38 protein-coding genes are annotated in these 44,258 nt (G+C 42.1%); 31 read left to right on the top strand and 7 right to left on the bottom strand.

Translation table 11 applies throughout. From position 1 onward, the window contains the following. Positions 1–746 precede the first annotated feature (746 nt). From Xind_RS11625 to glnB, 5 genes are all read left to right on the top strand, one after another. Complete coding sequence (locus Xind_RS11625) at positions 747–2,186, top strand: sensor histidine kinase (RefSeq protein WP_187650083.1); 1,440 nt, start codon at positions 747–749, stop codon at positions 2,184–2,186. Between the two features lie 32 nt (positions 2,187–2,218). Continuing rightward, positions 2,219–3,127 (top strand): two-component system QseEF-associated lipoprotein QseG, encoded by a 909-nt coding sequence (gene qseG, locus Xind_RS11620; RefSeq protein ID WP_231571461.1) that lies wholly within the window; start codon positions 2,219–2,221, stop codon positions 3,125–3,127. Then, positions 3,124–4,461 (top strand): two-component system response regulator GlrR, encoded by a 1,338-nt coding sequence (glrR, locus tag Xind_RS11615; RefSeq protein WP_047683036.1) that lies wholly within the window; start codon positions 3,124–3,126, stop codon positions 4,459–4,461. Before qseG ends, glrR begins: the two co-directional genes overlap by 4 nt. Before the next feature lie 109 nt (positions 4,462–4,570). Then, positions 4,571–6,193 (top strand): NAD+ synthase, encoded by a 1,623-nt coding sequence (locus Xind_RS11610; RefSeq protein WP_187650082.1) that lies wholly within the window; start codon positions 4,571–4,573, stop codon positions 6,191–6,193. A gap of 15 nt (positions 6,194–6,208) precedes the next feature. Beyond that, entirely contained in the window at positions 6,209–6,547 is a 339-nt protein-coding gene (gene glnB / locus Xind_RS11605) for a nitrogen regulatory protein P-II (RefSeq protein ID WP_038267821.1), read from the top strand. Between the two features lie 208 nt (positions 6,548–6,755). On the opposite strand, the gene hmpA is transcribed toward glnB, so the two are convergent. Beyond that, on the bottom strand, positions 6,756–7,961 hold the full coding sequence (hmpA, locus tag Xind_RS11600) for an NO-inducible flavohemoprotein (RefSeq protein WP_338114350.1): 1,206 nt from the start codon (positions 7,959–7,961) through the stop codon (positions 6,756–6,758). Between the two features lie 337 nt (positions 7,962–8,298). On the opposite strand from hmpA, the gene glyA reads away from it, so the two are divergent. Beyond that, on the top strand, positions 8,299–9,552 hold the full coding sequence (glyA, locus tag Xind_RS11595) for a serine hydroxymethyltransferase (protein WP_047683044.1): 1,254 nt from the start codon (positions 8,299–8,301) through the stop codon (positions 9,550–9,552). Positions 9,553–9,715: 163 nt separating this feature from the next. Then, on the top strand, positions 9,716–10,942 hold the full coding sequence (locus tag Xind_RS11590) for a 3-phenylpropionate MFS transporter (protein WP_187650080.1): 1,227 nt from the start codon (positions 9,716–9,718) through the stop codon (positions 10,940–10,942). A 125-nt stretch (positions 10,943–11,067) separates the two neighbouring features. Here the strand turns inward: Xind_RS11590 and suhB are convergent, their stop codons facing one another. Beyond that, the gene (gene suhB / locus Xind_RS11585) at positions 11,068–11,871 is read right to left on the bottom strand and encodes an inositol-1-monophosphatase (protein WP_038267838.1); all 804 of its coding nucleotides are present in this window, start codon (positions 11,869–11,871) and stop codon (positions 11,068–11,070) included. 125 nt (positions 11,872–11,996) lie between these two features. Here suhB and trmJ point away from each other — a divergent pair, with 125 nt between their 5' ends. The 23 genes from trmJ to der all read left to right on the top strand — a co-directional run bounded on the left by trmJ (position 11,997) and on the right by der (position 39,244). Continuing rightward, positions 11,997–12,752, top strand: a complete 756-nt coding sequence (trmJ, locus tag Xind_RS11580) for a tRNA (cytosine(32)/uridine(32)-2'-O)-methyltransferase TrmJ (RefSeq protein WP_047683125.1) — start codon at positions 11,997–11,999, stop codon at positions 12,750–12,752. 139 nt (positions 12,753–12,891) lie between these two features. Further along, complete coding sequence (gene iscR / locus Xind_RS11575) at positions 12,892–13,386, top strand: Fe-S cluster assembly transcriptional regulator IscR (RefSeq protein ID WP_047683048.1); 495 nt, start codon at positions 12,892–12,894, stop codon at positions 13,384–13,386. Between the two features lie 48 nt (positions 13,387–13,434). After that, entirely contained in the window at positions 13,435–14,649 is a 1,215-nt protein-coding gene (locus Xind_RS11570; RefSeq protein WP_187650079.1) for an IscS subfamily cysteine desulfurase, read from the top strand. A gap of 24 nt (positions 14,650–14,673) precedes the next feature. Then, positions 14,674–15,060, top strand: coding sequence for a Fe-S cluster assembly scaffold IscU (iscU, locus tag Xind_RS11565; RefSeq protein WP_047683052.1), 387 nt, complete (start codon positions 14,674–14,676; stop codon positions 15,058–15,060). 124 nt (positions 15,061–15,184) lie between these two features. After that, positions 15,185–15,508 carry an iron-sulfur cluster assembly protein IscA gene (iscA, locus tag Xind_RS11560; protein ID WP_047683054.1) on the top strand — a complete coding sequence of 108 codons (324 nt, stop codon included), beginning with the start codon at positions 15,185–15,187 and terminating at the stop codon, positions 15,506–15,508. A gap of 32 nt (positions 15,509–15,540) precedes the next feature. Continuing rightward, entirely contained in the window at positions 15,541–16,062 is a 522-nt protein-coding gene (hscB, locus tag Xind_RS11555) for a co-chaperone HscB (RefSeq protein WP_187650078.1), read from the top strand. Positions 16,063–16,181: 119 nt separating this feature from the next. Then, positions 16,182–18,029: a Fe-S protein assembly chaperone HscA gene (gene hscA / locus Xind_RS11550; protein ID WP_047683059.1), complete on the top strand. Its 1,848-nt coding sequence runs from the start codon at positions 16,182–16,184 to the stop codon at positions 18,027–18,029. Between the two features lie 2 nt (positions 18,030–18,031). Further along, positions 18,032–18,367 carry an ISC system 2Fe-2S type ferredoxin gene (fdx, locus tag Xind_RS11545; RefSeq protein WP_038267871.1) on the top strand — a complete coding sequence of 112 codons (336 nt, stop codon included), beginning with the start codon at positions 18,032–18,034 and terminating at the stop codon, positions 18,365–18,367. A 27-nt stretch (positions 18,368–18,394) separates the two neighbouring features. After that, complete coding sequence (gene iscX / locus Xind_RS11540; protein WP_047683061.1) at positions 18,395–18,589, top strand: Fe-S cluster assembly protein IscX; 195 nt, start codon at positions 18,395–18,397, stop codon at positions 18,587–18,589. 205 nt (positions 18,590–18,794) lie between these two features. Beyond that, a complete protein-coding gene (gene pepB / locus Xind_RS11535; protein ID WP_047683063.1) occupies positions 18,795–20,120 on the top strand; it encodes an aminopeptidase PepB in 1,326 nt (441 codons plus the stop codon). Between the two features lie 206 nt (positions 20,121–20,326). Beyond that, complete coding sequence (locus tag Xind_RS11530; protein ID WP_047683066.1) at positions 20,327–20,755, top strand: enhanced serine sensitivity protein SseB C-terminal domain-containing protein; 429 nt, start codon at positions 20,327–20,329, stop codon at positions 20,753–20,755. Positions 20,756–20,952: 197 nt separating this feature from the next. Continuing rightward, positions 20,953–26,004, top strand: a complete 5,052-nt coding sequence (locus tag Xind_RS11525; protein ID WP_187650077.1) for an alpha-2-macroglobulin — start codon at positions 20,953–20,955, stop codon at positions 26,002–26,004. Positions 26,005–26,148: 144 nt separating this feature from the next. Continuing rightward, a complete protein-coding gene (gene pbpC, locus Xind_RS11520) occupies positions 26,149–28,470 on the top strand; it encodes a peptidoglycan glycosyltransferase PbpC (RefSeq protein ID WP_187650099.1) in 2,322 nt (773 codons plus the stop codon). A gap of 217 nt (positions 28,471–28,687) precedes the next feature. Then, a complete protein-coding gene (locus tag Xind_RS21660) occupies positions 28,688–29,014 on the top strand; it encodes a hypothetical protein (protein ID WP_246432515.1) in 327 nt (108 codons plus the stop codon). Positions 29,015–29,436: 422 nt separating this feature from the next. Continuing rightward, positions 29,437–29,865 (top strand): nucleoside-diphosphate kinase, encoded by a 429-nt coding sequence (ndk, locus tag Xind_RS11510; RefSeq protein ID WP_047683070.1) that lies wholly within the window; start codon positions 29,437–29,439, stop codon positions 29,863–29,865. A 272-nt stretch (positions 29,866–30,137) separates the two neighbouring features. Continuing rightward, complete coding sequence (rlmN, locus tag Xind_RS11505; protein WP_187650076.1) at positions 30,138–31,316, top strand: dual-specificity RNA methyltransferase RlmN; 1,179 nt, start codon at positions 30,138–30,140, stop codon at positions 31,314–31,316. 128 nt (positions 31,317–31,444) lie between these two features. Beyond that, positions 31,445–31,801: a tetratricopeptide repeat protein gene (locus tag Xind_RS11500; protein WP_231571466.1), complete on the top strand. Its 357-nt coding sequence runs from the start codon at positions 31,445–31,447 to the stop codon at positions 31,799–31,801. A gap of 157 nt (positions 31,802–31,958) precedes the next feature. Continuing rightward, a complete protein-coding gene (gene rodZ / locus Xind_RS11495; RefSeq protein ID WP_187650075.1) occupies positions 31,959–33,053 on the top strand; it encodes a cytoskeleton protein RodZ in 1,095 nt (364 codons plus the stop codon). A gap of 134 nt (positions 33,054–33,187) precedes the next feature. Next, positions 33,188–34,309, top strand: coding sequence for a flavodoxin-dependent (E)-4-hydroxy-3-methylbut-2-enyl-diphosphate synthase (ispG, locus tag Xind_RS11490; protein ID WP_047683079.1), 1,122 nt, complete (start codon positions 33,188–33,190; stop codon positions 34,307–34,309). Between the two features lie 83 nt (positions 34,310–34,392). Beyond that, positions 34,393–35,670 carry a histidine--tRNA ligase gene (gene hisS / locus Xind_RS11485; RefSeq protein WP_047683081.1) on the top strand — a complete coding sequence of 426 codons (1,278 nt, stop codon included), beginning with the start codon at positions 34,393–34,395 and terminating at the stop codon, positions 35,668–35,670. Between the two features lie 11 nt (positions 35,671–35,681). Then, on the top strand, positions 35,682–36,302 hold the full coding sequence (locus Xind_RS11480) for a YfgM family protein (RefSeq protein WP_047683083.1): 621 nt from the start codon (positions 35,682–35,684) through the stop codon (positions 36,300–36,302). Positions 36,303–36,316: 14 nt separating this feature from the next. Further along, positions 36,317–37,489: an outer membrane protein assembly factor BamB gene (gene bamB / locus Xind_RS11475; RefSeq protein WP_187650074.1), complete on the top strand. Its 1,173-nt coding sequence runs from the start codon at positions 36,317–36,319 to the stop codon at positions 37,487–37,489. Positions 37,490–37,750: 261 nt separating this feature from the next. Beyond that, on the top strand, positions 37,751–39,244 hold the full coding sequence (gene der / locus Xind_RS11470) for a ribosome biogenesis GTPase Der (RefSeq protein ID WP_047683087.1): 1,494 nt from the start codon (positions 37,751–37,753) through the stop codon (positions 39,242–39,244). Between the two features lie 121 nt (positions 39,245–39,365). Here der and Xind_RS11465 read toward each other — a convergent pair whose 3' ends face one another. The 5 genes from Xind_RS11465 to Xind_RS11445 form a co-directional block, all read right to left on the bottom strand. Further along, positions 39,366–39,563, bottom strand: a complete 198-nt coding sequence (locus Xind_RS11465) for a protealysin propeptide domain-containing protein (RefSeq protein WP_047683089.1) — start codon at positions 39,561–39,563, stop codon at positions 39,366–39,368. Between the two features lie 330 nt (positions 39,564–39,893). Beyond that, entirely contained in the window at positions 39,894–40,940 is a 1,047-nt protein-coding gene (locus Xind_RS11460; RefSeq protein ID WP_047683091.1) for a M4 family metallopeptidase, read from the bottom strand. Positions 40,941–41,164: 224 nt separating this feature from the next. Continuing rightward, on the bottom strand, positions 41,165–42,238 hold the full coding sequence (locus Xind_RS11455; RefSeq protein ID WP_047683093.1) for a M4 family metallopeptidase: 1,074 nt from the start codon (positions 42,236–42,238) through the stop codon (positions 41,165–41,167). 255 nt (positions 42,239–42,493) lie between these two features. Continuing rightward, on the bottom strand, positions 42,494–43,402 hold the full coding sequence (gene hemF / locus Xind_RS11450; protein ID WP_187650073.1) for an oxygen-dependent coproporphyrinogen oxidase: 909 nt from the start codon (positions 43,400–43,402) through the stop codon (positions 42,494–42,496). Positions 43,403–43,740: 338 nt separating this feature from the next. Then, positions 43,741–43,998 carry a helix-turn-helix domain-containing protein gene (locus tag Xind_RS11445; protein WP_099110566.1) on the bottom strand — a complete coding sequence of 86 codons (258 nt, stop codon included), beginning with the start codon at positions 43,996–43,998 and terminating at the stop codon, positions 43,741–43,743. Positions 43,999–44,031: 33 nt separating this feature from the next. Between Xind_RS11445 and Xind_RS24580 the strand changes: the two genes are divergently transcribed. Then, positions 44,032–44,258: transposase DNA-binding-containing protein (locus Xind_RS24580; protein ID WP_420856069.1), on the top strand; the 227-nt coding region annotated here is incomplete at its 3' end.

The raw sequence follows: 44,258 nt of genomic DNA, 5'->3' as shown, positions 1-44,258 counted from the left end.
AAAAAGACAAAAAGTCATCTCAGGAAGCTGCAAAGAAGAAATAAACATGTTGCTCGCTTTTTTCTGCACCCCAAAATTAATTATGCTGCATGATGGGAGTATGGGCATTTGCACACCGGGTTAATAATGCTGGAGTTATGAGTTAAAGAAATTAATTGTTTTAAAGGAGTGTCTCTAAATTGCGACAATGGTATGTTTTAGTGTCTCAAAAAAGAGACATTTAATTGATTGATTTAATTCATAGAACATATTTTTGTGGTTTGGTGTCATCAATTGGCGACAAAAATATATGACGTGAATAAAAGAATAAGCATAAAAAAATGTGAACATTAAAGTGGTTTTTATTTTTATTTATTAAAATCAATGAATTAAATTATATTTTTGAAAATTGGCACGTAATATGCTTAATGGTATGTAGTTGCTCATTCAATTTTTTATGTTGGCCCACAAAGTAGGGTGGAAATATGCCACATAAGCCAGGAATGACGCCAAAGTAAGGTGCCTACCGTCCAATTAATGATATTCGCTTTCTGGCCTTATCAAGCAACGGGCGACACGTGGAGTGAGGCACCACCTATCTGTTTATCAATGATCCTCACTGGCGGGGGTAGTAGAAAAAATACTACCCCGCCGTCATTATTGGAGACAATGTCTTCCTCCGCATCTTGTGCACAAGTATCATCTTGACATACCACTCTTTATAGCTATTTATGTCGGTTAGCATCAATGTAATTACAGGTTATAAGATGATTTCTCTGAAAAAATGGCGTTTATTTCCCCGCTCATTGCGTCAATTGGTTGTAATGGCTTTCTGGCTGGTGCTATTGCCGTTGTTGGTACTGGCATATCAGGCATATCAAAGTCTTGATCAGCTCAGTACACAAGCGGCAGAAATTAACCGCGCAACGCTATCTGATGCCCGGCGTAGTGAAGCAATGATAAGTGTCGCTCTTGAGATGGAACGCAGCTACCGTCAGTATTGTGTATTGGGAGATATCCGGCTGGAAAAACTCTATCAACGTCAATATCAACAGTATACCAGTATGTTGAATAATCAGATGGCGATGCTGGCTAATAGAGAATATAAGGATAAATTTAATCAACTATTGTCGGGCCTGACAAATATCACTTGTAATAATGGCGTACCAGAGCCTGAGTCGGCTAAACTGCTTGAGCAGTTCTCAAATGCCAATAATCAGTTAGTACAGGAAACACGCAATATCATTTTCACCCGTGGTGAGCAATTGCAGAAAGACATTGCTGATAAGGGGCGGTTTTTTGGCTGGCAAAGTTTAATTCTATTCCTGCTGAGTGCTTTCTTAATCGCACTTTTTACCCGGATGATCATTGGGCCGGTAAAAGGCATTGAACGAATGATCAATCGATTAGGTGCAGGACAAACACTGGAAAGTAAGATTGAATCTTTTAAAGGCCCCAGAGAATTACGTTCACTGGCATTGCGGATTATTTGGTTGAGTGAGCGTCTATCTTGGCTTGAATCTCAACGACATGAATTTTTACGTCATATCTCCCATGAATTGAAAACACCTCTCGCCAGTATGCGTGAAGGTACGGAATTATTGGCGGATGAAATTGCCGGGCCACTGACAACCGACCAAAAAGAAGTGGTCAGTATTCTGGATAGCAGTAGTAAACATTTGCAGCAGCTTATTGAGCAATTGCTCGAATATAATCGTAACATCGTGAATAATCCTGCTGAACACCAGATGGTGTCTTTAAAAGAACTCGTTGATAGTGTTGTTCTGTCACATCAGTTGCCTGCACGGTCAAAAAATATTTATACAAAAATCCAATTAGATGCTGATAATTGTTGGGCTGAACCTAAACTATTGATGCGAGTCATTGATAATCTCTACTCCAATGCAGTGCACTATGGCGCTGAATCCGGTAACATTTGGATTTCCAGTCGGCAATTAGATAAAAATATTCAGATTGACATTGCCAATACAGGAACGCCTATCCCTGATTCAGAAAAAAGCATGATTTTTGAACCATTTTACCAAGGAAAACTTCAGCGCAAAGGAGCGGTCAAGGGAAGTGGCCTTGGTTTGAGTATTGCGCAGGACTGTATTAAACGGATGGGAGGGAAACTTCATCTGATAGAAACTGACTTTGCTGATGTATGCTTTCGGATTGAACTGCCATTAACCGCAGAGAATGACTAAATAATATGCACAACAGGTTTATTCACCACTTTATGATGAAGACGGAGATGATGAAAACGGAGCAGCAAGATATTGAGACCCGAACAATGAAAAAAACGGCGGTTATAGCGTGCTTGTTTGAACGAGCTTCACTCCTGCGTTTTCGTGCCATAGTTTTACTGTTTGTTCCCTATTTACTGACAGGATGTGTCTCAAATTCCGGTTCTGATGATTTAGTCACGATTGCCGAATCTATTATACCAGAGCAACGTGTCACAGATTATCGCATCAAGGGGTGCGATGTAATATGGGATATCGCAAAACCAGCCGCAACGGAAAATGGTCTTTATTGGTTAAAATTGATGGACTGTACGAATAAACTGCCTCCAGTAGAAGCCCGCAATATGGCAAAACGGTTTACGCCGACAGAATGGTCACAAGTTTTTAAGCAGAGTATCCTTATCGACCAAGCTGCACCGTCATTAATTGAACGGCGTAAGATTATGGAAAGTTTGAATCGATATAGCCTGCAATTTCCGTCTTCAATATTGTCATTGTTGCAGTTGTGGAGTGAACAGCAATATTTAAAAATCAATCTGGCAGAACAAAAGTCAAAATATCAACGATTACAATTTGACAGTGATGCCAAAATTGATCGATTGAAAGAGACACGGGCCCGTTTGGAGTATGAACTGCGTTCAATATCCCGCAAATTAGAAAATCTAACGGATATTGAACGTCAGCTTTCTTCCCGCAAGCAAGTCCAGAACAATTCTAACTCTCCGGTTTCAGGTGAAACCGGACAAGGTGAAAGAGAACATGCAGTTGATACGGGTAATAAGGTGAATAATACTAAACCGGAAACTAAACCGGAAAACAAGCCAGAAACAGGATCAGAGTTAACCCCGCAAACGAAAACAGAAGCTAATTCTTCAGAAGAAAAAGGAGCTGAATCACCATGACCGTACGCAATCCCGCTCATCTTCTTTTAGTTGATGATGATCCAAGTCTATTAAAATTATTGGGGATGCGTCTGACTAGTGAAGGATTTCGTGTCACAACAGTGGAAAGTGGGCATGAAGCATTACGCATGTTGCTGAAAGAGAAAGTGGATTTGGTCATTAGTGACTTACGCATGGATGAAATGGATGGCATGACGTTGTTTGCGGAAATCCAAAAACAGCATCCCGGTATGCCGGTGATTATTCTCACAGCACATGGCTCTATCCCGGATGCTGTTGCTGCGACACAACAAGGGGTATTTAGTTTTCTGACTAAACCCGTTGATCGTGATGCACTTTATAAAGCTATTGATGATGCGCTGGAATTATCAACACCAGCTATAGATGGAAAGTGGAGTGAACAAATTGTCACACGCAGCCCGCTAATGTTGCGTCTGCTGGAGCAGGCGAAAATGGTGGCTCAATCTGACGTTAGTGTTCTGATTAATGGGCAAAGCGGAACGGGTAAGGAAGTTCTGGCTCAGGCTATCCATCGTGCAAGCCCGCGTGCGAAAAAACCTTTTATTGCCATTAATTGCGGCGCCTTACCTGAACAATTGTTGGAGTCTGAGTTATTTGGTCATGCTAAAGGTGCATTTACTGGGGCAGTCAGTAGCCGGGAAGGCCTATTTCTGGCCGCACAAGGAGGAACTCTGTTCCTTGATGAAATTGGTGATATGCCATCAGCACTACAAGTCAAATTATTAAGGGTCTTGCAGGAGCGTAAAGTCCGTCCTTTGGGAAGTAACCGAGATTTGGATATTGATGTCAGGATCATTTCCGCAACTCACCGTAATTTGCCAAAAGCGATGCAGCGTAATGAATTCAGGGAAGACCTCTATTATCGATTAAACGTAGTTAACCTGAAAATCCCGGCTCTGAATGAACGTGCAGAAGACATTCCTTTATTGGCAAATCATTTGCTGCGTGAATCGGCCAAACGCCATAAACCTTTTGTGCGCAGCTTTTCCACTAATGCGATGAAATGTCTGATGGCTGCCAGTTGGCCGGGTAATGTCCGCCAATTGGTCAATGTTATCGAGCAGTGTGTAGCATTGACGACAGCTCCGGTGATTAGTGATGCTTTAGTTATGCAGGCATTAGAAGGCGAAAATACGGCATTGCCGACATTTGTGGAAGCGCGTAGTCAGTTTGAACTGAATTATTTGCGCAAATTGTTGCAAATGACAAAAGGGAATGTTACCCATGCTGCTCGTATGGCAGGACGTAACCGAACAGAGTTTTATAAATTGTTGGCTCGTCATGAGTTGGATGCTAACGATTTTAAAGAATAACCTTTCTGTTATTTAAATCCATAAAGTTGAAACGGTATTTAAAGCCGTAAGAGATTGACTGTCTTCATCAGGCAGAGAAGTGAATAATGGCCCAGGAGAGCCGCATTCTATGAGTCGTACTCTTAATATCGCCCTTGCTCAATTAAACTGGTTAGTAGGGGATATCGAAGGCAACAGCGATCGCATGTTGCAGACAGTGCAAGAACAGCAAGAAAAGGGCGCTGATCTCGTCGTGTTTTCTGAGTTAGCATTGTCGGGATATTTTCCTGAAGATCTACTGTTCCGTTCTGATTTTCATCAGCGCTGTCGTGAACAATTAGTACGTTTGCAGGAAGCAAGCTCTCAGGTTGGTATTTTAGTTGGCCATCCGTGGCAACAGGACGGAAAAATATATAATGCTCTTTCTCTGTTCTGGAAAGGTGAAACCGTTGCCCGTTATTTCAAACAACAATTACCCAATTATGGTGTTTTTGATGAAGAACGTTATTTCAAAGCGGGCAAGCAAATCTGTGTTGTACCATTTAAAGGCTATAATCTCGGTTTGTTGATTTGTGAAGATTTGTGGTTCGATGCGCCGATTGATGCCTTGAAAGAAGCAGGAGCTGATATCATTCTGTCCATTAATGCGTCTCCTTTTAATCGTGAAAAACCGAATATCCGTAGCACATTGATTAAATCACACTGTCAGCGTATTCACTTGCCAATAATTTACCTGAATCAGGTTGGTGGACAAGATCAACTGATCTTTGATGGCTGTTCAAAAGTTTTTGATGTAAACGGTGAAATTACTCATCGCATGGTAGCTTTTGCAGAACAAGTTGAACAGTGTCGTTTCAATGAAATGACAATTGAGCCGATGGCAAATCCGGCTCCCCAATTACCGCCACTTGCACAAATTTATAAGGCATTGGTGCTCTCTGTACGTGATTATGTGCAGAAAAATGGTTTTAAGGGAGCATTACTCGGTTTATCCGGTGGTATTGATTCAGGTTTGACACTGGCAATTGCTGTTGATGCTTTGGGTAAAGAGCATGTACAGGCTGTGATGATGCCATTCCGCTATACCTCTGAAATGAGTATTCATGATGCCAGAGAACAAGCAGAATTACTCGGTGTTGAATTTGACATAGTATCTATCGAACCTATGTTTGATGCGTTTATGGCTCAATTGGAGCCTATATTTGCGGGTACAAAGAAAGATACCACTGAAGAGAATTTACAGGCACGTTGCCGGGCAGTTGTCTTAATGGCAATGTCAAACAAACGCCGTCGTTTGGTGTTGACAACCAGCAATAAAAGCGAATCGGCGGTAGGTTACTCGACCCTGTACGGTGATATGGCTGGTGGCTTTAATGCTTTGAAAGATGTTCCAAAAACTATGGTATTTGCATTAGCGAAATACCGTAATACAGTATCTCCTGCTATTCCTCAGCGTGTCATTGATCGTCCACCATCTGCGGAACTGGCTCCTGATCAGCTCGATCAGGACAGCTTACCACCGTATGACATGTTGGATGCCATCCTTGAGGGATATGTCGAAAAAGATAAATCTGTGGCTGACTTAGTGGCTGAAGGTTTTGATGAAGCTATTATTCGTAAGGTGATCCGGTTGGTGGACATCAATGAATATAAACGTCGTCAGGCACCGATTGGTCCACGTATTACACAGCGTGATTTTGGTAAAGACAGGCGCTATCCGATTACGTCTGGTTTCGGGCGTAAGAACTGGTAATAACAGGAAAACTTCATGAAAAAGATTGATGCAATTATCAAACCTTTCAAGCTCGATGATGTGCGTGAAGCTCTGGCTGAAGTCGGTATCACTGGTATGACGGTGACAGAAGTAAAAGGTTTTGGTCGTCAGAAAGGGCACACTGAACTGTATCGTGGTGCAGAATATATGGTGGACTTTCTGCCTAAAGTCAAAATAGAAATTGTCGTACCGGATGATATTGTTGATACCTGTGTCGATACTATTATGCAGACTGCACAAACTGGCAAAATCGGTGATGGCAAGATTTTTGTCTTTGATGTTGCTCGCGTTGTGCGAATTCGTACTGGTGAACAGGACGAAGAGGCGATTTAACCGCATTCCACATTCTTTGCAAAGAGAAAAGAGAATAGCTTGAAAAGTTGAATTGCCTGAAAAAGTGATAACGGCGGTAATATGGGTAATTAATCCACCTCTTAATAAGAGGTGGAATGCTGACATCCTGAGCTGTCTTAACCGTTATCACTTATCCCCAAATTTATGCTTTTCACTAAATTTACAAAAAATTGTGCATAAATTCATGTTAGATCACTTTATGTGGGCCAAAACATTCATAGTGAATATGTTGCTCGTTAATACCCATGGTTATTAGCTGCTTGGCAATATGTTGCATGAAAGCCAACGGCCCACAGAAATAGAATTGCATCCCTTCAGCACTTATCGCCTCTTTTACAAGAGACAGATCCATCAATCCGACATGTTGATAATGTACGCCCTGCTGATCTTTATCTCTGGGTTCACGATACCAAACCTGAGAATTCAGAATCGGCATGGATTGGGCAATTTCTTTCACCTTATCGGCAAAGGCATGATAGCCGCCATGTTCTGCTGCGTGAAACCAATTGATTACACTTTGGTGCTGCTGACCGTGCAGATATTGCAGCATACTCATCATCGGAGTTAATCCGACTCCCGCTGAAATGAGGGTAACAGGGGTATCAGGCTGGACATCAAGGAAGAAATCACCTTTTGGTGCAGATAGCGATATGATATCTCCTTCCTGTACTTTGTCGTGCATATGATTCGAAATTTTGCCATAAGGCTCCCGTTTAATAGCAATTTGATAATTGCGGCCATTTGGAGCTGAAGTTAATGAATATTGACGAATTTCGCGGTTTTTAAAGGTTGGATCTTCCAGATAGATACTCAAATATTGCCCCGGTTTATAATCCGCGACTTTGTCATCATCAACGGGTACGAACTCAAAGCTGGTAATGATATCACTCTGCAGTTGTTTACGGCTGACACGAAATTGACGTAAACCCCGCCAACCTCCTGCCGAAGATTCGCTACCCTGATAAATGGCTTCTTCCCGATTGATAAAAACATCGGCCAATATATCGTAGGCTTTTTTCCAGGCATCGAGAACTTCATCAGCCGGATGAAATAGTTCATCAATTGTTGCCAGCAGATGGGTACCGACAATTTTATAGTGTTCCGGTTGGATATTTAGGCTCGTATGTTTATGAGCGATCTTTTCTACTGCCGGTAGAAGAGCAGATAAGTTATCAATATTAGAAGCGTAAGCACAAAGGGCATTAAAAAGAGCTTCACGCTGCTCGCCGTTAGTTTGATGGCTCATGTTAAAAATATCTTTTAATTCAGGATTGTGTCTGAACATGCGTTCATAAAAATGAGCAGTCAACTTTGGCCCGGTAGAAACGATCAAAGGAATAGTGGACTTTATAGTTGCGATAATTTGGTTATCTAACATTATGGTCTCCTGAATTTTTCTCGAATAATGCTTAGGAATATAAGATGCATTTTAAATGCAACTTATGCCATTGAGGAATACATTAAAGCAAGAAAGAGATATTATCTTGATTTAAGTCAAAAACTCAGAATTTGTATTGCAACAATGAAGATTTGACTGGAATCACAAAGAGCAACAATAAATTTAAAGCGTGTAATCAGGATAACAGGGCATCCTGCTACAGGCGTAGAGGCAATCGTTTGCGTAAAATCTCTTGTCAAGACTATCTCATTTGATAAAAAGAGTTTACACTGTGTCAAATTCTGGCCCTCAGGGGTATTTTTTAGAGATGTAGCTGAGTCAGGAGAACCTAATGTTAAAGCGTGAAATGAATATTGCGAATTACGATCCCGAACTGTGGCAAGCGATGGAACAGGAGGTTTGTCGTCAGGAAGAACATATTGAATTGATTGCTTCTGAAAACTACACCAGTCCAAGAGTTATGCAGGCTCAAGGATCTCAGCTCACTAACAAGTATGCGGAAGGTTATCCGGGTAAACGCTACTATGGTGGTTGTGAATATGTTGATATCGTTGAACAACTGGCAATTGACCGAGCAAAAGAGTTGTTTGGTGCAGATTATGCTAACGTCCAACCACACTCAGGCTCTCAGGCAAATGCTGCGGTGTATATGACACTGTTGCAACCAGGTGACACTGTCTTAGGGATGAATCTGGCACATGGTGGCCATCTGACTCACGGCTCTCCGGTTAACTTCTCAGGTAAATTATATAACGTTGTTCCTTATGGCATTGATGAAAATGGCAAAATCGATTACGAGGATATTCGTAACCAAGCGCTGAAACATCAACCTAAAATGATCATTGGTGGTTTCTCTGCCTATTCTGGTGTGGTTGATTGGGCGAAAATGCGTGAAATTGCTGATGAAATCGGTGCATATCTTTTTGTTGATATGGCTCATGTTGCTGGATTGGTTGCTGCGGGTGTTTATCCAAACCCTGTTCCCCATGCACATGTTGTTACGACTACCACTCATAAGACTCTGGCAGGTCCACGTGGTGGTCTGATTCTGGCTAAAGGGGGTGATGAAGAGTTGTATAAGAAATTGAACTCTGCTGTTTTCCCTGGTGGTCAGGGCGGTCCGTTGATGCATGTCATTGCCGGGAAAGCCGTTGCACTGAAAGAAGCAATGGAGCCGGAGTTCAAAATATATCAACAGCAGGTTGCGAAAAATGCCAAAGAAATGGTAGATGTGTTCCTGCAACGTGGTTACAAAGTTGTTTCCGGTGGTACTGACAACCATCTGTTCCTGTTGGATCTGGTGGATAAAGATATTACAGGTAAAGAAGCGGATGCAGCATTAGGGCGTGCCAATATCACTGTTAACAAAAACAGTGTACCTAACGATCCTCGCAGTCCGTTTGTCACTTCGGGTATTCGCATTGGTACTCCAGCAATTACTCGTCGTGGTTTCAAAGAAGCGGAAACCCGTCAATTAGCTGGCTGGATATGTGATGTGTTGGATAACATCAATGACGAAGCAGTTATTGAAAGTGTTAAACAGAATGTGTTGGATATCTGTGCAAAATATCCGGTTTACGCATAATTGAGATTAATATACCGTCAATATTGAGCTTATATCCAAATCGATTTCAAGTTGCAGCCAATAAAGCGGTAGCTTGAAAGATGAAAGGTATATCAGGTATCAAGCCCGACTCATAACATTAGTTTTGAGCGGGTTTTTTGCATTAAAAAATGGGGGCATTTGGATGGTTGTTCCATCAACATTTTGGCTAGGGTTAGGTTATTTCACTTATTTTTTTGCTTTTGGAATATTTTTACCTTTCTGGTCAGTTTGGTTACAGGGAGAAGGTATTACTCCTTCTATGATCGGTGTACTGTTAGCTATCGGGTTAGTTTCTCGTTTTCTCGGTAGTTTATTTATTTCTCCTACTGTTAAAGATCCTTCTAAATTAATTAACGCATTAAGATTACTTTCCTTATTGGCTTTGGTCTTTGCTGTTAGCTTTTCCTTTAGTAGTCACTGGGTATGGGTTGCCTTTGTCATGATAGGTTTTAATCTGTTTTTTTCACCTCTGGTTCCTTTATCAGATGCTTTAGCGGGAACCTGGCAAAAACAGTTTACTTTTGATTATGGCAAGGTACGTGTATGGGGATCGATTGCCTTTATTATCAGCTCTTCTTTAGCGGGGATATTGATGTCAGCCAATGGCATTGATTTAGGGTCAGATTTCAGCTTTTCCTTTGAAAAAATCAATAATTGGATTGGTATCAATTTATTTGGTCATCACAATATCATCCTTATTTCCCTGATTTTCAGTGTTGCCATTATGTTGCTAGGAATGATGCTAAAACCTTCTATTATGCCGGAGGGCAAGATTAAGGTAGAAAATACCAACACAGTATCATTCAGGAAATTATTATCCGAAAAATCGGTATGGCAATTTTTATTATGTGTGACGTTGTTACAAGCAGCTCACGCAGGTTACTACAGTTTTGGTTCTATTTATTGGGAAAAGGCTGGCTATTCTGCATCAACTATTGGTTATCTCTGGTCATTGGGCGTTGTCGCAGAAGTTGTCGTTTTCACTTTTAGTAAACAGCTATTTCGACACTGGAGTGCCCGTAGTCTTCTATTGCTCTCTGCCATTTGTGGGGTTATGCGTTGGGGGTTAATGGGAACATTCACTGAGTTGCCAGTTCTGATTATTATTCAGATCCTACATTGTGGAACTTTTACAGTCTGTCACTTAGCTGCCATGCGCTTTATTGGTGCCAGAAAAGAAAATGAAGTTATCCGCTTACAGTCGGTTTATTCTGCGTTAGCGATGGGCGGTGGTATTGCAGTGATGAGCGCAATAGGCGGTTTTTTGTATGAGCATATGGGAAGCGGTATCTATTGGGTAATGGCATTGGTTGCATTACCTGCAATTTTCTTACGGCCTAAAGTAGAAACCCAAATACATTCGTTGTGAAATGCATGCGTTGTGAAATACGTTTATTGAGAAACACATTCATTATCAATAAAATCGTAAATAAAAAAGGGCACCAGTAAATTTGGTGCCCTGAAAATAACATTGCTCAAATAGTTGTTTTATAATTAACGTTTCAGTGCTTCAGTTAATTCTTCGCGCATCTCAGATAGCATGTCTTTAACAATACGTGGGCTGCCTGCAACGATGTTACCGGAACTGATATAGTTGTGACCACCAACGAAGTCAGTAACAATACAGCCAGATTCACGTACTAGCAGTTCACCCCCCATGAAATCCCATGGTTTCAGGCCGATTTCGAAGAAACCGTCAACACGTCCGGCGGCAACATAAGCCATATCCAGAGCCGCAGAGCCAGTACGACGAAAATCTGCACAGCGCTCAAATAATTTACCCAATACATTCATGTAAGGGATAGCGTGTTGTTTAGCTTTGAAGGGGAAACCAGTGGCAATGATTGTGCCATCCAGATCACGCGCATTAGTACCGCGCAAACGGTAACCATTTAATTGAGCACCTTGACCACGGGTTGCGGTAAACAGTTCATTACGCATTGGATCGTAAACAACAGCCACTTCGGTGCGGCCTTTGATGCGTACAGCGATAGAAACAGCGAAATGAGGGAGACGTTTAATAAAGTTAGTGGTGCCATCCAGTGGATCGATCACCCATTGGAAATCGTCTTCTTCACCTAAATGTTCACCTGTCTCTTCAGTGATGATAGTGTGCTTAGGATAAGATTTACGGATAATGTCAATGATCAGCTTTTCTGCTTCACGATCAACATTAGTGACGAAGTCATTACTGCCTTTTTGGCTTGCTTCGATAGCATCAGGAGTTTCATAACTTTTGGCAATGTAATTGCCGGCTTTACGCACAGCGCGTATAGCGATGTTTAGCATCGGATGCATGGGGTATCTTCCACCAGGATTTTAAAGAACGGGAAACAAATTGGCGCGCATTATAGCAGTAGTTCGTCAAAATGACTAATGCTGTGTTAAGATATTCGGCTCTTATACTGAAATTAAAAGCCGTCATGTTAGAGAACATCCGCATTATTCTGGTAGAAACCTCCCACACGGGCAATATGGGTTCAACTGCCAGGGCTATGAAAACAATGGGATTGACCAACCTTTATTTGGTCAACCCACTCGTCCAACCTGATTCTCATGCCATTGCACTTTCAGCCGGTGCCAGTGATGTTATCGGTAATGCCACTATCGTGGATTCTCTGGATGAAGCATTGGCTGGGTGTGAATTGGTTATTGGAACCAGTGCTCGTTCCCGAACACTTTCCTGGCCAATGGTTGAACCACGTGAGTGTGGTGAATGCTGTGTCAAAACAGCCAAAAATTCACCAGTAGCTATTGTGTTCGGCCGTGAGCGTGTGGGGCTGACGAACGAAGAACTCCAGAAGTGTAACTATCATCTTTATATTCCGACTAATCCAGAATATGGTTCGTTGAATTTGGCTATGGCTGTTCAATTGGTCAGCTATGAGATTCGTATGGCATACCTTGCTACTGAGGAAAAATCGGAAAAAGCGAATGCTGCCGATCATGAAGCTGAATACCCACTAGCTGAAGATATGGAACGTTTTTATCAGCATCTCGAACAGGTGTTAAGCCATTCCGGTTTTATTCGTAAAGCGCATCCTGGGCAGATAATGAACAAATTAAGACGCCTTTATACCCGCGCACGTCCGGAAATTCAGGAATTGAATATCCTGCGGGGTATTTTAACTTCTATGGAAAAATGGGCTGAGAAATCACCGGAATCTGGCAGAAAATAGTCTCTATAATAGAGAATATGGATGATAACAGAATGAAAGACAACCAAATAATAGTTGAGTAAATTACTAGGTTAAATAGTTGACTAAAATACTCAGGAATGTCACAATTTCACCCATATTTCACCATGGAGTTTTTGTTATGAGACTGACATCAAAAGGACGTTATGCGGTAACTGCCATGTTAGATGTGGCATTGCATTCACAAGAAGGGCCAGTGCCATTAGCTGATATTTCTGAGCGTCAGGGAATTTCCCTTTCCTATCTTGAGCAGTTGTTTTCTCGCCTACGTAAGAATGGTCTGGTTTCTAGCGTCCGTGGTCCAGGCGGCGGTTATTTATTGGGCAGAGATGCCGGTAATATTTTCGTTGCCGAAGTGATTTCTGCTGTTGATGAATCCGTTGATGCAACTCGCTGTCAGGGCAGGGAAGGCTGTCAGGGCGGTGATCGCTGTTTGACCCATGCGCTTTGGCGTGATCTCAGTGATCGCATCACGAGTTTCCTGAACAGCATCAGCTTAGAAGAATTAGTGAATAATCAAGAAGTATTAGATGTTGCTGATCGTCAAGACAGCGATAAACGCCGTACAGCTAATGGCAGGGTTCAAGAGATGATTAACGTTAACCTGCAGGCTTAAAAAGCGGCAAACAGAAGTATTAAAAGAGTCTTACGGAGCATGTGAGCAATGAAATTACCCATTTATTTGGATTATTCAGCAACAACCCCAGTTGATCCGCGTGTTGCTGAAAAGATGATGAACTATCTGACTATGGACGGGGTTTTCGGTAACCCTGCTTCTCGTTCACACCGTTTTGGTTGGCAAGCTGAAGAAGCGGTTGATATTGCGCGTAATCAAATTGCTGATTTGGTTGGTGCTGATCCGCGTGAAATTGTATTTACTTCAGGTGCAACAGAATCAGATAACCTTGGTATTAAAGGTGCAGTAAAATTCTATCAGAAAAAAGGCAAGCACATTATTACCAGCAAAACTGAACACAAAGCTGTTTTGGATACTTGCCGTCAGTTGGAACGCGAAGGTTTTGAGGTGACTTACCTTTCACCGATGAGCAATGGCATGATCGATGTGAAAGAGCTGGAAGCTACAATGCGTGACGATACGATTTTAGTTTCTATCATGCACGTCAACAACGAAATTGGTATTGTTCAGGACATCGTAACCATCGGTGAAATGTGCCGTAGTCGCGGTATTATTTTCCATGTTGACGCAACGCAAAGTGTTGGAAAATTGCCTATCGATCTCAGCAAACTGAAAGTTGATCTGATGTCTTTCTCTGCTCATAAATTATATGGCCCGATGGGTATTGGTGCTCTGTATGTTCGCCGTAAGCCTCGTGTCCGCATTGAAGCACAGCAACATGGTGGTGGTCATGAGCGTGGTATGCGTTCCGGTACATTGCCTGTTCACCAGATCGTGGGAATGGGTGAAGCTTACCGTATTGCAAAAGAAGAATTGATAGCTGAGTCAGAGCGTTTGCGTGGTTTGCGCCTGCGTTTATGGAATGGCATTAAAGATATTGAAGAAGTCTACCTGAATGGTGATTTGGAACTGGGTGCGCCACACATTCTGAATGTCAGCTTCAACTATATTGAAGGTGAATCATTGATGATGTCGCTGAAAGATCTGGCCGTTTCTTCTGGCTCAGCATGTACTTCTGCGAGTCTGGAGCCTTCTTATGTTCTGCGTGCACTGGGCATGAATGATGAGCTGGCACACAGTTCTATTCGTTTCTCTTTGGGACGTTTTACTACAGAAGAAGAAATAGACTATGCAATCAAGTTGATTCACAACTCGATTGGTCACCTGCGTGAACTTTCTCCATTGTGGGAAATGTTCAAACAGGGGGTGGATCTTAACACCATCGAATGGTCTCATCATTAATCAGACGGTTTCAGGAGTAACGATATGGCTTACAGCGACAAAGTAATTGATCACTATGAGAATCCACGTAATGTTGGATCATTTGACAGTGAAGACCCTTCAGTAGGTAGTGGCATGGTTGGTGCACCCGCTTGTGGTGATGTCATGCGGCTGCAAATCAAGGTCAACGATGACGGTATCATCGAAGACGCACGTTTTAAAACTTATGGCTGTGGTTCTGCGATTGCCTCCAGTTCTCTCGTAACAGAGTGGATGAAAGGTAAATCACTGGAGCAGGCAGAAGCAATCAAAAATACGGAGATTGCTGACGAGCTGGAGCTACCCCCAGTGAAAATTCACTGTTCTATTCTGGCAGAAGATGCGATCAAAGCTGCAATTGCGGACTACAAGAACAAACGCCAGGCTAAGTAATTCTTTTGGCTAGAAGAAAATAATTTGGTGGATATTGCTTCAATATCCACCTTTACTGGTTTTGAAGGTGATAATTTCCTAGATCATAGCTTCAAAGCTCACAGTGTTAAAAGTGAGGTGTTGTATGTCAATTTCTTTGACAGAAAGTGCAGCCCAGCGTGTTTTAGCTTTTCTTGATAATCGTGGGAAAGGTGTTGGGTTGCGTCTGGGAGTGAGAACTTCCGGCTGCTCTGGTATGGCATATGTACTTGAATTTGCTGATGCAATTAATGATGAAGATCAGGTTTTTGAAGACAAGGGCGTGAAAGTTATCGTTGATGGTAAAAGCATTGTTTATCTTGATGGTACCGAGTTGGATTTTGTCAAAGAGGGCCTGAACGAAGGCTTTAAATTCAACAACCCCAATGTTTCCAGCGAATGCGGCTGTGGGGAAAGTTTTAACGTTTAACCTCCCGTACTTTGCGAAACCAAGAGTAACTTATGGACTACTTTACTTTATTCGGGTTGCCTGCGCGTTACGCGATAGACCGCCAACAATTGGCGACCCGCTATCAGGAGTTGCAGCGTCAGTTTCATCCTGATCGTTTTGCCAATCATCCAGAGCGCGAGAAAATGTTGGCACTTCAACAAGCTGCAACCATCAATAATGGTTATCAGATTCTGAAACATCCCCTGAAACGTGCAGAATACATGCTGTCTCAGCAAGGGTTTGATTTATCCAACGAACAACACACGATGCAGGATACTGCTTTCCTGATGCAGCAATTAGAGTTGCGTGAAGAGCTTGATACTATTGAACGTAGTGCGGAGCCTGATGTTGTATTAGCAGGTTTTTCATCTCGCTTGAACAAAATGATTAAAACTCGTAGTGAGCAGATGGAACAGCAACTGGATACCGAACAATGGTCAATCGCAGCCGATACTGTCCGTAAGTTACGCTTTTTAGATAAATTGCAGCAGCAGGTCGAACAATTGGAAGAACGATTGTTGGATGATTTTTAGCCGAATTGCTTTTTGGTGAATAACGCTTGCTGATTTAGCTATACCCTATGGATTTGAGGATGCAACCAACAAAGCTGCAACTTGAAAGGCGGGTATAAAGAGTTTTTATAGAGGCACACATGGCTTTATTACAAATCGGTGAACCTGGTTTATCTGCCGCACCACACCAGCGTCGTCTGGCTGCGGGGATTGATCTTGGCACAACACACTCCTTGGTTGCGACAGTCCGCAGTGGTCAGTCTGAGACCTTAGCAGATAGTGAAAACCGTCATTTGCTTCCTTCTGTTGTACAATACCGCAGAGATGAAATTCAAGTTGGCTGGCAGGCACGCCAACAGGCGGCTTCTGATCCTGTTAACACTATAAGTTCCGTCAAACGTATGATGGGGCGTTCTCTGGCTGATATTCAACAACGTTATCCAAATCTTCCCTACCAGTTTCAGGCTAGTGAAAATGGGTTACCGTTAATTGATACTGCGGCAGGTCTGGTCGATCCTATTCAGGTTTCTTCTGAAATATTGAAATCGTTGTCTCAACGGGCAGAAGAAACCTTGAATGGTAAACTTGATGGTGTTGTTATCACTGTTCCTGCTTATTTTGATGATGCACAACGTCAGGGAACGAAAGATGCCGCACGCTTAGCGGGCTTACATGTTCTTCGTCTCTTAAATGAACCAACCGCAGCCGCTATTGCCTATGGACTTGATTCGGGTCAAGAAGGGGTTATTGCAGTTTATGACTTGGGTGGTGGAACATTTGATGTTTCTATCCTGCGTTTAAGTCGTGGCGTCTTTGAAGTGTTGGCAACAGGCGGAGATACAGCGCTTGGCGGAGATGATTTTGACCACCTGTTAGCAGACTGGATCCGTGAACAGGCAGGTATCATCGATAATAGCCACGGCTTACAACGTCAATTGCTGGACATTGCGACACAAACCAAAATTGCCTTGAGTGATACAGATTCAGTGACAATCAACATTGCTGACTGGCAAGGCAGTATTACCCGTGATGAATTAAATGAATTGATCACACCACTGATTAAACGCACCTTAATGGCTTGCCGTCGGGCATTGAAAGATGCGGGTGTCACTGCTGATGAAATATTACAGGTTGTGATGGTAGGTGGTTCGACGAGAGTACCGCGCGTACGTAGCATGGTTGGTGAGTTTTTTGATCGTGAACCATTAACCTCTATCGATCCGGATAAAGTTGTCGCTGTTGGTGCGGCAATTCAGGCTGATATTTTGGTTGGTAATAAACCTGACAGCGAAATGTTGCTACTGGACGTTATTCCTCTGTCACTGGGCCTTGAAACCATGGGCGGCTTGGTGGAAAAAGTGATCCCGCGCAATACCACTATTCCTGTCGCCAGAGCACAAGAGTTTACGACTTTTAAAGACGGGCAGAGTGCAATGAGCATCCATGTTGTTCAGGGTGAACGCGAGCTGGTGGCAGATTGCCGTTCATTGGCACGTTTCACACTGCGTGGAATTCCTTCGCTGCCGGCAGGTGGTGCTCATATTCGTGTTACTTTTCAGGTTGATGCTGATGGCTTGTTAAGTGTCAGTGCTCTGGAGAAATCGACAGGTGTTGAAGCTTCCATTCAGGTGAAACCTTCTTATGGTTTGTCCGATGAAGAAATTGCCCGGATGATCAAAGATTCAATGACCAATGCGCAGGAAGATATTCAGGCGCGTAAGCTGGCTGAACAAAAAGTAGAAGCAGCACGAGTGCTGGAAAGTTTAACCAGTGCACTGGAAAAAGATGCTGATTTACTCAGCCAGGAAGAACATGCGGCAATTGATGCTGCCGTACAAGTATTAATTGAGAGTGCTCAGGGAACGTCTCCTGATGCGATTGAAAGTGCAATTAAACAATTGGACAAACAAACGCAGGAATTTGCCGCGCGTCGCATGGACACATCAATCCGCCGGGCTTTGGCGGGCCATTCTGTGGATGAGATTTAATTATGCCTAAAATTGTATTTTTACCTCATAACGAACTTTGCCCTGAAGGCGCAGTATTGGAAGCTAAGGAAGGCGAATCGATTCTGGACGTTGCACTGCGTAATGGCATTGAAATAGAACATGCTTGTGAAAAATCCTGCGCATGTACTACTTGTCACTGCATTGTCAGGGAAGGGTTTGACTCATTGGAAGAAAGCTCTGAAATGGAAGATGACATGCTGGACAAAGCATGGGGGCTGGAGCCTGAAAGTCGGTTAGGATGCCAGGCCAAAGTTGCTGATGAGGATTTGGTTGTTGAAATTCCTAAGTACACGATTAATCATGCACGTGAGCACTAATCTGAGAACTCAATAGGAGCACAGAAAATGAAATGGTCTGACAGCCGTGATATTGGCGAAGCACTATACGATAAGTTCCCGGATTTAGATCCTAAGGCAGTGCGTTTTACCGATATGCATCAATGGGTTTGCGAGCTGGATGGTTTTGATGATGATCCGGAAAAATCTAACGAAAAAATATTAGAAGCCATTTTGTTGGTTTGGTTGGATGAATTTGAGTAACGCAAATCAGTTACCCAAACAACAACGTTACCTAAACAACAAATCTACACAAACAATTAGTGCGAAAAAAAGTGTAAATTCATCAATTCTTGTTCAATCACTTGGCATAGTCTGCATTTAATGAAAAACTGGCAACTGCCAGTTTTTTTGCATTCATGGCCCTTGCTGTAAAAACAGTGAAAATAAAATAAGAAGAGAGAAGAAAATGACAAAGCACGCTATACCGGCGCAAATCATGCCGATAACTCTGTCTTATGAGCCAGCTAAAGCATGCTGGGGTGAAAAAGCGCTAATCAGTTCGAATGATCAGGGAATTACAATTCATTTATCAGGCAGCCAGTCGGATTTGAGTCGTCAATTGGCGGCTATCCAACGCGCCGGACGAAAAATTAATGGACAAGGTATCTCCAACGTTGCTTTGGCGGGTGATGGTTGGGATCTGGAAAAAAGCTGGACATTCTGGTTGGGATTCCGGGCACCAAAAGGGTTGCGTACTCTTGAATGGCCACAACTGAGTGCAGTAGAAAAACAAGAGCTGGAATACCGGATCAAATTTATCGACTGGGTGCGTGATACTACCAATATTCCAGCAGAAGAATTGGGTCCGGAGCAGCTTGCTCAGCGTGTCATTGATTTATTTAACGGTGTAGCAGGAACTGCAATCAGTTACCGTATTATAAAAGGCGATGCCTTACGTGAGCAGGGCTATGTTGGTGTACATACTGTCGGTCGTGGTTCCTCTCGTGTTCCTGTTTTTCTGGAATTGGACTTCAATCCATCGACAGATAAAAACGAACCTATATTCGCTTGCTTAGTCGGTAAAGGTATCACCTTCGATTCAGGGGGATATAGCCTGAAACCTTCCAACTCTATGGATTCCATGAAATCTGATATGGGGGGTTCAGCGCTCCTGTCAGGAGCATTGGCGCTGGCGATTGGTCGTGGCCTGAAACAGCGTGTAAAACTATTCCTGTGCATTGCTGATAACCTGGTCAGCGGCAATGCGTTCAAATTGGGTGACATTATTCGCTATCGTAATGGCAAAAGTGTTGAAGTTATGAACACTGATGCAGAAGGGCGTCTGGTACTGGCTGATGGCCTGATTGATGCCAGTGCGGCAAATGCGCCTCTTATCATTGATGCGGCGACATTGACTGGCGCGGCAAAAATGGCAGTAGGTAATGACTACCATTCTGTCCTCAGTTTTGATGACCAACTCGCGGCGGATTTATTGGCAGCAGCGGATGCAGAACATGAACTATTCTGGCGTTTGCCATTAGCCGAATTCCATCGTAGTCAATTGCCATCCAATTTTGCTGATTTGAATAACATTGCTGCATCTTCTCATTCAGCAGGAGCAAGTACTGCGGCTGCTTTCCTGTCTCACTTTGTAGAAAATTACAAAAAAGGCTGGATACATATCGATTGTTCAGCGGCCTACCGTAAATCTGCGGTTGAACAGTGGTCAGCCGGTGCGACAGGGTGTGGTGTGCGCACCATCGCCAACTTATTGCTGAAAAAAGCAAAATAAGGATACAGTGTCTTTGGCGAGGTAACTTGCAAGCCGCTAGGTAATGCCAGGGTTTTTATGTACAAAATGTTGTGATACCAAACTCATTTTAAAATTGCCTTTCTTATCTGGCCTCCCTTTTATGGGGAGGCTATGATTGAGAGCCTTTCAATGGTCGTTAACTTCAATTTGTTAACTTCAGTACAAATATGTGTTCGGAGATTTTCATGAGCTTGTCAAACGGGGCTGTTGCCACTGAAATTGAGGTTCCGAGTGGAAGTCACATTACTCTTAGCCAACCAGAAAAACAGCCCATTCAGCTTATTGAGGCCTTGAGTAATTTATTTAAGCAACATAAGCCAGTACGACGAGCATTTCTGGTTATGGTGCACGATAAAAAACAGGATGAAAAACCTAACCTGCTTATTGGGTTAGAACTGAGTGGAGCGTCTACAGATAATGACATTAATATGCTTATTCAGGCTGCTGGTGGAATAGCTTGTGAATATTTGAGTGAAGAGGAATCGGTGGATTTTTGTTTGCTTGATGAAAAAAATAGTGGAATTAGCCATTATCTGATCCAACATACTCAGCCTTTTTATCAACGGAAGTTAGGCAGTTGGCTGAAGGATACCATTCCTGTATTGAATCAGTAAATAAAAGTTAAGCTCTGTACCCACTCAGGGATCGTGTGATGATGAGTTTTGTCCGGCTTCTTTTTGTCATTTTCCTGCAATAAGCCAAAAATATTGCGGAAGGCCTCGAAAATCTGAAATCACAGATTTCTAAATCGGATAAATATCTATAAAAATACTATCCCAAACCAGCCGGCAAACGATAAGGATTACAGGTTATGCGTCAATATCAACTGAGGCAATGGGCAGCAAGGAGAAAGCGCTTCATCACATTAATGATTGCTACATTGTTTGCATTTTTTGCGCTATGTGCCTTATCTGGATGTGATCAATCCCAGGACAATGAAAATACGGGAAAATCAGAAAAACCAACAATTTCAACGGCACAAAGAACAACTGATACTGCAAAACGAGAACTTCAATCACCTGTACCTCAATTACCACAAGAGCGTTATGCGGGTAAAGATGTCACTATCTTAGATGCTTCAGAGTTGCAGTTGGATGGTGCCAATGCAATGGTTGTGACATTTTCTGTTCCTTTGCAGATTGACCAGAATTTTTCTCAGAAAGTCCATTTGGTTGATGTGAAATCCGGAAAATTGGATGGTGCCTGGGAACTGTCTGATAACCAGATGGAGTTAAGGCTCCGTCATTTACCGCCTGATCGTGAGTTGCAGTTATCGGTTGATGAAGGTTTAAAAGGTATTAATGAGCGTCAACTGGTAAGTTCCTATGAGAAAAAATTCCAGACTGCTCCCATTAAACCTACCGTTGGTTTTGCCAGCAAAGGGGTACTTCTACCGAGTAAGACCGCAGAAGGTTTACCTGTTTTGGCACTCAATGTTGATCAGGTTGATGTCAATTTTTTTCGCATCAAAGAGACATCATTACCTGAATTCATCGCCGATTGGCAATACCGCAGCAGTATGGAGTATTGGGATTCTGAAAATTTCCTAAAGCGTGCTGACTTAGTTTATACCGGGCGTTTTGACCTGAATCCGGCACCTAATACTCGTGAAAAACTATTATTGCCACTGAATGATATTAAAGTATTGCAAAAAAGTGGTGTTTATCTGGCTGTTATGCAGCAGGCCGGAAAATATACTTATAGTAATCCTAGTATGTTATTTACGCTGAGTGATATTGGCGTCTCAATGCACAGCTATCTAAATCGGATAGATGTTTTTGCACAATCATTGGAACAAGGTTCCAGCCTGAAAGGTGTTGAAATTCGTTTGCTGGATGACAAGGGACAGCTTCTATCAAAAAACACGACAGACAATAATGGTCACGCTACGCTGGAAAAAAATGCCAAGGCAAAATTATTGTTGGCTATCCAGGGTGATCAAACCAGTATGATCGATTTGTCATATCCTGCGTTGGATCTGTCTGAGTTTGATATTGGCGGCATGCAAGGGTATAGCAAGCAGTTTTTTGTGTTTGGCCCAAGGGATCTTTATCGTCCTGGAGAAACGCTGATTGTGAATGGTTTGTTGCGCGATGCTGATGGCCGTTCGTTGAAGCCCCAACCTGTAAAAGTTGATGTATTGAAAGCGGATAATCAGGTTGTGCGCCGTTTTGTCTGGCAACCTGAAAATGGACTCTATCAATATCGTTACCCAATCCCACAAACTGCAGAAACAGGCATGTGGTCATTGCGTTTTGATTTAGGTGACAATATTCCTCGTTATTACAAATTTAATGTGGAAGACTTTATGCCTGAACGTATGGCATTGGAAATTGAGGGAAATGATGGAAATAGACCAGTATTGAAAAATAAAAGTGTTAATTTTGCCGTAACTGGTCGTTACCTCTATGGAGCGCCAGCAGTTGAGAACCGGCTGCAAGGCCAATTGTTTATGCGCCCAGCTCGTGATGCGGTGGCGAAATTATCAGGGTATGAGTTTGGCTCCTCGAAAGAAGAGGGGTTGAGCAGAACTCTGGATGAGTTCGACTTGACGTTAAATAGTGAAGGAAAAACAGTCATTTCTGTCAGTGATGATAATTGGAAATATGTAACATCGCCGGTAAACGTTATCGTACAGGCCAGCTTGCTAGAATCTGGTGGGCGTCCGGTGACACGTCGTGCTGAGCAAGCTGTTTGGCCTGCTGACAAGCTGGTTGGCATACGTCCGCTCTTTAATAAAAAATCTATTTATAATTACCGTACAGGTCGTGATGAAAATCGCTATAACGTTGATGAAAACTCGTTGGCAGAGTTTGACATCGTTTATGCGGATGCTGATGGTAAGAAATATGCCACAAATGATTTGAGAGCTCGCCTGATATATGAACGCAGGGATTATTACTGGCGTTGGTCAGACAGTAATGGTTGGGATTCAGGATATGACCAGAAAGATTTGGTGATGGCAGATGAGCTTGTCCAACTTGCGGAAAATGGTACAGCAAAAATCAGTTTCCCGGTTGAATGGGGTTCTTACCGTATTGAAATAGTGGATCAGAAAAATCAGCTTGTAACCAGCCTGAACTTCTGGGCAGGTTATTCATGGCAGGATAATACAGATGGAACAGGTGCAATCCGCCCGGATCAAGTCAAACTCTCATTGGATAAACCCGCGTATAAACCAGGCGATAAAGTAAAATTGCATATGCTTGCACCACAGGCAGGTAAAGGCTATTTACTGCTGGAATCCAGTGATGGCCCGTTGTGGTGGCAGGAAATTGATGTTCCGGCACAAGGTCTGGATATTGATGTACCCATTAATTCATTGTGGGCTCGCCATGACTTGTATCTGACTGCGGTTGTTATACGGCCGGAAGATAAAAATCGTCAGGCAACATCGAAACGGGCAATTGGTGTATTGCATCTGCCGTTGATGGACGAAGGGCGTAAGCTGAATCTGACACTGAGTGCACCAGATAAAATACGCCCGAATCAGGATGTTAAAATCAAAATCAAGGCAACACTTCAGAAGGGCAAAGATCAATCAGCAAGTAAGGAATTACCAAAGCAAGTTTATGTTCTGCTTTCTGCTGCTGATTCAGGTGTACTCAGTATTACTAACTTTAAGACTCCAGATCCTTATGAAGCATTCTTCGGGCGTAAACGTTATAGCGTTGATCAATATGATGTTTATGGCCATTTAATTGAAACTGAAGGACGTAAAGCAAACTTACGCTTTGGTGGCGATGGTGATGAAAATACTCTCGAAAGGGGAGGCAAAAAACCACTGACAGAAGTCAATATTATTGCCGCGCAAGCTAAACCAATTAGCTTGAATGCTAATGGAGAAGGTGAAATTACCTTACCTATTCCTGATTTTAATGGTGAACTTCGATTGATGGCACAAGTATGGAGTGATAACGAGTTCGGATACAGTGAGCGTAAAGTTACAGTCGCTGCTCCGGTTGTTAGCCAGATGTCATTACCTCGTTTCATGGCAGGCGGCGATCAATCTCAGTTGGCATTGGATCTCACCAACTTAACTGAACAACCGCAAGTACTGACGCTCAATTTCACTACAACTGGATTGATAAAGTTAGAAAATCCAGTAAGTAGAAAAATTATTTTGGAAACAGGAAAACGAACGACTATTCAAATTCCGGTCAAAGCGGATCATGGGTTTGGACAGGGGGAAATTTTCCTGACAATTGATGGATTGAATGTACCCGACGAAAAACTGCAACAGTATACAAGTAGCTGGAAAATTGCGGTTCGCCCGGCATATCCTGCTGCAACCATACAGTTTGATAATGTTATCCGACAAGGCGAAGAGTGGCAGTTACTACAAGACGCTATCAAGGATTTGATACCAGAAACACTGGAGGGGCAGCTCCTACTGACCAGCAGGCCACCACTGCAAATCGCACGTTATATTCGCGAATTATATGCTTACCCATATGGATGTTTGGAGCAGACGATTAGTGGGCTTTATCCATCACTTTACTCCAATGAAGCTGAACTGAAAAAATTGGGTATCAATACACAAAGTGACGAAAAACGGCGAGCAGCCATTGATGCAGGGATTACTCACTTGCTGAGCATGCAGCGTCATGATGGCAGCTTCTCGTTATGGGATCGTAATGGCGAGGAAGAGTTCTGGCTGACGGCGTATGCGGCAGATTTCTTATTCCGTGCCAATCAGCAAGGTTACAGCATTCCGGCTGATGCCCTGAAGACTGCCAATAACCGGCTTTTGCGTTACTTGCAGGATAAAAATATTATTAATGATCGTTACAGCCGTTCACGCAGTGAAACACAATTTTCTGTACAGGCATATGCGGGGTTGGTTTTGGCAAGCCAGCAAAAAGCACCATTAAGTGGTTTAAGGCAACTCTATGAACAACGAGGACGGGCTGGTAACGGTTTATCCCTGGTACAATTGGGGATCGCGCTGAAAATGATGGGGGATGACACCCGTGGTAATGAAGCGATTCGTTCTGGTGTGAATAAATCCCGTCAATCCGGTTACGGATTGCATGATTATGGTAGTACAATCCGTGACAACGCCTTGATTGTTGCTCTATTGACTGAAAACAAGATAATGTTAAATGAGCGTGATAAAAAACTATTCGTTTTATCTAATGAGTTATCGGCACATCGTTACTTCTCTACACAGGAAAGCAATGCCATCTATCTGTCTGGGCGCTATTTTATTGATGCTAGCGAGCCGTCCTGGAAGGCGGTCATTAGTCAGCAAATACCACCGATTAACCGTGATAGCGCATTAAATGAAGCATTGACTGCGAAACAGATCCTGAAAGGTATTGAAATCAGTAACCGTGGTGAGAGTACATTGTATTCACGTCTGAGTGTGGTGGGTTATCCATTTCAGGCACCAAAACCTTATTCAAACATTCTGAATATCAAGCGTACCTATCTTGATTTGAATGGTGAAAATTATTACCCGGATCGCCTGAAAAGTGGTGAAATGATGGTCGTGAAATTAGAAATCAGTGCGACAGAACCTGTATCGGATGCGCTGGTCGTCGATTTATTGCCTGCCGGGTTGGAAATTGAGAACCAAAATCTGGCGCATAGCAGTGCGAGCCTGAGTGAAAGCGCTACTGCTTTGCAAAAGGGTATTAACGATATGCAGATGGCGAATATTCGTCATATCGAATACCGCGATGATCGCTTTGTTGCTGCTGTTTCCGTTGAGCCTTATCGACCAGTCACCTTGCTCTATTTAGCCCGCGCAGTTGCACCGGGGGTTTATCAGGTGCCAGCACCACAAGTTGAATCTATGTATGTGCCGGTTTGGCGAGCTGTGGGTGAAACAGAGAAAAGGCTGGAGGTTGTGCGTTAATCACAAATCAGCCCTTATCTCCGATGAAATCCCTGGGTACATACCCAATAAATTTCAGTTGCTTTGTCGCCAACTTTGTCGCCAACAAAGAGGCAACTCGAAAGATGAAGGACATAAGGGCTGAATTTTATGGATACAGCTTTAATGATAAGATTCTTGCGCCGTATTTATCTGATCCCTCTGATAATTTTACTGATTTTGCCTCCCTCCTTATGGCTGGCTGATAAAATTTGGCCTCTGCCATTAAAAAACGTCAAAATGGCGCGCGTTGTCATCGGAGCAGATGGTTCACCACTATGGCGTTTTGCTGATAATGAAGGAGTCTGGCGATATCCCGTTACTTTGTCGCAAGTTTCTCCTGAATATATTCAGGCTTTGCTAGCCTATGAAGATCGTTGGTTTTACAAGCATCCTGGAATTAATCCCATTTCATTATTGCGGGCAGCTTGGCAGGATATACGTGCCGAAAAGATTGTATCAGGAGGCAGTACTATCTCCATGCAGGTTGCCCGTTTGATAGATCCCCATCCACGTACTGTTGCAGGAAAATTGAAACAGATTTGGCGCACTCTGCAATTAGAGTGGCATTATTCCAAAGATGAAATTTTGCAGATGTATTTAAACCGGGCACCATTTGGTGGCACATTGCAAGGCGTTGGAGCAGCAAGTTGGGCATATCTGGGAAAGCCGCCATCAAATCTTTCATCTGGTGAAGCGGCATTACTGGCTGTATTGCCACAAGCACCGAGTCGTTTAAGGCCGGATCGCTATCCGGAACGGGCTCAGGCTGCTCGTAATAAGGTTTTGCAGCGATTGAAACGATATGGCGTTTGGTCAGCAGAAAAAGTAGCAGATATAGCCGGGGAAAATCTATGGCTTGCTCCCCGTCAGGTTCCTCAGCTTGCTCCATTACTGGCAAGGAGAATGGTACAGGAAAATCAACAGGAAGTGATACAAACTACCATCGATACAGGATTGCAGCGTCAATTAGAAGATTTGGTGCTCAACTGGAAGTATCAACTGGCGGAAAAAACGTCTGTTGGCGTACTGGTGGTTGATCATACGGATATGACAGTTAAGGCTTACATTGGTTCGGTAGACTTTCAAGATAACAGTCGCTTCGGCCATGTCGATATGGTCAGTGCGTGGCGTTCTCCGGGGTCTACACTAAAGCCTTTTTTGTATGCAATGGCGCTGGATGATGGATTAATCCACGCTGAATCTCTTTTGCAAGATGTTCCCCGTCGTTTTGATGATTATCGGCCGGGAAACTTCGATAGTGGGTTTAATGGGCCGGTTAGTGCCAGCGAAGCACTGGTACGTTCATTGAATTTACCTGCGGTACAGCTTCTTGAAGCGTATGGTGCTAAAAGGTTTACTGCTAATTTGCGCAATGTAGGTATGGTATTGCGTTTTCCATTGGGCAGTGAACCGAATCTGGCATTGATACTCGGTGGGACATCAGTTCGTATGGATCAACTGGTTTCTGTTTATAGTGCTTTTGCCCGTCAGGGGAAAGTTTCTTCGTTGCGCTTTACCCCACAGCAAAAGATCCAGGACAGACAACTGCTTACGGCAGGTGCTGCCTGGATTGTCAGAAGAATTATGGCGGGAGAGCGTCGCCCATTGCCGGATAGTGTGCTGCCTGCTGAAGTACCTTTAGCATGGAAAACAGGCACCAGTTATGGTTATCGCGATGCGTGGGCTATTGGCCTGAATGCTCGTTACACCATAGGAGTTTGGGCAGGAAGGCCGGATGGAACGCCAGTGGTAGGGCAATTTGGCTATGCTACAGCGATACCTATCATGAACCAGATTAATGGATTACTCATGAGAAATTTGCATTATGGCTCTCAGTATATTCCTGCTGATCCGAGGCCGGAAAGTGTCAGTCAGGCAGTTATCTGTTGGCCAGGTGGTGTACTTAAGAGAGAGGATAATAATTGCCGTCAGCGCCATTTGAGTTGGGTGTTGGATAATACGATCCCACCAACATTGCTGGCGTCGGAGCAGGAATCTATTTCAGGTATCAATGAACGAATATGGATAGATAAAACTGGTATGCGTGTTGCTTCTGATTGCCCTGATGCCAGACCTGAAACAATAGCTTTGTGGCCGATTGCATTGGAAGCATGGTTACCAGAAAAAGAGCGGCGTTTAAATCGATTGCCAGCAATTAATCCTCAATGTCCTCCGATGAAAATGATAGATGAAGCACCATTACTGATTGTGGGTATCCGTGAGGGCGATATTCTAAAACGTATTCCGGGGAAAAAGACGCTGGATTTGCGAATAGCAACACAAGGTGGTAGTGGGCAACAATGGTGGTTTTTGAATGGTGAGCAAGTTGCCATAACTGAAAATGACCAGCAGTGGGTTAAAGCCTTATCTCATCCGGGGAAATATCAACTTAGTGTTTTAGATTTGAGCGGACAAATCAGTGTAATCAATTTTGTGTTGAAGTAATTGGGTAATGGCTTGTGATATTGAATAAATATTCTACTATAAACATGAAGTTAACAGTGATTTTGGTTTTTTAAATAATTTTATTGTTGCTTTGCTTCTATTGTTCTGTATTGAAAATATGTTCTGCATTGAAAATATTGGAATTTAAAGTTGGTTAGTCAATAAGTTTCAATCTACTTATAGATGTTATGTCAAGTTCCCCAGTGAGGAAATAAAGATGAAAATATTTTCATATGCTGCAATGTTGGAGTTATTTTATGCTCCACTCTCTTTGGCTGATACGCCAACCAAAGAGATTAGCAATAAAATAGCAAATAAAGAATCCGTGAATCCTGGTGCATTGAAAAAATGTACATATTTATTGCCCGAAGGGCATAAATATACCTTTAGCATTATTGTTACATCTGATAAGACAACGAAAGACAGTAACGAACAATTTAAAGGGAAATTTGAAGTTTCTGATGAAACTAAGAAACCATTGGATGAGAAAAGACAAGAGCAACTCAAACCTTTTATTCAATGCGTGAAAGATACCGTTTTGTAATTGATGCAGTATAAGAACGTGATATAAAACGTTAATTTAATGATCTTGATCAGAATGCCTGTGTGGGAACTTATCGCCTATATAGGCATTATTTTATAAGATGTACGGGTAAGGGGGTGTGAATTGATGGAAGAATCGGATATACAAAATTCCGGGTTAGTACTGAAAACAGGTTCATCTCACATTGTCTTAAACTGAGTTATACAGTGAAAATGTGATTTGTGCTAAAGAATTATAATTTTCGCTAAGAAGATTTTAATAAAATGTTGTGTTTCTTATAGGCAAGCAGAAAGTCTCCTCCTATAATCAACGCCTATTTTTATTCCTGTCGGGAAAACAGGAAAAATTCTCTCCTTCTGTCTTGTCAGAGGGAATTAAAAATTAAAATGAGTCATCGCTGAAAGTGCCAAAGAGGTTATCCAATGACGATTGAACGTACTTTTTCCATTATTAAGCCTAATGCTGTGAAGAAAGATGTTATCGGTTCCATCTATGCTCGTTTTGAAAGTGCTGGTTTTAAAATCATCGCGGCTAAAATGTTGCATTTAACACGTGAACAAGCAGAAGGTTTTTATGCTGAGCACAAAGGCCGCCCTTTCTTTGACGGCTTGGTAGAATTCATGACATCTGGTCCAATCATGGTGCAGGTTCTGGAAGGTGAAAATGCAGTTCAGCGTCACCGTGACCTGATGGGAGCAACTAACCCGGACAATGCTCTGGCGGGTACTCTGCGTGCAGATTATGCAGATAGCTTTACTGAAAATGCAGTTCACGGTTCAGACTCTATGGAATCTGCAAATCGTGAAATTGCTTATTTCTTCAGTGATGATGAAGTTTTCCCTCGCTATTAAAGGGATACTTTCAGTTACTCGTAGCATCTGTACAATAAAGTTTGTACAATACGGCGCCCCGTTGATGTGATTTAGCGGGGCGTTTATTATTTTATACCTATATGAAAGGTATATCTCATATATCAATTTACGCTAAATACATCTTTTTGAATATATTACTGGAGTATATTCTTTAAAACAGTGTCTATTGAATTGGCAGTCACCGCATGAAAACTTAGTGCTGAAATAGAATCAGCACAGAGCCGAAAGTGTAATAACGAGGCGATGTAACAATGTCCCAACTTAACGCAACCGTACAATCTTCAACTTCCGCTGCATCTTTCACACCAGATAAGCAAACCGGTAAAATTAATCTGCTCGATCTCAATCGTAAACAGATGCGTCAGTTTTTTATTGAAATGGGGGAAAAACCTTTTCGTGCCGATCAGGTCATGAAATGGATTTACCACTATTGTTATGACGATTTTGAGCAAATGACAGACATCAACAAAGTGCTCAGAGCAAAACTACAACAAGTTGCTGAAATCAGAGCACCTGAAGTCGCGGAAGAACAGCGCTCTTCAGATGGTACTATCAAATGGGCGATTACTGTTGGTGACCAACAGGTTGAAACGGTTTATATCCCAGAAGATGATCGCGCAACACTGTGTGTCTCATCTCAGGTAGGGTGTGCTTTAGAATGTAAATTTTGCTCCACTGCGCAGCAGGGATTTAACCGCAATCTGCGGGTTTCTGAAATCATTGGTCAAGTTTGGCGTGCTGCTAAAATTATTGGTTCGCTGAAATCCAGTGGCCGCCGTCCAATCACCAATGTGGTTATGATGGGGATGGGGGAACCGCTGCTCAACTTAAACAACGTTGTGCCAGCTATGGAAATCATGATGGATGATTTTGGTTTTGGCCTGTCAAAACGTCGTGTAACTCTATCAACATCAGGTGTAGTACCTGCATTGGACAAATTGGGTGATATGATTGATGTTGCTTTGGCAATTTCTCTCCATGCACCGACTGACAATATTCGTGACGAAATTGTCCCAATTAACCGCAAGTACAATATTGAAGAGTTTTTGGCAGGTGTCCGTCGTTATTTGACGAAATCCAATGCTAATCAGGGCCGGGTGACGGTGGAGTATGTGATGCTTGACCATGTCAATGACAGTGTGGAACAAGCACACCAATTGGCAGAATGCTTGAAAGATACTCCAAGCAAGATCAATTTAATTCCATGGAACCCATTTCCTGGCGCGCCTTATGGACGTAGTTCCAACAGCCGAATTGACCGTTTTGCGAAGGTCTTGATGGGGTATGGTTTTACCACCATTGTGCGTAAAACAAGGGGAGATGATATTGATGCTGCCTGTGGACAGCTTGCGGGTGATGTCATTGATAGAACAAAGCGGACGTTGAAAAAACGTCTGACAGGTGAACCAATTCAGGTAAAAACAGTCTAATTTTCTGTTTAATATTGGTAAATGGCTAAAAATTTGGCGAAGTTTGACATATTCTGATAAATGAAAATAGTATGATACGGAAATCAATAATTTGGTCTATAGTTTGTTGTAGCTTGATGGCTGGCTGTGTGGCGCACTCTCAACGTCGTGCCCATCAAGTTGTTGCGGTAGATACTCGGTTACAGCTAGGGAAGGCGTATTTGGCAGAACGGAATTTACCGGCTGCCAAATTTCATTTTGAAAAAATTCTGCTGGTGGAGCCTCGTCATCCAGAAGCGCATCTGGGGATAGCACTGCATGAACAATATGCAGGCAGGCCTGAATCTGCTGACCGGTATTATAGAATGGCAATGCAGTACGCGACGGGAAATGATACTGTAGTACGCCATTATTCCGTTTTTCTCTGTGAACAAAAGCGGTACGAAGAAGCTAAAAAGTTGGCCACGGAAAATAACACAACCTTATGTTATTGCAGTCAATGTTGATTACAATAATACTGATTTTAATCAGTAGGTTGTGACAAATGATTTTCTGTGTTCGACGCAGTATGAAATGATTTCGCTACACAAATTAAGTTGGATGTTATATCAAATTAATTTGTGTAAATACTTTAAACCTGAACAGTACCAGTGTCCTTAGATAATGAAGACTGAAACTTATCCAGAAGAAGCCAATCTGACTGCAGGTCAGATCTTGCGTCAGGCTCGTGAAAAACTTGAGCTTTCTCAGCAAACTGTGGCAGATCGCTTGTGTCTTAAAGTGTCCACTGTTCGTGATATCGAAGAAGATAATGTCCCCGCTAATATCGTACCGACATTCTTCCGCGGTTATATTCGTGCCTATGCGAAACTTGTCCAAGTACCTGAATCTGAGCTTTTAACCAAGCTGGATGCACAAATGCCGAATAAGGCAGTAAAAACTTCTCCGATGCAGAGCTTCTCTGCCCAAAAAATACGTAAAAAGCGTGATGGCTGGCTGATGAAGGTAACATGGTTTGTAATAATCATATTACTGGGAATGACCGGCCTGTGGTGGTGGCAGAATTATAAGGTACAACAAAAAGAACTGGCTTCCATGACAGAGCAAACGGAAGCACAGTTACAAGCTGGTAATGTATTATCTGGTGCGAACTCTGCGCCCGCCAACGCACCGTCTTCAACAGGAAAAAATACGCTTGTACCGTCAAATGATGCAGCTACCAACAGCAATGTTCAATCATCTTCCAGTGCTTCTGCGCCTGTAGCAACTGAGTCTAAAATTGTTCCATTATCGGGTAATCAACCCGCTGTGAATAATGTCTCCAGCAATACTGTATCTGATAACATTATTTCCGCTGACACTACTTCCGCTAACACCGTTGTCACGAACGTTGCTTCTACAAATCGGGGGATTTCTACAAACCAAGGTATAGAGAAGGCAGCATCAGCAACGGGTACAGCATCACATTCTGTTGTTAGTTCTCCATCAACAGATATGAGCCGGATCAGTGCAATGAACAGCAATGAACTGGTCATTAACTTTACCGGTGAATGTTGGTTAGATATTAAAGATGCCAAAGGTAAGAAACTGTTTAGCGGCACTAAAAATAGGGGCGATAGCCTAAAATTGTCAGGCACTTTACCTTACTCGCTACATATTGGTGCACCAGCTCAGGTTAATATAGAGTTTCAAGGGAACCATGTGAATCTGGATGAGTTTATTAAGAAAGGTTCTTCTGCCAGACTGACATTGCCATAAACGGATTCGTAGTTTGGGTGAATGTTTTTGGTGAATGTTGAACTGGGGTTCAGGTTCGCCTGCGTGTATTATTCATCACAGCATGTTGTAATTTTTATAAGCAAAATACAGGGATGTAGGGGAGTAATGTAAAAATGCATAATGAATCACCGATAAAAAGACGTAAATCCACACGTATCTATGTTGGTAGTGTACCCATCGGGGATAATGCACCGATTGCGGTGCAGTCAATGACGAACACACGAACAACGGATATTGAGGCGACAGTCAATCAGATCAAATCGCTGGAGCGTGTAGGTGTTGATATTGTCCGTGTTTCAGTTCCAACCATGGATGCAGCGGAAGCCTTCAAATCCATTAAACAGAAGTCCAATGTTCCGCTGATTGCTGACATCCATTTTGATTACCGTATTGCATTGAAAGTTGCAGAATATGGTGTTGATTGTCTGCGTATTAATCCCGGTAATATTGGTAATGAGGAACGTATTCGTCAGGTTGTAGATTGTGCCCGTCATAATAATATACCTATCCGTATTGGGGTGAATGGTGGCTCTTTAGAAAAAGATTTACAGGAGAAATATGGAGAGCCAACACCGGAAGCTCTGGTTGAATCCGCTATGCGCCATGTCGATATTCTTGACCGTCTGAACTTTGATCAGTTCAAAGTTAGTGTTAAGGCATCTGACGTGTTTCTGGCAGTCGGAGCTTACCGCTTGCTGGCGCAAAAAATTGATCAACCTCTGCATTTGGGTATTACAGAAGCCGGAGGTGCTCGTGCTGGTGCAGTGAAATCTTCAATTGGTCTGGGCATTCTGTTATCCGAAGGGATTGGTGATACCTTACGCATCTCTTTGGCTGCTGATCCGGTGGAAGAAGTTAAAGTCGGCTTCGATATGCTGAAAGCATTACGTATTCGTTCAAGAGGCATCAACTTTATTGCTTGTCCGACGTGTTCCCGTCAGGAGTTCGATGTTATCGGTACTGTGAATGCGCTTGAACAACGTCTTGAGGATTTGATCACACCAATGGATGTTTCCATCATTGGTTGTGTTGTAAATGGCCCCGGAGAAGCTGAAGTCTCAACATTGGGTGTGACAGGCGCAAAAACAAAAAGCGGTTTTTATGAAGATGGTATTCGCCAAAAAGAGCGTCTCGACAATAACAATTTGATTGACCAGCTTGAAGCGAAAATCCGAGCCAAAGCAACTATTCTTGATGTCAATAACCGGATTAGTATTAATCAGCTTGATAAATAAGATACCAATACCGACTCTGATAACATGAGTCGGTATTGTTTTGTTTGCTGATTGAACTTAGAAATATTAATAAGAGATAAAACATGGCAAAAAATATTCCGGCAATTCGTGGTATGAACGATTGCCTCCCTGCTGAAACCGCCATCTGGCAACGTGTTGAGTCTACTGTGAAACGTGTGTTGGCTGGTTATGGTTTCAGTGAAATTAGAACACCGATTGTAGAGCAGACCCCGTTATTCAAACGCGCAATTGGGGAAGTTACTGATGTTGTCGAAAAAGAGATGTACACATTCGATGATCGTAATGGAGAAAGTTTGACTTTGCGCCCGGAAAATACCGCAGGCTGTGTGCGTGCCGGTATTCAACATGGTCTGCTGTACAATCAGGAACAACGTTTATGGTACATTGGCCCGATGTTTCGCTATGAACGTCCACAAAAGGGTCGTTATCGTCAATTTCATCAATTGGGTGCAGAAGTGTTTGGTCTGCAAGGGCCGGATATTGACGCTGAAATGATCCTGATGACTGCACGTTGGTGGCGTGAGTTGGGGATTGCTGAGCATGTGTCACTCGAATTGAACTCGATTGGTTCTCTGGAAGCGCGGGCAAACTATCGTGAAGCACTGGTCGCATTCCTTGAGCAGTATAAAGAGAAACTGGACGAAGATTGTCTGCGCCGCATGTACACAAATCCATTGCGTGTGCTGGATTCTAAAAATCCTGACATTCAGGCTCTTCTTAATGACGCACCTGCCCTGTTTGATTACCTTGATGCCGAATCAAAAGAGCACTTTGCTGGCCTGTGCCAGATTCTGGACGCTGTGGGTATTCAATATCGTATCAACCAGCGTTTGGTCCGTGGTCTTGACTATTACAACCGTACGGTCTTTGAATGGGTAACTTCTGCATTGGGCGCGCAAGGCACGGTTTGTGCGGGAGGGCGCTACGATGGATTGGTTGAACAACTGGGCGGAAAACCAACACCAGCAGTAGGTTTTGCAATGGGGATGGAGCGTATGATCCTGTTGGTTCAGGAAGTGAATCCTGAATTTGTTGCAGATCTCGCTGTTGCAGATGTTTATCTCTCTTCCTTTGGTGAAGGTAGCCAACAGGCAGCATTGATTCTGGCGGAGAAAATCCGTAATGAGTTGCCTGAATTACGCCTGATGAGCAATCATGGTGGTGGTAACTTCAAGAAGCAATTGGGACGTGCAGGTAAGTATGGTGCCAAAATTGCTTTACTCCTCGGAGAAGATGAAATTAGTACAGGTAATGTCACCGTGAAAGATTTACGTAATGGTGAGCAACAAACATTGCCACAACAAGCGATCGCAGTACGTTTGAGCGAACTGTTAGGCTAAGGAGAGACTCTGTGGAAGCCTATACCACTGAAACTGAACAAGTTGATGCAATAAAGCGTTTTTTTGTCAACAACGGTAAGTACATTGCTGTTGGCTTAGTATTGGGGATTGGGGCAATTGTTGGTTGGCGTTACTGGCAATCTCATCAAACAAACCAGCTACAGGATACAGCGGTACAATTCGAACAACTGAACAAATCACTGGCATCGGGTTCGAAAGAAAGCATGACTGCCGTAGAGAAATTCGCGAATGAAACGAATAACATCTACGGAGTGATGACGGATATGGAATTAGCAAAACACGCTGCTGATAAAAATGATTTGGCACAGGCAGAAAAATATTTGCTGGTGGCTGCAGGTAAAGCGAAAGATCAGAATATGGTGGACTTGTCCAATATTCGTCTGGCACGGGTTCAGTTAGCAGAAGATAAAACTGACGCTGCATTGAAAACCCTGGAGCAAGTTAAAAGTAAGGGATGGCAGTTAATCGCTGAGGATATCCGTGGTGATATTCTGGTGAAGAAAGGGAACATTAAAGGTGCGCGTGAGGCATACTCCAATGGGCTAAGCGCCCAAGGTTCTCAGGCTTTGAAATCAATGATTCAAATTAAATTAGATAACTTATCCAACTAAGGGAGCCAACTCTAATGCAACTGCGAAAAACACTCTTGGTTGGGCTGGTTGCTGCTGTTTTGCTGGCAGGTTGCTCAAATGAACAGGATACAGTAATAATGTCCCCACTGCCAAAGGTTGAAAACCAATTCAATCCGCGTGTTGTTTGGGACAAGTCGGTCGGCAATGGCGTTGGGCACTATTACTCTCATTTATCGCCGACCTGGCAAGGCTCAACAGTTTATGTTGCCGATCGTCATGGTATCGTTAAAGCATTTGAGATAGACAGTGGTAAAGAATTATGGTCAACGGATCTGTCTGAGAAAACAGGGTTGTTATCGTCTCGTCTGCCGGCGCTACTGTCCGGTGGTCTGACTGTATCGGGTGATCGTCTGTATATCGGTACAGAAAAAGCAAAAGTTATCGCGTTGGATTCCACAAACGGTAAGGTTGAGTGGGAATCTCAGGTTGCCGGTGAAGCATTATCTCGTCCGGTCGTGAGTGATGGCCTTGTGTTAATCCATACTGGCAATGGTATGTTGCAGGCCCTGAATGAAAATGATGGCTCTGTTGCCTGGTCAATCAATATGGACACACCTTCGCTATCTGTCCGTGGTGAATCGGCACCTGCTATAGCATACGGCGCAGCAATTGTCGGCGGTGATAATGGTCGTATTAGTGCTGTCTTGCTTTCTCAGGGGCAGTTGATTTGGCAGCAGCGTATCTCTCAGGTGACAGGGGCAACTGAAATCGATCGTCTGAATGATGTTGATATGACCCCGGTCATTTCTGATAATGTCATCTATGCTATTGCGTATAATGGCAACTTAGTGGCGATGGATATGCGTTCCGGCCAGATTATTTGGAAGCGTGATCTGGGCTCTGTGAATGATATGGTTGTGACTGACAACAATATTTTCATTGTTGATCAGGATGATCGGATTTTATCTTTGCGCAAGAGTGATGGGGTAACAATCTGGTCTCAAAATAATCTGTTACACCGTAATCTGACTGCACCAGAAATGTATAATGGCTATTTGGTTGTAGGTGATGGAGAAGGTTACCTGCACTGGTTAAACATGGCTGATGGGCAATTTGTTGCTCAGCATAAAGTCGATAGTTCTGGCCTTTTGAGTCGCCCTGTGATTGCCAGTGATAAGTTGATGGTACAGGCGAAGGATGGAGCGGTTTACCTGTACACTCGCTGATAGGCTGATATACAGAAAACAGAAATAGAATTTGTTTTAATGCTATATACCAATAGATTTCAAGTTGCATCGCGATGGAAAGCAAAAGATGATTTGAAAAATGAAGGGGATAGCGATACTCACACGGCTCCTGTGCTGACAGGAGCCGTGTCGTCTTTTTAGTATCTTGCGGTTGTGAGAAGAAGATTTGGTAGTGACGAACTTCAAGTGGTTCTTTTTTGCAGGATATCGATTTAAATCTAGTCATGAGGCATCAAAAAAATGATACCTGTCGTTGCGCTGGTTGGGCGCCCTAATGTCGGAAAATCTACCTTATTTAATCGTCTAACCCGAACCAGAGATGCGTTGGTAGCGGATTTTCCCGGTTTAACCCGTGACCGTAAATATGGACGGGCGGAAGTTGAAGGGCAAGAATTTATCATCGTTGATACTGGTGGTATTGATGGAACGGAAGAGGGTGTAGAAACGCAAATGGCTACGCAATCTCTGATGGCAATCGAAGAAGCAGATATCGTTCTGTTTATGGTTGATGCCAGATCCGGGCTGATGCCTGCTGATCACGCAATTGCAAAACATTTGCGCAGCCGTGAAAAATCGACTTTCTTAGTTGCAAATAAAACTGATGGTATTGATATTGATATATCTATTGCCGAATTCTACTCTTTGGGATTAGGAGATATATATTCTATCGCGGCAGCTCATGGGCGTGGCGTGACTCAACTGATTGAGCGTGTATTGTTGCCATTTTCTGAGAAAGAAGAAGGCGCAGAAGACGTTGAGTTAACGGAAGAAGAAGCTAATGCCGCTTACTGGGCTGAAATGGAACAAGCTGAATTAGAGGCAGTGGTTGAAGCTGAACAGGAAGAGGATTTTGATCCGACAACATTGCCACTGAAACTGGCTATTGTTGGGCGTCCGAATGTGGGCAAATCCACGCTGACCAACCGGATTCTGGGGGAAGAACGAGTCGTTGTCTTTGATATGCCTGGAACAACCCGTGATAGCATCTATATCCCAATGGAGCGTGATGGTCGTGAATATATCCTGATTGACACAGCGGGAGTTCGTAAACGTGGTAAGGTGACAGAAGTGGTGGAAAAGTTCTCTGTCATTAAAACACTCCAGGCCATTGAAGATGCAAACGTTGTGCTGCTGGTGGTTGATGCGCGTGAAGGCATTTCTGATCAGGATCTTTCCCTGCTTGGTTTTATTCTCAATAGTGGCCGTTCCTTAGTTATTGCGGTTAATAAATGGGATGGTATGAGTCAGGCCGATAAAGATCACGTAAAAGATATGCTGGATTTGCGTTTAGGGTTTGTTGATTTTGCCCGTGTTCACTTTATTTCTGCATTACATGGCAGTGGCGTGGGTAACCTATTTGATTCGATTCTGGAAGCTTATGAAAGTGCGACTCGTCGCGTTAATACCTCCATGCTTACACGGATTATGCGTATGGCAGAAGAGGATCATCAGCCACCGATGATACGTGGGCGCAGGGTAAAAATGAAATACGCCCATGCCGGTGGATACAACCCGCCTATTGTTGTGATTCATGGTAATCAGGTGGCAGATTTACCTGATTCTTATAAGCGTTATTTAATGAATTATTTCCGTCGTTCTTTAAAAGTTATGGGTACGCCTATTCGTATTCAATTTAAAGAAGGGGCTAACCCTTATGCTGATAAGAAAAATACTTTAACTGCGTCACAGCTTCGTAAGCGTAAGCGTTTGATGGAGCATTTGAAAAAGCGGTAAATAATTAGATAAACATTAATAAAATAAAGAGCTAGAAAATAGCTCTTTATTTTAGAAAGTTACCAATAATAAATATCTGAGCTTATTATTTCTTAGTTTATGCTCTTTTAATGTTAGCTGATTAATTACTTTTCCCTTTATCAATTTGAAGTCTATCTTTTTTTCGTAACGGAGGATTTGTAGCTGATTGTTTCATTAAACTCTTAACATGATCTAATGTTTTTAGCACATGTTCTTTGTCATTCTCATCACAACTTTTCGCAATATGTTCCAGTAAATGGGGAGGAATTATACTGGGTTGATTTGTTACATTACACATAATATACCCAACTTGTTAGTTTGTTAGCCTGGTGTCTGTGGTCTATCTTTACTAGCTTAAATATTAGCCAAAATAACCACATCAGTCACTAACAAAAATGTAAATTTTTATCCTCTCATTTTATAAGTTGTGTGTGTGACAAATGGATGAAATATCTTGTGATATATTATTGAGAAAATTTATATAACTAAATCAGAAAATGACTAGGAAGATAAATTCAGTCAGCAAAGAGGTGATGGAAAAACATGATGATATAAGAGGCATAAAATATATGGGGATAAAAGCAGGGTTTTCCCTAACCCTCAGGTTAAAAATATTATTTTCTTATTGTCAACGAATAACACCTACTTGATTCCATGCGTCAGTAACAAGATTTGAAATGCTTTTGCCAAAGAGTTTGTATGCATTATCAACGGTTAATTTGGCGAAATCATTAAAATTTGCTTTATTAGATAATCGCCTGTCTGTTAGTGTCTCATACCAGATTTTACCTGCCCGCTCCCATGAATACCCTCCGAGCTCAACTGCCAGTAAGTAGAATGCTTTGTTTGGAATACCTGAATATTTATGAACACCACCATTATCATTTGACAAAGGAAGTTCCTGGTATTGATTCATGTGCCCAATCTGATCATCGTGTGAATATGCACTTCCCGGATGTTTAAATGAACGTAAAGCAATATTGGGATCATTATGAGGATTCATTTTAGGCCCGAATATCCCCTGACCTACCAGCCAATCAGATTCATTGGCTTTCTGGTTATTGGTAAATTGTTTTACCATCACACCAAATACATCTGAAATAGATTCATTAAGTGCACCAGATTGATAAGCATAATCGAGATCTGCTTCATATTGAGTGACACCATGTGTTAATTCATGAGCTGTGATATCAATACAAGATGTAAAACGATTAAAATACAATTTCATTCCATCACCAAAAACCATTTGGTTATTTGCCCAAAATGCATTTGCATAGCCTTCTAGATAATGTACTGTAGCAGCTAATTTGAGTCCCTTATTATCAATTGAATCACGACCAAAAATTTCTTTATAAAAATTATAAGTGTTACCGAGATGTTCGTAAGCTTCATTGACGGATATATCTTTGCTTTCAGAAGTGCCCTCAACCCGAACTATTTTGGTGCCTGGGTATACATCTGTGTTTTCGGCATTGTATATTGTTCTGTTCAATTTTTTATCAGAACCAGGGTTATATGTTAAAGATAAATGATCTATTGCAGCATAATTATTTATCAGATTGTAAGTATGATCTAAAGTTTTTAAGAGAGATGGCTTATCCTGTTCATCACAAATTTTAATAATATATTCAAATAGGGTTGGAGGAATAATGCTGTGTGTTTTATTTTTGCACATAATAATACCCCGATTTATTTTTTGAATGTTGTATATTTTTTGGGGCCCCATTTAAATTATTAGCCTAATTTACGGGGTTTTCTACTAACTAAGTGATTTTTTTCTCTTCTAAAATTATTAAATTATAAATATAAAAAAGGGCCGAAACAGGCCCTTTTTTTAATTTTATGATTAAATTGATATTAATTCAGAGATGCTTGTTTAATATTATATTAATATCTTTATTAATCATTTTCTGGCAGAAGTACACCTACTTTATTCCAGCACTTGTTGGTGATGAGGGAGACTTTTTTACCAAATAACTTTTCTGCATTGTCAATCGTTAATGTGGCAAAATCATCAAACGTAACATCTGAAGATAAACGGTCATCCAATAAAGTTTCATACCAGATTTTACCTGCCCGTTCCCATGAATAACCTCCCAGAGCAGTTGCAAGCAAGTAAAATGCCCTGTTAGGGATACCCGAATATATGTGAATGCCTCCATTATCAATTGAAATCGGCAGTTCTTCATATTCATCCATATGACCAACCTGCTTATCTTTAGAAAATGCTGAGCCTGGTTTTATAAATGAACGTAAAGCGATATCAGGTTTATTATCTGGATTGAACTTGGGACCCAGTAGTCCTTTTCCTAATAGCCAGTCGGATTCATCGGCTTTTTGGTTATTGGCATACTGTTTTACCATGATGCCAAACACATCTGAAATGGACTCATTCAAGGCACCAGATTGATAAACATAATGGAGATTGGCTTCATTCTGGATAATACCATGAGTTAATTCATGTGCTACAACATCAATCGCTGAGGTAAAGCGATTGAAATATTGCCCATCACCGTCACCAAAAACGATTTGTTTTCTGGACCAGAAGGCATTTAAGTAACGTTTACCATAATGCACTGTGGCGACTAACTTAAGCCCTTTGTTATCAAGTGAGTTTCGTCCAAAAATTTTGCTATAAAATTCATAAGTTTTTCCAAGATAATCATAAGCCTCATTGACAGCAATATCCTCACTTTCAGGCATACCTTCACTGCGGGCTAATTTTCCTCCAGGGAATTCTTCTTCCTGTTCTGCATCGTAGATAATTCTATGCAGTTTTATTTTTTCATCAGATTCATCAATATCAGAGTCCTGCTTTAAAATATCTTCTACAGCTGTGATATTCATTAAATCGTAAATATGATCTAATGTTTTTAATACATATTGATTTGTACACTCATCACAATTATCAGAGATTTGCTCTAAGACAAATGGAGGGATTAAACTGTATCTATTAATTTCATAAGTATTCATAATATTCCCCTATTTTGTCAGTGCTGTATTTGTTCTTTTGGGCGCCCATTTGCATACTATCTATAATTGAAGTGATAGTCATTAGGGAAAATATTGACGTTTTATAGCAGGATATTGCTAATGAAAAATGATAAATAAATTTATTAGGCTACTGATATGAAAATCAGATTTATATATTTAATTAAAAATTTTTTGAATGGTGATGAATACCCCAGGGACATAGTTGTTTATGTTTCTGGGGATAATTCTGTTTTATTATATCCAATCTTTTTTTATCAGAAATGATGAATAGAGCTCTGCTTCTGGAGAATGTGGTTCAGGAGAATAATTGTATTCCCAGCGAACCAGAGGAGGCATGGACATAAGTATAGATTCAGTTCGTCCACCACTTTGCAAACCGAATAATGTTCCTCTATCCCAAACTAAATTGAATTCGACGTAACGACCACGGCGATATAACTGAAACTGTCTTTCACGTTCTCCCCAACTGATATCCTTTCTTTTTTCGACAATAGGTGAATATGCAGCCAGGAAACCATGACCCACAGCTTGTGTGAAATTAAAGCAAGTATCAAAATCGGGAGTATTCAGATCATCATAAAATAATCCACCTACACCACGTGGTTCATTACGATGTTTAATAAAGAAGTAGTCATCACACCACTTTTTATATGTAAGATAGATATCATCACCAAAAGGCTGACATAATGTTTTGGCGACAGTATGCCAGTGAATAACATCTTCTTTAAAACCATAATAAGGAGTGAGATCAAACCCGCCACCGAACCACCAGATAGGTTTTTCACCTTCCTTTTCTGCCATGAAAAAGCGTACGTTAGCGTGGCTGGTCGGAACATAAGGGTTCAGGGGATGAATGACAAGAGAAACTCCCAGGGCCTGATAGTTGCGGCCAGCCAATTCAGGGCGGTGAGCAGTCGCTGAAGGAGGCAGAGAATCTCCTGTTACATGGGAAAAATTCACACCTGCTTGTTCAAAAATTTTGCCTGATTTCAAGACGCGACTACGACCGCCACCGCCTTCTTCCCTTTGCCAGCACTCTTCCATAAAATGGGAATGACCATCAAGGTGTTCAAGTTGCTTACAGATTTCATCCTGTAATGAGAGAAAAAAATTCTTAACTTGAGATATATTAGGTATATTCATAATTGAAGTATAACAATTTGATATTATTTAAATAATTACAATTATTTAACGAGGTTGTTTTTGTTTGTTTATGCAATTGTTTATACATAGAACGCTGAACAAACTTATAAACAAGACATAAGATAAGAACAGTGTAAAAGAAAAGACAGGAAAGAATAAGAGTGAATTTGTGATCAATAAAACAAGGCCAGTATGCTAACTGTTCTGATTTTGTGAAGAAGTTATGGCTTATCTCGCTGAAAGTTTTTGGGAAGGATAATTACGAATGTTACTGCTAGTGAGAAGATACCCCGTTACGGCTACCTTCCCGATGATTTTCAAGTGATGGGCTACTATTTTTATGATTTATCTCGAACTTTTCGTTCAATCAATTCACCATACGAATCAAAATAACGGCTAGGCCAGATTTCAGAAGGATGTATTTCGAGATAGTTAGCAATTATCCATTCGCCTTTCGGCCACGGACGACTGAGCGTATTTGCTAGTGTTGATGAACTGAGGCCAGATTCACGAGAAACAGCCGCTAAGGTTGTACCACGTTTACGTAATGCGGCAATAATGTCGGCTTGATGCCAATCATTTTTAACGTTATTCATTCCTGTTACCCCTTCCATTAATTGAAAAAATTGATGGTGGCGATTCAAGCAAGGTTCGCATTACCCTGTCTCTTCTACACAAATCCCTCGATTGAATCGAGGGATTTTTTTGAACCTTTTTCTACCTGGCTGATCTCAATAAGAAATACTACGTTGAGGTCACGTATGATGTTTTCAACAGATGCTGAGCAATGGGCAAAAGACACTTTTCAATATGCTGATTTAGGGGATAGCCGCCGCACTAAGCGGCTGATCAAACT

Origin of the sequence: Xenorhabdus indica (genome assembly GCF_014467235.1) — a bacterium.
In the GTDB taxonomy this organism is placed as follows: Bacteria; Pseudomonadota; Gammaproteobacteria; order Enterobacterales; family Enterobacteriaceae; genus Xenorhabdus; species Xenorhabdus indica.
Note: the sequence above shows the minus strand (reverse complement) of the source record. Positions and strands in the feature narration are given on the sequence as shown.

What these genes read in the sequence shown, in the direction of transcription:
- Xind_RS11625 (WP_187650083.1), top strand. Translation starts at nt 747, where the DNA reads ATGATTTCTCTGAAAAAATGGCGTTTATTTCCCCGCTCATTGCGTCAA.
- qseG (WP_231571461.1), top strand. Translation starts at nt 2,219, where the DNA reads ATGATGAAGACGGAGATGATGAAAACGGAGCAGCAAGATATTGAGACC.
- glrR (WP_047683036.1), top strand. Translation starts at nt 3,124, where the DNA reads ATGACCGTACGCAATCCCGCTCATCTTCTTTTAGTTGATGATGATCCA.
- Xind_RS11610 (WP_187650082.1), top strand. Translation starts at nt 4,571, where the DNA reads ATGAGTCGTACTCTTAATATCGCCCTTGCTCAATTAAACTGGTTAGTA.
- glnB (WP_038267821.1), top strand. Translation starts at nt 6,209, where the DNA reads ATGAAAAAGATTGATGCAATTATCAAACCTTTCAAGCTCGATGATGTG.
- glyA (WP_047683044.1), top strand. Translation starts at nt 8,299, where the DNA reads ATGTTAAAGCGTGAAATGAATATTGCGAATTACGATCCCGAACTGTGG.
- Xind_RS11590 (WP_187650080.1), top strand. Translation starts at nt 9,716, where the DNA reads ATGGTTGTTCCATCAACATTTTGGCTAGGGTTAGGTTATTTCACTTAT.
- suhB (WP_038267838.1), bottom strand. Translation starts at nt 11,871, where the DNA reads ATGCATCCGATGCTAAACATCGCTATACGCGCTGTGCGTAAAGCCGGC.
- trmJ (WP_047683125.1), top strand. Translation starts at nt 11,997, where the DNA reads ATGTTAGAGAACATCCGCATTATTCTGGTAGAAACCTCCCACACGGGC.
- iscR (WP_047683048.1), top strand. Translation starts at nt 12,892, where the DNA reads ATGAGACTGACATCAAAAGGACGTTATGCGGTAACTGCCATGTTAGAT.
- Xind_RS11570 (WP_187650079.1), top strand. Translation starts at nt 13,435, where the DNA reads ATGAAATTACCCATTTATTTGGATTATTCAGCAACAACCCCAGTTGAT.
- iscU (WP_047683052.1), top strand. Translation starts at nt 14,674, where the DNA reads ATGGCTTACAGCGACAAAGTAATTGATCACTATGAGAATCCACGTAAT.
- iscA (WP_047683054.1), top strand. Translation starts at nt 15,185, where the DNA reads ATGTCAATTTCTTTGACAGAAAGTGCAGCCCAGCGTGTTTTAGCTTTT.
- hscB (WP_187650078.1), top strand. Translation starts at nt 15,541, where the DNA reads ATGGACTACTTTACTTTATTCGGGTTGCCTGCGCGTTACGCGATAGAC.
- hscA (WP_047683059.1), top strand. Translation starts at nt 16,182, where the DNA reads ATGGCTTTATTACAAATCGGTGAACCTGGTTTATCTGCCGCACCACAC.
- fdx (WP_038267871.1), top strand. Translation starts at nt 18,032, where the DNA reads ATGCCTAAAATTGTATTTTTACCTCATAACGAACTTTGCCCTGAAGGC.
- iscX (WP_047683061.1), top strand. Translation starts at nt 18,395, where the DNA reads ATGAAATGGTCTGACAGCCGTGATATTGGCGAAGCACTATACGATAAG.
- pepB (WP_047683063.1), top strand. Translation starts at nt 18,795, where the DNA reads ATGACAAAGCACGCTATACCGGCGCAAATCATGCCGATAACTCTGTCT.
- Xind_RS11530 (WP_047683066.1), top strand. Translation starts at nt 20,327, where the DNA reads ATGAGCTTGTCAAACGGGGCTGTTGCCACTGAAATTGAGGTTCCGAGT.
- Xind_RS11525 (WP_187650077.1), top strand. Translation starts at nt 20,953, where the DNA reads ATGCGTCAATATCAACTGAGGCAATGGGCAGCAAGGAGAAAGCGCTTC.
- pbpC (WP_187650099.1), top strand. Translation starts at nt 26,149, where the DNA reads ATGATAAGATTCTTGCGCCGTATTTATCTGATCCCTCTGATAATTTTA.
- Xind_RS21660 (WP_246432515.1), top strand. Translation starts at nt 28,688, where the DNA reads ATGAAAATATTTTCATATGCTGCAATGTTGGAGTTATTTTATGCTCCA.
- ndk (WP_047683070.1), top strand. Translation starts at nt 29,437, where the DNA reads ATGACGATTGAACGTACTTTTTCCATTATTAAGCCTAATGCTGTGAAG.
- rlmN (WP_187650076.1), top strand. Translation starts at nt 30,138, where the DNA reads ATGTCCCAACTTAACGCAACCGTACAATCTTCAACTTCCGCTGCATCT.
- rodZ (WP_187650075.1), top strand. Translation starts at nt 31,959, where the DNA reads ATGAAGACTGAAACTTATCCAGAAGAAGCCAATCTGACTGCAGGTCAG.
- ispG (WP_047683079.1), top strand. Translation starts at nt 33,188, where the DNA reads ATGCATAATGAATCACCGATAAAAAGACGTAAATCCACACGTATCTAT.
- hisS (WP_047683081.1), top strand. Translation starts at nt 34,393, where the DNA reads ATGGCAAAAAATATTCCGGCAATTCGTGGTATGAACGATTGCCTCCCT.
- bamB (WP_187650074.1), top strand. Translation starts at nt 36,317, where the DNA reads ATGCAACTGCGAAAAACACTCTTGGTTGGGCTGGTTGCTGCTGTTTTG.
- der (WP_047683087.1), top strand. Translation starts at nt 37,751, where the DNA reads ATGATACCTGTCGTTGCGCTGGTTGGGCGCCCTAATGTCGGAAAATCT.
- Xind_RS11465 (WP_047683089.1), bottom strand. Translation starts at nt 39,563, where the DNA reads ATGTGTAATGTAACAAATCAACCCAGTATAATTCCTCCCCATTTACTG.
- Xind_RS11460 (WP_047683091.1), bottom strand. Translation starts at nt 40,940, where the DNA reads ATGTGCAAAAATAAAACACACAGCATTATTCCTCCAACCCTATTTGAA.
- Xind_RS11455 (WP_047683093.1), bottom strand. Translation starts at nt 42,238, where the DNA reads ATGAATACTTATGAAATTAATAGATACAGTTTAATCCCTCCATTTGTC.
- hemF (WP_187650073.1), bottom strand. Translation starts at nt 43,402, where the DNA reads ATGAATATACCTAATATATCTCAAGTTAAGAATTTTTTTCTCTCATTA.
- Xind_RS11445 (WP_099110566.1), bottom strand. Translation starts at nt 43,998, where the DNA reads ATGAATAACGTTAAAAATGATTGGCATCAAGCCGACATTATTGCCGCA.